Source organism: Mucilaginibacter sp. P2_A4, assembly GCF_056405015.1.
In genome coordinates, this window is sequence record NZ_JBFUCX010000001.1 from 288,357 (window position 1) to 346,027 (window position 57,671).

Here is a 57,671-nt window from a genome sequence, read left to right on the forward strand (position 1 = left end):
ATATGGTTTCAGCTTTTAGCTGAACTAAGCCAAAGGCTTAAACCATGGCTCCCACGAGTTACGCTGGCTAACCTCGCGGGAGATGAAAAATTAACCCCTTTTATTTAAAATATGGATTGGATAAAGTTCCTTTGTTTTTCAAATAATTTCACATAACTTGCTGAAAATTAGATGTAAAATGAAATACCTATCCTTATTTGCACTGGCTATTTTATTTAGCGCGTGCAGCAACTCTGATAAGCCCACTGCAGTAAAATCATACTCCATTGAGCAATTGTATAACAATAAAGCGATAAATGGTGCCGGTTTTAATGCCGACGAAACTAAGGTATTGGTTGATGATAACAGCACAGGGATATTTAATCTCTCCGCCATAAACATTGCTGATACCGCCTCAAAACCACTTACGCATTCGGTAAAGGATTCGTACTTTGCAATTGGGTATGTACCGGGTACAAATGACTTTTTATATAGCGCAGATCAGGGAGGTAACGAAAATTACCATATCTATCTGCAAAAGGCTGATGGATCGGCGGTGAAAGATCTTACACCGTGGGCCAACACCACCAATGGTACCGATGGATGGAGCGCTGATAAAAAGTTCCTGTACATTACCAGTAATAAACGCGACCCCAAATTCAACGATATTTACAAGCTGGATGTAAATACCTGGAATGCTGAGCTGCTTTATCAAAATGATGGCGGGTATTCACCCGGACCGGTTTCCAAGTCGGAGCGGTACATTTCCCTCATCAAATCTATCACTACCGATAAAAATGAGCTTTATATTTACGACAGGACGACAAAGGCAGTCAAAAAACTAAGCAACGATAAAGAGGCTACCTGGTACCCTGCCGCGTTTACCAAAGGCGACTCGAGCCTGTATTATATTACCAACGATGGCAGCGAATTTAGCTACCTGGTAAAATACAACCTGAATACAGGGGCAACTTCAAAAGTTTATTCAACCACGTGGGATGTGGTTGGGATGGAACTTAGCGACCTGGAAAAGTACTATACCGTGTACGTAAATGCAGATGGTAAAACCAAAGTGTTGTTGTTTGATAATAAAACGGGCAAACAACTCGATTTTCCGGAAGTAAAAGATGGGGAAGTTAAATCGGCGGTGTTTTCGCCAAGTGAAAAAAATATGATGCTTACAGTGGGCAGCAGTGTTAGTCCTAATAATCTCTACGTTTATAATTTCGAGAAAAAGGAATTAAAACCAATTACCCGTACACTTAACCCTGCAGTAAGTACAGATGACCTGGTATCGGCCGAAGTGGTTCATTTTAAATCTTTTGATGGCCTGGAGATTCCTGCCATTTACTACAAACCCAAAAATGCAACCAAAGAGCACCCGGTGCCTGCTATATTGTTGATACATGGTGGTCCGGGCGGGCAAAGTAATTTCGGCTTTAGTAACCAGATTCAGTTCCTGGTAAACCATGGTTATGCTGTGCTGGCGGTTAATAACCGGGGCAGTAGCGGCTACGGCAAAACGTTTTATAAACTGGATAACAAAGACCACAGTAATGGCGACCTGAAAGATTGCATCTGGGGTAAAAAATGGCTGCAACAACAGGCTTATATTGATACTGCAAAAATAGGCATTATGGGTGGCAGCTATGGCGGGTGCATGGTATTGGGCGCATTGGCTTTTCACCCTAATGAGTTTAAAGTGGGAGTTGATATGTTTGGTGTTGCCAACTGGATGCGCACGCTCAAAAGCATCCCTCCATATTGGGAAGCCGAGCGTAAGGCTTTATATGATGAGTTAGGCGACCCATACACAGCCGATAGTGTACACCTTAAAAAGATCTCGCCGCTGTTTCATTACCAAACTATCAATAAACCATTAATTGTTTTTCAGGGAATGAATGATGTGCGGGTATTACCTATAGAAAGTAAGGAAATTGTAGATGGCGTTAAAAAGAACGGAGTACCGGTTGAATATATTACCTACCCCAATGAAGGCCACGGTTTCCAGAAAAAAGAAAACCTGATCACTACCGCTAATAAGATACTGGCGTTTTTGGATAAGTATTTGATGGAGAAGAAGTAAGAAAGACATGCATAGCTTAAAGAAAAAAGGCTTCATACAGGGGCCTTTTTTTATGCATATTTATTTGTTTTCAAAACGTTCGGGATCTCTTTTGGTATGAAAAATTGATGTGATAAATATAGTGGATAGTTGCTCATCGTACCAGTAAACAATGATGTATGGAAATATTCTTACCGGTACGAAACGTAGATCCGATTGATACCTTTTTGCATAGAGTTTGGGATTTAGATCAATAGAATGAATGGTGATTTTAACTTCTCTTCTAAAATTTGCCGAAAGACCTCTTTGTTGTTTTTCGTACCATTCACAAGCATCAATCAATTCAAGTTCGGCACGTTTTAGAAGTTTAATTGTAGGCACGGTTCAGTTCTTCTTCTATGTCTGTCCAGTTTCGGGCAGTGGTTTTTCCATCCAAAAAGTCCTGCCTGGTTTGCAGCAGATCCTTTATTTCATCTTCAGAAAATGTGTGGTCATTATCTGAATCAATATGATAACTTAAACCAAACCTGTTTAGTATCTCTTGCAAAACAGGCAGATCTTTTTCGTTTTGAATATTTACTGTCAGCGTGGTCATACACAAATTTACTAAACATAAATTTCAAAATGTTGGGATTTGAAATATTTATTGATTCATTATCAAAATAAAAACGGCCTTTCTCAACAAGAGAAACGCCGCTTAAATATGCTGATCAGCCCCTTCAAGAGGCTGGGTATTAGAAACTATTTCTTACGCTATTGCTGAAAGTTTTGGTTGTCCAATATCCGCTATCCAAAATACGGCGAACGGTCATCAACGGATAATCAGGGTCACGTTTATCAGCCAGTTGGAAAGCAATTTTGAAACCTTTTTTCTCAAACTCCGGCAAAACAGGTTTTTTCCAGATGCCAAATGGATAGGCGAAATAGTCTATTTTTTTACCGGTAATTTCTTCCAGCTTTTTGGTTGGCTTATCTATTTGTGTAACCCAATCATCAACCGGCCTGGTGGTTATTTTACCATTTTTTCCGATGATTTTAAGTTCAGAATTGTGCGAGTATTTGTCAACCCGGTGATGATCCCAGGTATGGCTTCCAATTACGTTGCCTTCGTCAGATAGTTTTTTAACCATATCGGCGGTCATATAATGCGGGCGGCCTAATGATACAGTCATTACAAAATAAACAGCCTTAAAACCGTATTTTTTCAAGGTAGGGTTAGCTATCGTGAACTGATCAAGGTCGGTATCGTCAAAAGTAAGCATGATCGGTTTTTTGGGCAGGGGAGCTCCAGTTGTAAGATAAGCATACAACTGATCGGGCAGTATGGTATGGTAACCGCTATCGGCCAGCATTTTAATATGTTCTTTAAAGGCAGCTATCTGTACAATATAGTCTTTAGCATTTTTTGAATCAGTAGGTTTCCAATCGCGTATCTGGTGGTAACAAACAACCGGTACCTGTTTGCGGGCCATAATGGCGGCTTTATCTGCCGGTTTGCCGGCAATTGTTGTTGCGGCGGCTGTACCTGTAGCAGGTGTTCCTGCTGATTTATCGGTAGGTTTACTCTGGCAAGACATTGTGCCTAATGCACATACAGCTAACCATACAAAAGCTTGTTTAATCATGGTATGATGATGATTTTTTAATTAATAGAACAACGGCGAAAATAATATAATTATATAGGATGTAAACCAGCTTTGTAAATAAAATTAATTTATACTTTAACCCCAAACGTTAATAAGTAAAATTATTATTCGCTTTGATTGATGATCTGCCTTAAACCCGGCTCACAGGTTAACAAATGCCATCCGCCAAAAACTATAAATACTTTTTGATGTGTTTTAAGTAATGAATCAATTGTGCGTAGCAAATTTTGGTCCCTTATTTCTTTGGAAGCCCTGCCAATTTCCTGGAATTTCCCTTTAGGATCAAATGGATTGGTTGGCTCAAGTTGCCGGATATCAAATGGCCGGCCCAAGAGTTTTTGATAGCCGGCTTTATAAAAACTTAAGGTTTGTTGCCCGGGCAGCAGCTTTACAGCTCCTTTTTTCATAATGTAGTTTTTGATAAAGCCGGTATAATTTCTTTTTATCGTATTTGTATCTGTAATTCCCTGTCCTTTTAATCCCCACATAAACCTTTCAGTAACTATATAAGCCAAAAATTCATCGGGCGGATATTTAGCCAGTAGTTGTTTAAACTCAAGGCTATCCGTCATATCACCATTTACCGTTTTTATCTTCAGGCTATCGGCCAATATTTTAAGCAACCCTATTTCGCCGTCTTTAACTAATGCTTCCTTTTTTGATGCATAAGTTTTATTTGAAACATCTCCCCCTTCATTTACACATACATCCGGCTTAAAATCAAAAAAAGCTTTTTCAATTCCCAAATACATTGGGTCTTGTATATTGCTTTGGTTTGCCAGGTGGTTTACACCACAAAAAACAATGTGTTTTTTTGCATTGTCAAATTTGAGTATATACGGGTTAGCTGGCAGATGACCTGCGGCATCCAGTTTAATACTCAGATAACTTTTAGTAGGGTAAACGGGATTGGTCAATTTATCCTTTTTATTCCCGCAACTTACCAGGATCAGGCTTAGCAATACTCCGGATATAATTTGTTTCATGCAGCTTGCAATTATTGTATTTACAAAACTATCCGTTTGCCCTCCTTGATTGATCTTTTTGCCGCATCAAGTATCAGCATTACAATCATATTGTTTTTCAGGGATGAGCGGTCATTCCTGAATTTAAGCGGGGTTTTAAGGGCAGCTGTAAAGTAAGGCACAGGCGCATCTGCCGGGGATGGCAAAGCCGGGGCTTTAAAGCTTTTTACGTCATTATTAATCCTTACTTCAACGCTATCTTTATCAAATGTATGGATATAGCCCTTTGCCCCAAACACCTCCATATCCTTAATACCGAAAGGCCAGTTCCATGATGCTTCTATCATCCCGGTAGCGTTGGGGTATTCCACAATAATAGTTACGTCGTCTTCCACCTTAGGGTATACCGATGGTTTGTAATGCCTGGCAACCGCAGTTACAGCAATAGGCTTTTGTCCCTGCATCATCCAGGTCATCATATCGGCGCCGTAGCAGCCAAAGTCGTTTAATGCACCGGCGCCATTAAGCACGGGATCTGTAAGCCAGGTTAAGAAATCCTCGCTGCAGCCAATTTCGCGCGGGCCCTGGTGACCATCATGAAACACCATTTTGCGAATCATGCCCACACTATCCGCTTTAATAGTATTGTACGCGCTTTGTACCGATGGGTACCAGGTAGTTTCATAATTGGTAAGCAGGTTTATGTAATACCTTAAAGCTAAAAACTCCATGCGTTTGGCCTGCTCAAGCGTGGCGGCCAATGGTTTTTCAACCATTACGGAGATGCCCATTGGGGCGCAGGTTTCTACAATATCAATGTGCTTACCAACAGCATTATAACCCAGTACAATAACCGGTTTGCGGGCAAGGCACATGGTTTTCAGGTCTTCAAAAAATAAAGAATCGGGTACGCCATACATTTTGCCATATTTTGCCCACAGCTTTTTGTCTGGTTCTGCAATGCCCACAATGTTTACGTTACCATTACGGTATTCATTTAATATCAGGTGAATATGGTCGTGGTTTAGCCCGGCGATGCCTACTTTTGGGCCGGTTGCTTTTTTTTTAACCACTATGGTGTCTTTCTTTACACCCGCGGTGTCTTTTTTAAGCTTGCGTGCAGTGTCGGCAGGCAGCGCTTCGGGTTTGGTTGGTACCATTGGCGAAGCGGGTGTGGGCAGCGTTGTTTGCGCTTTGGTTATTGCAGCGCAACCTATAAACGTTAGTATAAATAATAATTTAAGACCTTGTTTTAATTTTGTTCTCATGGTAGTAATTAGGTAGCTGATGTATTATCGGTTTTATTAAAATAACGAAGGATTGCCCCCAAGCTTTATTTTCCCCAAATGTTTATAGGCGCTTTCTGTACACTCCCTGCCACGGGCGGTGCGCATTAAAAAGCCTTCCTGTATTAAAAACGGTTCATATACTTCTTCAATTGTGCCTTCATCTTCGCCAACGGCGGTGGCAATGGTTTTTAAGCCAACCGGCCCACCTTTAAACTTATCAATAATGGTAGTTAAAATCTTGTTGTCCATTTCATCAAGGCCATGCTCATCAACATTGAGGGCGTTAAGCGCATATTTGGCAATGGCGGTATCAATATTACCGTCGCCTTTTATCTGGGCAAAATCACGGGTGCGGCGCAGCAGTGCATTGGCAATACGTGGTGTGCCACGGCTGCGGCGGGCAATTTCATAAGCCCCCTCATCAGTTATCGGGGTTTTAAGGATAGATGATGAACGCAGTACAATAGTGGTAAGCAGTTTGGCATCATAATACTCCAAACGGGCGTTAATGCCAAACCGGGCCCTTAAAGGCGCGGTAAGCAGGCCCGAGCGGGTGGTAGCGCCAACCAATGTAAAGGGATTAAGGGAGATTTGTACCGAACGGGCATTTGGGCCACTCTCCAGCATAATATCTATCTTAAAATCTTCCATGGCCGAGTACAGATATTCCTCAACCAGTGGGCTTAAACGATGGATTTCATCAATAAAAAGGATATCGCCTGTTTCCAGGTTGGTGAGTAAGCCTGCAAGATCGCCTGGCTTATCCAGTACCGGTCCCGATGTGATCTTGATGCCTACACTCATTTCATTCGCTATGATGTAGGAGAGGGTGGTTTTACCCAAACCCGGGGGGCCATGCAGTAACACGTGGTCAAGCGCCTCGCCACGCTGGCGGGCAGCCTGTACAAATATTTTTAAATTGGCTAATATTTTATGCTGACCGGTAAAATCCTCAAACTGCTGCGGACGTAAAACTTTTTCAATATCACGCTCGGCATTACTGAGACGTTCCGGCGCCGGATCAAGATGCTCATTCATTACCAACGAAATTAGCTTTTTTTAGGCGAAAGGTGAAAGGATAAAGGTAAAAGGTTTGTTTCATTGGAGTTGAAAGGTAAAAGGTCCTTTTCATTAGAGGTGAAAGGTAAAGGGCGAAAGGTAAAAGGTTTGTTTCATTGGAGGTAAAGGGCGAAAGGTAAAAGGTTCTTTTAGGCTAAATAGAAAGGTAAAGGGTGAAAAGTTTTTGCCTGGTTGATTCACCTTTCACCTTTCACCTTTCACCTTTCACCTTTCACCTTTCACCTTTCACCTTTCACCTTTCACCTTTCACCTTTCACCTTTCACCTCAACCTTCCGGATATTTTCTGAAAATACTGTTTATCTTCATCTGGATCACCCCAAAAAATGCTTCCTTGAATATTCCTGTCGACATTTTGGAGGTGCCGGCAGTACGATCAGTGAATATAATGGGGATCTCTACCAATTTAAAACCGTGTTTAATGGTGGTGTATTTCATTTCAATCTGGAAGGCATAGCCTACAAATTTTATTTTTTCCAGGCTGATGGTTTCCAGCACCTTGCGCTTATAGCACATAAATCCTGCCGTTGAATCGGCTACATCAATCCCGGTAATAAATCTTACGTATACCGATGCAAAATAGCTCATCAATACCCGGCTCATGGGCCAGTTAACTACATTTACGCCGTTGCTATAGCGGGAACCTATGGCGGCGTCCGCGCCCTCAATACAAGCCTGCCTTAGCTTTAACAAGTCATCCGGATTGTGTGAAAAATCACAATCCATTTCAAAAATATAATCGTATTTATGTTCGATGGACCATTCAAAACCGCGGATGTAAGCGGTTCCTAAGCCCTGTTTCCCCGCACGCTCTATTAAAAAAAGCTGCTCGGGATATACGTTCATTAAGCTTTTTACAATGGCGTTGGTGCCATCCGGCGATCCATCATCAATGATAAGCAAATGAAAATCATGCGGAAGGGAAAATACTTTGCGAATCATTCGCTCTATATTTTCCTTCTCGTTATAAGTGGGTATAATAACAATACTATCTGGCACGTATTAAGTTCTGATGTTTAATAAAGCACAAAACAACAACTTTTATTACACAATTGGGTTATCGGGATGAATTTCTGTAGTATGATCGCCCCTGATATCTAATCCGCCGCCAATCATATCGTCAACCAAATAACTTTTTTCTTTAATATATGGGCTCACAATCATGAATAATATAACGAAGAAAGCCATGATGCCTACAAAAAGCCAGTAGTAACTTGCGCCGGTAAACCACGCAAAAATACCGTTTTTCGACATGTTGTGATTAAGCAGGGTGGTGAAAAACGTACCAATGGCATAAGTTAAATACCATAATGCGGTCATAGTGCTTTTCATCGATGGGGGCGATTGGGTATAAGCATACTCAAGTCCGGTTATGGATACCAATACTTCGCCTGCCGAAAGTAATACATAAGCAAAAATCTGCCACCATACCGATGGATGACCGCCATGATCAACATTGGTTTGCAGTATGGCTATTATTACAAAGCTTAAACCGGTAAGGAAAAGTCCAAACCCTATCTTTCTTATGGAGGTAAGTTTTACACCCATTTTTTCAACCAGTGGATATAAACCATAATTGAATATAGGGATCATCATCAACAGGAAAAGGGCGTTTACAAACTGAATTTGTGATGGCAATATATGCAAGCCAAATACACCTAATGACAGGTCAAGGTTTTGAGCCTGCAATATCCATTCAGATCCGTTCATATCCCACATGGCCCAAAAAATAGGGATAAACGCGAATACACCCATCACACTCCATACCGCTTTAATGGCTTCAATTTTATCAATTCCATATTTATCAACAGCCATAGCCCAGCCGGATTTACCGGTTTTACCTTTGTTTAAAAATGAAGATAGCACATAAAGATTGACCGCTGCAAAATTGTCTTTTTTAATGCCGCTGGCAGGAACTTTAACATAGCTTTTACTGCCCGAGAAAAAGATTAAGGTAGCTGCTGCCATCAAAATTCCCGGTACACCAAAGGCCCATCCGGCGCCAAATTTGGCATAGATAACGGGGATCAATAAAAGACTGATCATAGAACCCGCATTGATACTGAAGTAAAACCAGCCATAAATACTGCTCATTAAATGCTGATTTTTATGATCAAACTGATCGCCAACGTTTGCAGATACGCATGATTTTACGGCACCTGCAGAAAATGCGATGATAAGTAAGCCTATCTCAAAACCAGGAAGCGACTTGTCAAACATAGATAGCACAAAGTGCCCTACAGTGTAAATTAACGATCCTATTAATATAACACGGTATTTGCCAAAAAACCAGTCGGCCAGTATAGCACCCAGTAGGGGGGTAAAATATACCAGGGTTGAAAAAGCATGGTTTATTTCGTTTGCCTTGGCATTGGCAATAGCGGTTGTTTCGTGACTGAAAAATTGGTGAGTTAAAAAAACAGCTATGATGCTCCGCATCCCGTAAAAGCTAAAACGCTCTGCAAACTCATTCCCTATAATGAACGGTACCGCTCTTGGAATTTTCCCTATCGACCTGGATTGTGCTGCTGTTTTTTCCTGCATCATTATGAATATAAAATTTGCCTAAATTAGTATAAATCTTCCAAATCAGAATTTAATACCGAAAGTGTTACAAATTAGGATTGGATTGTTTTGATTATTAAACGTTAACGTTTGTTTAATTCTTTAAAATTAATGTGATTTTGGAATAAGCTTTTTATCGCGTAAAGCTTGTTGTTTGGGATCTACGTACTCTTTATCGGGCGTGCTGCTGGTATTATCGGGTACATTGCGCATATCCAACTGCTCCACATACACCCAGCGGCCATTTTTTAATTTATAGCCATCATAGCTAAGGTCGGGGCCAAAGGTTTCGGGTTTGTCTTTTAGTTTGGCATCCGGCGGGGCCAGGTGATCAAATACAATAAGGTTTTGCCCTGGTACATACCTTAACAGCATGGATGCCTGGCGGGCATATTCAAATACTACTCTTTTACGGGTTTTACCATTGCCATCAAAAACGGGCATTCCAAATATGGGTTCGCCATTGTTGAAGGATAGCACATCAATAACCCTTTTGTTTGATTTTACAGTATTTCCTTTCCAGCCAATTAATACATAATAAGTTTTTGCTGCATAAACCGGGATGATTTTATAATACTGTGCGCCATACCACTTGCGGGAATTAATAATAGAATCCTCGGGGTTTTTTAGCAGGGGTGAATAATCCTCAAGCGGATACATTTTTAAAAATCCACCGGTGTTCATTTGCACCGTGCCATAGAAACGAAAACTGCCATCCTGGTTCATGATAGACCAGCTTAATATCCGGAAACGATTATCGGGCGAATTTATAATGCTGATGGTTTTAACAGAATCAAAAGGGAAGAGGAAGGAGTTGGGTACCTTTAACGCATTTACCATTGTTTTGATAAACTTGTAATTGGCATTTTTACGTTCCAAATCGTTTTCATCGTTAATGAAGGTTTTGCCAAGGGTTTTAAGCGTATCCTCGTAAAGCTTTAGCTGTTTGATCCGCACATTCTCGTCCGAGTGCTGAGCATGGCTGTGTAAAAAAAACAGGAGGGATAGGAGGGATACAAAAAGCTTCTTTATCACGATGCTGATTAGTTGTTATTATAAAAGTAACAATTTATTGTTTGAACGTATAGCTGCAATGGCACTTATATTATTTTCTCTAACCTAACGTAAATTCTCGATAACCATTGCGCTGGCGCCACCGCCGCCGTTACAAATTCCGGCTGCGCCAAATTTGCCCTGGTTTTGCTGCAGCACATGTAACAGCGTTACAATGATACGTGCGCCGGAAGCGCCCAGTGGATGACCTAACGCAACAGCACCGCCATTAACATTTACTTTGGCAGGATCGAGTTTTAAAAGGTCGTTATTGGCGATGGCGACTACGGAGAAAGCCTCGTTGATCTCGAAGAAATCAATTTGCTCTGCCGATAAGCCTGCGCGGTGCAATGCCAGTGGAATAGCTTTTGAAGGTGCCGTGGTAAACCACTCCGGTGCCTGCTGCGCATCGGCGTAGGATACTATTTTGGCCAGCGGGGTGATGCCCAGTTCTTCGGCTTTTTCACGGCTCATTAATACCAAAGCTGCAGCGCCATCATTTAAAGTTGATGCATTGGCCGCGGTTACAGTACCGTCTTTTTTAAATACCGGTTTTAAAGAGGGGATTTTATCAAACTTAACTGCTTTAGGTTCTTCATCATCGGCAAAAAGGGTAATATCGCCTTTTTTATCTTTCAGTTCTACTGGCGTAATTTCGTCTTTGAATTTGCCGCCGGCTTGCGCTTTTTGGGCCCGATTATATGATTCTATGGCGTATGCATCCTGCTCCTCGCGACTGATGTTGCAATCAACCGCGCAAAGCTCTGCTGCGGAGCCCATATGGTAATCATTATATACATCCCAAAGGCCATCCTTTACTAAGCCATCAATAATTTGCCCGTTACCTAAACGGTAGCCGTTGCGTGCTTTATCTAAATAGTAGGGTACATTACTCATGCTTTCCATGCCCCCGGCAACCACAATATCATTTTGACCGACGGCTATGCTTTGGGCTGCCAGCATGATGGCTTTCATGCCCGATGCGCAAACTTTGTTAACGGTAGTGGCGGGTGAATAAGGAAGGCCGGCAAATATAGCTGCCTGGGTAGCCGGCGCCTGCCCCAAATTGGCCGACATTACGTTGCCCATATAAACTTCCTGAACCTGGTCTGGCCGTAAATCAGCCTTTTCAACCGCCGATTTGATAACCTGCGCGCCAAGCTGTGTGGCGCTTATAGCGGCTAAGCTGCCCCCAAAACTGCCTATAGGCGTACGGGTGGCGGCTACTATTACTACTTCTTTCATGTGTCCCTCATTAAATTGGTAGGGCAAATTTAGTTATTTTGAGGAGAGAAAAAAGCTATGCGTGCATAATAAATTAATAGGTATTTTGAAATTGTGTGTTTTACTACGAAGCTCCCTATTTAACCATTAGCAACTTCATTGTGATTAAAAATTGTTTTGACCCCGGCCAAAATAAGCACATTGAGATTGGGTACCTCCAAAACTGGTTTGATAAAGGTTATCGCTATTTGCGATGTATCCCTACCAAAAATTCTTATTAATTCATTTCCAGTCTCATCTATCCAACAATATTCTGAACTGAAAAATGATGTGGTACTAAAATTGGCCTTGAAGCCATTATTGAGTTTTAAATTGAACTTGCCTATAAATAATTTTGTTTCACCATAACCAATCATTTTACCCTCAGGGGTTTTTATGGAAAGATCACCTATGGTGGAGTTTAATATCAATATAGTTTCGTCTTTGGTCTCCAAAAATGTTTTTGGCACAAATGAGTTGTCATTATACATACGCCCATATAAAATTATATTATTGGTTAGGTCATAATGCGAGCCTCTGTTCAACAGCCAAAGCTTTTTGCTATTTAAGTTATCAATGCTGCTATATTCCATCAATCCGTTCCCTTTTTCTTCTTTATAGTTTTTTTACGCGCAAGCAAAGCCTGTTGCATCAGGTACTCGATTTGCCCATTGGTGCTCCTGAATTCTTCGGCAGCCCATGCTTCCAGTTCCTTTAATACATCCGGATTAATGCGTAATACAAATGCTTTTTTCTCAGCCATATCAACTCCCTGCCGCGTTTGCGGCCTGCGCTTGTTTTATCAAAATTAAATTTACGCCCAATAGGGCCAGTAGGGGCATATCTGGTATGGATTTTAACTTATCCAGGTCAATCGATACGTCAAATGGTTTTTTAAAACCCCACATATTGGCTTTTACACCCAATATATCACCATACTGGTCGCTCATCAAACTAAAAGTACGTGTAAAAAGCTTTTTGTAAGCGTACATAGCCTCAAAGCCATTGTTCATACTCAGTTTTACTTTACGCGATAATATCTCGGGCGTTATAGCTCCCAATTCCATTTCATTGGCATCTTTTATCAATAAAGTTCGGCTAAAAATGCGTTTACGTTTGATGAACCATTTATTTTGCGCCGACTCCAGGATCATGGTGGTTTTCCATAAATTGCCATAGCTTAGTTTCCCATAAACAAACTGCCCGTCGGTAAGGTCAAATGAGGGTCTGAAAAAGCCGTTCCGGGTAACCGAAAGCTCGTTGGTACGCAGCTGATCAAAACTTCTAAACTGATCCATATTATTAATGATATAAGGTACCTGTGTTAACTACCGGATTAACGCTTCTGTCGCCACATAATACCACCAGCAGGTTGCTTACCATGGCGGCTTTGCGTTCCTCATCCAGTTCTACTATGTTTTTTTCTGATAGTTTATTCAGTGCCATCTCTACCATACCCACGGCGCCTTCTACTATCAGCCTTCGGGCGGCAATAATGGCAGATGCCTGTTGTACCTGGAGCATCGAGTGTGCAATCTCGGGCGCGTAGGCCAGGTGCGAGATCCTTGCTTCCAAAACCTCTATCCCGGCGCGATGAAGTCGCTCGTTTAGTTCTTTCTCCAATAAGAGGCTTACCTGTTCGGCACCACCACGCAGGGTGATTGTAGCGGTTTCATCCTCCAGGTTATCATAAGGGAAGGAGTTGGCCAGGTGCCTTACAGCAGCTTCGCTCTGTATGTTCACGTATTGTATATAGTTTTCAACCGCGAAAACCGCGCTGGCGGTATCTTTTATCTGCCATACAATTACAGCTGCAATTTCAATTGGGTTGCCAATACTATCGTTTACCTTTAGTTGCTGGCCGTTAAGGTTAAATGCTCTTAAGGAGATCTTTCTTTTTACAGTGAACGGGTTCACCCAAAAAAAGCCGTCCTTTTTAACGCTGCCTACATATTTACCAAAAAGCGTAAACACTTTTGATTCGTTTGGGTTTACAATAACCAAACCGGGGAGTATAAAAACAACGCCCAGTATACCCACAGCGGTACCAATGGGTTCTTCGCCGGTAGCAAAGCAAATTGCAGCAACTGCAAACAATACCAATAACAAAACAAAGGCTAAAAAGCCAGAGGGCGGGTTGATGGTTTTTTCAGAGTCCATGGTGATTTAAATTGATTTTAAATTGATATCATAAAGATATCAATTTTCATTTGATAAAAGCAAATAAAAGAATCGGGAATTGAGAGTCAGGAGTCAGGAATCAAGAGTCAGGAATCAAGAATTAGGAATTAAGAAAGAAAAAGCAGTAGGTGTTAGATTGAGAATCAAAGGCAATAATAAATGCAGTTTAAAACCGCGTTTGTATATTGAAAATCCCCTTTCTTGGTTCTCGACTCTTGATTCTTGACTCTCATTCAAAAAACTTATATTATTTTTGAATGGTTAATTAAATAAATGGCAAAACTATCCACCTCGCGGCAAAAGGCATTAATGCGTAAATACGCCCGAAACGTTAAGTTTTTGATGATGCTGTTCAGCATTAGTCTAATTGTTTTCTTTTTGCCCAAACAGGCAAAATTTAGCTATGAGTACGAAAAGGGGCGCATCTGGAATCAAAAGGACCTGGTATCGCCCTATAACTTTGCTATACTTAAAACCGGGCAGGAAATTGATAATGAAAAGAAAACTGCTTACGAAAGTATAACTCCCATTTACCAGCTTGAGGCAGCCACTGAAGGCCAGCAGATTGAAGGGTTTAAAAACGATCTTGAAATAAAATGGCATAACGCCGGTATTAATGATCGTTTAAAAATAAAATATATTGACGCCGGCACCGCATTGCTAAAAGAGGTGTATGATACGGGTATTTTAAAGCTGAGCGATAAATATTTGGTACACGGCAATAATTACCCGGTTACCATTTTAAATAAAAATGTAGCTACGGATAAAAATACCAATGAGCTGTTCACCAAAGAAAAAGCTTTAACATACTGCGATAAAATACTAACCAAACGCACCGATATTGATAAGGCTTTTATGCTTGATTTGTTGCAGAACAGGATTCAAAGTAATTTAAACTACGATGATAACCTTACCCTGCGCCTGGAAAAGGAGGTTTATGATGGCCTTTCTATAACCCGCGGCATGGTACAAAAAGGGGATGTGATAGTTTATAAAGGATCGGTGATCAATGATGATGTTTATCAAAAGTTAGATTCGTACAAAAAAGCTTTTGAGAACAATGCCCGCGTAAACGGTAACCATACACTGGTGCTGGTGGGGCAGTTTTTACTGGTATCCATAGCCATATCATTGCTGATGATATTTCTATACCTTTTCCGTAAGGATATATATGCCGATAACCGCCTTGTGGGTTTAATATTGCTGGTAATTACGGCTATGCTGGCTACTTTATCGGCAGCTATCAAATTTCAGTTCCCTACAAACCTGTATTATATACCTTATTGTATAGTGCCAATCATCATCCGTATTTTGTTTGATACGCGTTTGGCGCTTAATATTCATTTGCTGGTAGTATTAATAGCAGGCTTTTTTGTGCCAAACAGTTTTGAGTTTGCTTATTATGAGATCACGGCCGGGATGGTATCTATTTACAGTATTAAAAACCTGATACGCCGCGAGCAGTTCCTGATCTCGGCTGCCATTATCATCTTCACTTATTTCGCGGCTTTCCTGGGGATCACCTTTATCAGGGAGGGTACATTCCTGGACATCGACTGGATGGATTTTCTGCCGTTTGTGGTGAGTGTATTGCTTACCCTGCTTGCTTACCCGATGATCTATATATTTGAGAAGATATTCGCGCTTACATCGGATATTACACTCATTGAGCTTACCAATACCAATGCGCCATTATTGCGCGAACTGGCCTTTACTGCTCCCGGCACATTTCAGCACTCGTTACAGGTGGCCAATTTGGCCGAGAATGCAATTTACACCATTGGAGGGAATGCTTTACTGGTAAGGGCAGGGGCACTGTATCATGATATTGGTAAAATGGAAAATCCGCTGTTTTTTATAGAGAACCAAAGCTCGGGTTTTAACCCGCATGATAAGCTGCCTTATGAGGAAAGCGCCCAGGTAATTATAAGGCACGTGAGCAAAGGGATTGAGATGGCCCGCAAAGCCAACCTGCCCGAGGTGATTATTGATTTTATCCGTACCCACCATGGTAATACCCGTGTCGACTATTTTTATCAGTCGTCATTGAAGAATTTTCCCGAAAAATTCATCAATGAGAACATTTTTAGGTACCCCGGACCGATCCCTTTTTCAAAAGAAGCAGGTGTTTTGATGCTTGCCGACTCGGTTGAGGCCGCTTCGCGCTCATTAAAAGAGCCCGATGAAGAATCAATAAGTGTTTTGGTTGATAGGATAGTAAAATACAAGTTGGATCAGAATCAGTTGAAAGACAGTAATATAACTTTGAAAGATATTGAAACTATTAAAACTATTTTTAAGCGAATGCTGATGAGTATCTATCATGTGAGAATAGATTACTAGAAAATGAATTTTTTTTTTGACGGGAAAGTTGATTTGCTATATTTGCAGTCCCGGAAAAAGGGGAACATATTAAAAAAACACGGAGAGGTGCCTGAGAGGCCGAAAGGATCAGTTTGCTAAACTGACGTACTGGAAACGGTACCGAGGGTTCGAATCCCTCCTTCTCCGCTGAGTAGTTATCAAACAAGACCGAAAACGCTTAAAATCGCTGATTTTAGGCGTTTTTGCTTTTTAGGTATCCCAAATCGACTATAATTTCTCACTCTGATCGAGACCTCGGATCAGCAATTATTTACAAAGAGTTGCGTAAAATGACCTGAAAAGGAATAGCCACGTGTTCCTTGCGGTTCTCTAAGATTAGCCGGGCGGTTGTTTCACCCATTAGTCTGAAATTAGTTGATATGGTTGTAATACCTTTGAGAATAATCTTTTTCAAGGTAGTCTCGTTGTAGGAGATAACCCCAATGTCTTTTCCTACCTCCAGCTTATCTGAAATCGTCTTTTCTATCAGCTCGACCAGGTCATCTTCCATCAGGTTGATATAAACGGTGCCTGGCTGTAAATTTTCTCTGGACAGGCACCCAATGATGCCGTAATCAAAAGCGTATTGCTGGCAAAAATTAACGAAGCCGCTCAAAATCCCCTTGGAGTAATAACTGTTTTCAGGAAAAATGATCTTGAGCGTATGGTATTTCGCCAGCCGTTCTACCAATTGCTGCAGGGCAGAATAAATATCCTTTTCAAAATCCTCGTACACCGATCCGAATTGCCCTGAAATACCTGTGATCAGTTTGTCCATCAGGATGAGTTTATCTTTGGGCAACTGCTCAATTATTTCTTTTGCCTCCTCTTCATTTTCAAAAAAATGGGGGACGATAACCAATTTGGAATATTGCTCGATGTTTTTGAGCAGCAGCTTTTTGAAATAATTGAAGTCGTTATTATAGATATAAAAGTCGATGGCGGCGTTTACACCTAAAGTTTCAGCAAGAGAATCGTAAATGATCTTTTTATGGCTGCTCAATTTATTAAACAAAAGCAGGATTTTAACGGGCTGTTCAAAATGAACGTTGGAAATGAAGTATCCTTTCCCATTGACAGAATTCAACACTTTTACTTTTTTTAATTCATTGTAGGCTCTTTCTATCGTATTCTTTGAAACTTCCAGGGCGATACTCAGGTCATATATAGATGGAAGAATATCATCTTTTTCGATCTTTTGATCCTCTATCCCCCGCAGTACGGAATTATAGATCTGCATATATTTAGGCGTTATCGAAAATTCATCAATCTTAACAATTTTCAAATAATTCTTCATCTCCTTAATTAGTTATTCCGTCATAAATACGGAATAAAAGTAAATCTATTTTCTAACAAATCCTAATCTTTGCTAAACTTTACTAACGAGGTAAGAAATTAATAGGAAGGTTCAGGATGGTTTAGCGATTCCATCGGAATACTTTTGCTTTACTTCGGTAGCTATATTCATGAGATCGAATTGTATAGAACAGACAGTACACTACAAATCTATGCTGAAAACAGGGGCACGAAAACAGCCGGCCCGACCCTCAGGCAAGCAAAAGTTTACCTGAGGATATCCGTTGACTTAGCCAATAACTACACGATCCTGCAATATAGCCTGGATGGAAAGGATTTTATAAACCTGGGTATGGAATGCGATCTGTCAAGTTTTAATTCCTGGAAAGGAATGCGGCGGGCCCTGTACTCGTATAATACCCTGCAAACCGGTGGTGAAGCTTTGTTCGACTGGTTTCGCTACCCGGTATGACGGGCCCAACGGCGGATGGATCTGTTCATTCAAGGATTGATCGATGTTGAACTAAAACGCGAGTTCGACGCCGCTTTTCAATCCTTCCTCGTATTTAGCCTTATCGAATTTATAGAGAAAAGGTGAACGATGTGCACCGATCTTTTTTGTCTCATTCAATTTAATGATTATTCCGGTGGCCAGCAACCGTTTAGAGAAGTTCCGGTCATCCAGTGATTTACCGAGAATGGTTTCATAAAGACTGTGGATTTCCGGCAGGGTGAATTTTTCAGCAAGTAGCTCATAACCGATCGGATAATGTGCAATGTGCAGCCTCAGGGCCTGTAATGCTTCCAAGATAATGAGCTTGTGGTCAAACATCATCGGTGGAATATCACTTACCGGCCACCACTGGCATTCCGCTTCATAAGATCCTTTTCTTGGTTCCACCTTTGAAAATTCTGTTAGTGTATAAAACCCTACAGATACAAAATAATCAAAGATCCAGAGATCCGGGGATACATCAATTCCGGTAAGCGCAGTCAAGTGTTTGGCAGAAAAACCGTCATCTATTACCCGGGATGGCGTTCCAAAAGCCCGAAATTGCTGTAGGTAAAGATTTTTGAGGCCCGTCCGCGTAAATGCAACCCGGTCAGCTGCTTCTTCTATGGTTTCCGTTCTTTTAATGTAACCGCCCGTGACCGTCCATTTATCAAGGGCAATAGGTTGTTGCAGCAGTACTTTGAGCTCCTTGTCGTGATAACCAAAAATTACGTTATCTACTGCCACATTGCGGAGGTACTGATCCGCGTGTTTAAGAATATCATCGATTTCTTTTTGTTCCATACTTCTACAAGAATATTGAATCCCTTTCACTAAGGAGATTACAGGTGCACAAATGTATTAAAAAAATCATTACGTAAAAAATACGCATTACTAATTGGAAGTGTCAATTTAAAAACATAGTTTTATTCCGTAATTTATACGTAATAATAAATGAAGACAAAATCTGCTCAAGCAAATCTAAACCGCCCGATAAGAGGATTTTACTTTTTGGCGTTTATCTCACTGATCATATTATTCCAGAGTGCTCACGCCCAGGATTCAAGGGGAATTATTTTTGACAATGGCTGGCGCTTTAAAAAGGATACGTTAAAGGGGGCCGAAAACCCGGCTTTCGACGATTCTGGCTGGCGAACGTTGAATTTACCGCATGACTGGAGTATTGAAGATCTGCCTGATCAAAAGGAAGGCGAAGTTCAGGGACCTTTTACCAAATCATCTATCGGGAAAGCGGCAACAGGATTTACCGAAGGTGGGATCGGCTGGTACCGGAAAACTTTCACGTTGGATAAAACCTACAGGGGAAAGAAAACTTATATCCTTTTTGACGGGGTTTACATGGATGCAGATGTTTGGATCAACGGACATCATTTGGGTAATCATCCATACGGTTATACTTCGTTTTCGTACGACCTAACTAATTTTTTAAGCCCTATTGGTAAACCGAATTTAATTGTAGTACGTGCAAAAAATTTAGGAAAAAACAGTCGCTGGTATTCTGGCTCCGGTATTTACCGGCATGTGTGGCTTTTGCCAGTCAATCCGGTTCACACAAAACTTTGGGGGAATTATATCACAACACCCGAAGTATCAAGTGACAAGGCAACAGTTAATGTCCAAACTTCTGTGGACAATAAATCGTCAAAGCAAAAGACAGTTAATGTGAAAATCAATTTGCTTAATCCTTTAGGCCAGGTTGTAGCTTCCCGAAAACAAACCTTGACTATCCCGGCCAATAGCAGTGCTGACATAACGCAAAAATTGATAATCACCAATCCTAATTTATGGGGACTAAACAATCCGGTATTGTATAAGGCCAGGGTAACACTGATTGCTGATAACAAACCTATCGACCAGACAAATACTTCTTTCGGTATTCGCAGTTTGAAATTTGACGGACAAAAAGGTCTATTGCTCAATGGGCAAGTAGTTAAATTAAAAGGTGGATGTATCCATCACGATCTTGGCCCCTTAGGCGCAGCCAGTATTGACCGGGCTGAAGAACGGAAAATAGAACTAATTAAAAAAGCCGGATATAATGCGGTTCGCCTAAGTCATAATCCACCTTCTCCCGCGTTACTAAGCGCTTGTGACCGTTTGGGTATACTGGTAATGGATGAGGCGTTTGATATGTGGGAGCTGCCGAAAAACCGGCAGGATTACCATCTTTATTTTAAAGAGTGGTCACAAAAGGACCTGGCATCGATGATCCTACGTGATAGGAATCATCCTTCGGTGATGATGTGGAGCATTGGAAATGAAATTTACGAAGCACCTGATTCATCCGGCTACGCAAATGCAAAACGTTTATCCGATGAAGTTAAAACACTTGACCCGACCCGACCGGTAACTGATGCCATCGTTTTCTTGCCGCCTTATACCAAAAAACCGTGGAAAGACTACGAACCCCACGTTGCGAACCTGGATGTTGATGGATACAATTACTTTCTTGATAAATCTATTTATTTCCAGCGGGATAGTGCAACCCTGCATCGCTTCGAAACTGAACGGGCCAGGCATCCAAACAAATTATATATGTCTACAGAATACTTACCGAATGCTGCCCTTGAAAACTGGGACGAAACAGAAAAATATCCCTGGTTCCTGGGCGGCTTTTGCTGGACAGCGATGGATTATATAGGAGAAGCTGGCATCGGGAAATCAATATTGGCGCCCAAGTCGCAAAAACTGCCAAAAGGATTAATGGGCATGGGTTTATTCTACCGTAATAACTGGCCTGTTTTTAACGCATACTGTGGTGATATTGATCTGATTGGCAACAGGAAGGCGGAGTCGTACTATAAAAACGTGGTATGGCGTAATAGTCCTGTTGAAATGCTGGTGCATCGCCCGATTCCTGATGGGCAGAAAGAAATTGTGGCAACCTGGGGAATGCCTGATGAAATCAAATCATGGACATGGCCCGGGCAGGAAGGAAAGAAAATGCAGGTTGACGTTTACACGCGCGGCAAGACGGTAAAGCTTGAATTAAACGGGAAAGTGATTGCCGAACAGCACGTTCCCGACAGCTCGATCACTGCCACATTCCAGGTTGAATATCAGCCGGGAACATTAATTGCGAAATCCTTTGATAATGGAAAGGAAATCGGTTCAAGCACATTATCAACTGCCGGTAAGCCATTTGGGATCCGTCTTATTGCAGATCGCAAAAAGATAATGGCCGGCCAGAATGACCTTTCCTTTATCAGCGTTGAAGTGGTGGACAGTAAAGGTAATGTTGTGCCTTCGGTTGACGGGCTGGAGCTGAATTTTAAACTTACCGGTGATGCAACTATTGCCGCTGTCGGGAATGGTAATCCTTCTGATATGTCCAGTTTTCAGCAGCATCACAAACAAGTTTACCAGGGCAGGGCGCTGGCCATTATAAAGCCTTCGAGCAGCAAAGGAACTGCAACGTTAATGGCTTCAGCAAATGGATTGCAAAGCAGTTCAGTTCAAATACAAATCAAATAAATGTTTACAAGGGTTGTTTTAGCACCAGGAGAAATTAAGCAGGTACCCTTTACCATAACACCTGATAAGTTGAAATTTTATAATCTGGAAATGAAGGAGTTGATAGAGCCTGGAGCATTTGATATTATGGATGGATCTTCCTCGCAGAAATTTGAAACCGTAAAACTGACGGTCTTATAAAATCAATATTATTATGAAAAAATTACTGATAACAATGTTTTTGCTCTGGGGATGCTCACTTGCAGAAGCCCAGGTAAATCCTCGGACAATCACCATAGATGCTAATAAACCGAAAGGCAAATTAAATACTTTTTTCAACGAATGTGTGGGCGCAGGAAGGGCCAACGAAGGTCTGCGGGCTGATTGGCAACGGCAGCTTCGTGTTGCAAAAGAGCAACTGGGCTTTCGTTACATACGGATGCATGGTATACTGCATGACGATATGGGTGTTTACTTTGAAGACCAGGCCGGAAAACCGTCTTATAACTGGCAGTATATCGACGAATTGTATGACTTTTTATTAAGTATTAAAGTAAGGCCATTTGTAGAGTTTGGATTTATGCCGAAGGCACTGGCGAGCAAAAATACTACGCTATCTTTCTGGTTTTGGAAACCGAATATATCCCCGCCTAAAGATTATGACAAATGGGATGATCTGATAAAAGCATTGGTTCGTCACTGGACAGAACGTTATGGGGAGGCCGAAGTAAAGCAGTGGTACTTTGAAGTATGGAATGAACCCAACCTGAAAGGCATTTTTTGGTCCGGTGACCAGGGTGAATACTTGAAATTATATAAAGAAGCCGCAAACGCAGTGAAGTCAGTTTCGCCGAATTACCGGGTAGGAGGCCCCGCTACCGCAGGTAACGCCTGGATACCGGAGCTAATCAATTATTGTACTCAAAATAAAGTTCCGATTGATTTTATCAGTACCCATACATACGGTAATGGTATATTTATCAAGTTAAGTGAAAATGATTCGACTGCCACCAGCCACCGGAAAAATGCTGTTTCCGGTGATGTAATAAATTCAAGAATGACTATTGATCAATCGGCAATGCCTAATCTTGAATTACATTATACCGAATGGAATTCGTCCGCATCGTTTGACGATCCTATTCATGACCATTACCGGCAGGCTGCTTATATACTCGAAAAAATACGAAAAGTAGGGAACGCGGCAAATTCTTTTTCATATTGGACTTTCACCGATATTTTTGAAGAAGAAGGGCCAAGAAAAACTCCTTTTCATGGCGGATTTGGATTGATAAACTATCAGGATATTAAAAAACCAGCCTTTTATGCTTATAAATATCTAAATCAACTTAGTAATCAGGAATTGCAAAATGCTGATTCATGTTCCTGGATCTGTCGTGATAACAAAGGCAGCACACAGGTTTTATTATACGATTATACAGATAAAATTTTGCATAGCGTAGCTGAGAACAAGGCATTTTCTTCTTCTATTATTTCTCCGAAAAGTAAAGGCAAAGTTAAACTCATTTACAAAAACCTATCACCAGGAAAATACACGATGATGGTGTATAAAACAGGTTTTAAGGTAAACGATCCTTATACCAGTTATCTTGAATTAGGTGCGCCTACACAACTGACAAGAAAGGATGCAGAACTTATTAAACAGAAAGATAACGGGTTACCTATCTTAAGTAAAACAGTCGCAGTTACATCCAAAAAGTCACTCGAAGAAAGCTTTGATCTGTTTGAGAATGATGTCATATTGATCACAATAAAAAAGCTGTAAATAAGTCAATTATCGTTTAAAGTTCATAATACATTGGTGCCACAGATGGCAATTGATGAATTGAGGAGCAAATAAAATCAAATTGTTAAAAGATGAAGATATATCAAATCCTTCTGTTTCTTTTTCTGAGCAGCCCGCTTATCAGCGTTGCACAAAATACCCCGGTGTTATCCGCCAATGGCTTTAACGCTAAAGACACTCTTTTTAAAAAGCCCTACATTGACAAAGATGAATGGCGGGATGAACCTGTTCGGCACCGCTATGTTCATGGTGGATTCACGGGCACGGATATGCGTTTCTCATTCTATTTCCCAGTTAAGGAAAAATTTCAGGGGCATTTTTTTCAATACATTACCCCTGTTCCCGATAACGAAAATTTATCACAGGGAGCAACAGGCGAGGAAGATAAGATCGGTTTTTGTATAAAAAATGGTGCTTATTTTATAGAAACAAACGGTGGTGGAAAACAAGGAATGGGAATGCCTGGCAGTGGTATAGATCCAACTATCGGGGCATACCGCGCGAATGCCGCCGCTGCACAGTTTTCGCGGGTTGTGGCATCTCAGCTATATGATAAGCGCCGGATATATGGCTACGCATTTGGCGGCAGCGGTGGCGCTTATCGAACCATTGGTGGGATTGAAAATACCGATGGTGTATGGGATGGGGCAGTGCCTTATGTGTTAGGTTCACCGATGGCTATTCCTAATGTATTTACAGTTAGGGTTTTCGCGATGCAGGTACTGCATGAAAAATTTCCACTGATTGTAGATGCGTTGGAACCGGGCGGCCCCCCCGATATGTATGCAGGGTTAAACGCTGAAGAAAAACAAGCATTAAAAGAGGCAACCCAAATGGGGTTCCCGCCTCATGCCTGGTTTGCTTATAAAACGATGGGATTGCACGCCTTCCCGGTATTATACCCTGGCGTTACGATGGCAGATCCAAAATACTTTAAAGATTTCTGGACACTACCCGGCTACCTGGGAGCTAACCCGCCAGCATATTTAGTGAAAGCCAGAATTCAAAAATCAAGCAAAATAAAGGAGATGATCACATCCGAACAAGGTATTAGTTTGGGTTTGACGCCTGCCGACAAAGCTGGTTCCGGACGAGGTACAGCAGATTTAGCCTGGAAAAATTTAGGCAGAAAAGATGGCACTATACCAGTCGCCATACAACTGGAGGAACCTGTTACCAATGGTAATTTTCTTGGAGGCGACCTGATTATAAAAACTGGGGAAGCAGCTGGAAAGTCCTTATTTATTACTGATATTAAAGGAGATAAAGTGGTTTTTGGAGTAGTAGATGTAAGTGTGCTGGCCGCGCTGAAACCGGGGGACGAGGTTATGGTTGATAACTCAAATTTCCTGGCTGCTGAAACTTATCAGCGCCACCAGGTGCCGGGCAAAGAATACGAGGTTTGGGACCAGTTTCGCGATTCCACAGGTAAACCAATCTATCCGCAGCGCCCTATGCTTTTAGGGCCGCTTTTTACCAAAGCCGCTTCCGGAGTTTTGCCCACCGGCAAGTTCAAGGGGAAGGTGATCTTGTTAGGGTCTCTTTGGGACAGTGAAGCCTTTCCATGGCAACAGGATTGGTATCGGTCAAAAGTAAAGGAGAACTTCGGGGCCAGCACAGATGATCATTTCCGGCTTTGGTATACGGATCATGCTAATCATGGAGACTCTAAGATACCCGGCGATCCGGCACATTTAATAAGCTACCTGGGCGTATTGCAACAAGCTTTACTGGATTTGAGTGATTGGGTTGAAAAGGGCATTCCACCGCCTGCTACCACAAATTATAAAATTAGAGATGGCCAGGTTATAGTACCACCATTAGCGGCAGATCGCAAAGGTATTCAGCCTACGCTAACTGCAAAAGCAAATGGAAGTGACCGCGCAGGCACAAAGGCCGGTAAACCGGTATTATTTACGGCGAAAATGGAAATACCGCCTCACGCCGGAAAGTTTGTATCAGCCCATTGGGATTTTGATGGGAAAGGAACTTTCCCGGTGACTGGTAAGTTAATGTTGAACAAGGCAAAATCTCAGGCAACGGTAACAACCACCCATGTTTTTACTAAGCCTGGAAACTATTTCGTGGTTCTGCGGATAGCTTCGCAAAGAAACGGTGACGCCGAAACGCCATTTACCCTGATCAGAAACCTTGCCCGTGTTCGCGTGGTGGTTAAATAAATTTTAAGATAATTCAACTGATAAAAAAATTAATAGGAGTCATGAAAAATCATCGCAAATTGGTCGCAAGCCTTTTTTTAGTTGCAATTTCTTTAGTTTCATTTGCACAGGAAGGGATTAAAAAAAAACGATCTAAAGTAGAACACTGGTTCCCGAAATACGACTTCAATAGCGGGGTATTCTCTAAGCCCCCTGTAGCATTCGCACCTTTTGCCCGCTGGTGGTGGCCAGGCAATAATGTAGAAAACGGCGAACTGCAAAGAGAGATCAACCTCTTTGCCGATAACCATTTTGGTGGTGTAGAGATCCAGGCCCTGAATTTATTTGTTCCCGGAACGAAAGAAGCTAAAGCGAAGGCCATTACCTGGGATACCCCCGATTATTACGACCATGTTAAAACCGTGATGGACGAAGCGCGAAAACGAGGCCTGACGGTTGACATGACTGATGGCAGTGGCTGGCCCCCGGGTGGCAGCCACCTGGCTGCTACAGATGGGTTTATGAGTCTGCAGTTCGCTTCACTGGATATAAAACCAGGTGATGGCCAAACGGTGGCCCTGCCAACTATAAGCAATTCGTCCACCGTTCCTGCTCATTTGGAAGCGGTGATCGCCGCCAGGTCATTACCCAAAGTGGCAGGTGATAAAACCAAAACAATCCAGCTGGATCCATCGTCCACGATTGTGCTGACCAACCATGTAAAAGGAGATTCCCTGCGTTGGAAGCGGCCGGCAGGTGACTGGAAGATCATCGCTTTCTGGAGTAAACCCGCAACGCAGAAGACGATGACCGCCAGCCCGGTACAGGGGCCTGTCATGAATCACCTGGATTCCTCCAAAGTGCTGAAACATTACCGGCATCTGTTTGGTGAAAAAACAGGTCTCCAGCCTTATTTCGGTAACCCGATGCGCGCTGTCTTTGACGATAGTTATGAGTTTGCGGTCGACCGGCATTATACCTCCGGCTTTATCGCGTATTTTAAAAAACGGCGGGGTTATGATATTACTCCCTGGTTACCTGCTGAAATGCAAAGAGGATATAATTATGTCTCTTATATGAAGCCAAATACTGACCCCGATTTTTCTTTTTCCAAAGAGGACTGGCGGTTGAAGTACGATTATGACCTGACCGTAAGTGAGTTGCTTGGTGAACAGTTTTTAAAGGCCACTAAGAACTGGCTGGAACCGCAGGGCCTGCTTCACCGCACCCAGGCTTACGGACTGAACATGGACATGATCGCGCAGGCCGGGTTGGCCTCCATTCCGGAAACAGAAAGCATGCTCGCGCAGGAGGCCAACTTAAAGATCATGACCTCTGGCGGGCACCTCTACAACCGACCCATTGAGTCGGCCGAATCGATAGTTTTCAGCGGACGTGCTTACACCAATACCCCACAGAAAATCAAGATCGCAGCCGATAAATTATTTGCCGCGGGTGTAAATCAGATCATTTACCATGGCGTGCCATACCGGTATACGCCGGAAGAACTTGGTCCGGAAGGCTGGTACCCGTTTTCTACACCATCCGTCGCCGCAGTTAACTTTTCTTCCAATTTAGGTGAAGGCAATATATTCTGGAAATATCAGAAAGAGGTGAACGACTATATTAACAGGACCCAGTATGCCCTGCGTTCGGGTAAGCCGCATGCAGATGTCCTTATTTACTTCCCCTTTATGGATGTGGACGGCATGCCGGACAACCCGGAAGAGATCCTGACCAAGGGCAAAATGGAGGGTATTGAAGGCCCTTTACCTACCGTTAAAGAAGTAAGAAACGAAGCTAAGGAACGGTGGGCTCAGCAAGTATACCCGGTTATCAATCAGCTGGAAGCAAGCGGTATAACCTGGGATTGGGTTAATGACCTGTCTATACAGGATGCCAGCCTGGACGCCAAGAAACAGATCAATATCCGTGGAAATCATTACCAGGCATTGATCCTGGCCAATGATTCAATTATCCAGCTACCAACCGCACGTAAGATCAATCAGCTCGCAACAGCAGGGATGAACTTTATTGCCACCGGCACATTACCGCATATGCAGCCATCCTATTTAAACTGGAAAGAGAATGATCTGCAAACCAAAAAAGCTATAGTAGCAGCGTTAAAAACAAAAAACAGTAAATATATCAGGGATCAGCATGATCTAACCAACTGGATAAAAGGTTTGCACCCGGATGTTGTTTTCAATAGTCCCTATCATTTTACAAGACAGGTACAGCGGAACATGAGCGATGGCAGCCGTATCCAGTTTATATGGAACAAAAGCGACCAGTGGCAAACGCTATCCTTAACGCTGGGCAAGGCTTACAAAACAAGCTGTTGGCTCAATGCTGCTGACGGGACCGTTATTAAAAACAACAGTTCTGTGGTTGTTTACCGCATGCCTCCTTATGGCTCAGTGATCCTGTATGCCTCCACAACAAGTAGTAACATGAAAAATACCCCAATGACGGTAGCGCTGGTTAATGACCAGGCGAAGGAGCTGATCAATTTAGAAAAATGGGATTTGAAAGCGGATACCATCACGATCAGAAACAGCTCATTATTTGACTGGAAAACCAATGATCAGCTTAAATTTTCATCTGCGGAAGGTGTTTATACTTCTTCCTTCCAATGGGATCATGCAAACAACGCCTCACATTTTTATCTTGACCTGGGCAAAGTTTATTTCACTGCCGAAGTGTATGTGAACGGAAAGCCTGCCGGCAAAAGAATTTTTGCCCCATATCAGCTGGAAATTACACCTTTGCTGGTACAGGGTGTGAACACGATAGAAATTCATGTTACGACAGGCCAGTTAAACGGCTTCATAGGGAAGGCCAGGCAAGGTGATAGCCGGTATAAACAGTTTAAAGGTAAAGAAGACCAGGTAATGTCTGCAGGATTGATAGGCCCGGTTATCATAAGGGAAACAAAATGAGAAAAACAATAATTAACCAAATACCGGTTATGCGCTTAAACCTATTAAAAATGAAATACACATTTGGATTAACATTGGGGTTCATGATGGTGTCATTGATCTCCAGCGCCCGGGTAAATCGGGATACCATCAAACCGGGAGAGATTTGGCCGGATGACCGGGGCATTCCCATTCAGGCACACGGCGGCGGGATATTGAAGCTCGGCAAACTTTATTATTGGATCGGCGAAGACAGGACAAAAGACACCGACAAAGAGCTTCGTTTCGTTGGCTGTTACGCTTCCAAAGACCTGGTGAATTGGAAATTCAGGAAACAGATCAAATTCAGCGTCCCGGAAGGTTTCAATAAAAGCAATTGGATACTGGAGCGTCCCAAGGTTTTTTATAACCAGAAGACAAAAAAGTTTGTGATGTACATCCATCTTGACTCCGCCTACCGGCTGGCCAGGGTTGGTGTGGCTGTTAGTGACAAGGTGGACGGTGACTACAAGCTGCTGAAAAGTTTCCAGCCTTTGGACCACCAAAGCAGAGATATTGGCCAGTTTATTGATGATGATGGTACGGCATACCTCATTTTTGAAGACAGGCCGTATGGATTCCGGATCGCCAAACTCTCTGATGACTACCTGACCGTTGAGAAAGAGATTTGCCTGATCAAGGAACATATGGAGGGCGGCGCACTTGTTCATTATAAGGGGCTTTATTATGTAATCGGTTCTAAACTAACCGGTTGGAAAGCCAATCCCAATAAGTACGCTACTGCGGTATCGCTATCAGGCCCCTGGTCGGAGTTTAAAGATATCGCCCCGCCCGCCGCCAATACTTATGGTGCGCAATCTACGATGATGGTAAAGGTTGTTGGTACCAGGACCACCTCCGTTATATTTATGGGTGATATCTGGAAGCCGGATGCCTTATGGGATTCACGTTATTTATGGATGCCGCTTGAAATTGATGATGGAAAAATCTGGTTGCCAGAACCCCGGCCATGGACAATTGATATCAAAAGCGGGATAGTCAATTTCAAATAACAGGTGAAATCCTAAGCATTTTACCGACTGGTAATTGAAAAGTTTTAATCTATTCTGATGAATCAGAGGTATTTACCAACAAGCAACATGTTTGATAAAAAAGCAAATGAAAAGGCACCATCCATGGTGCCTTTTCATCGCATAGAACCGGCTTAGAATTTATAAGCCAGTGTCAAATAATAGGCTCTTGCCTGTATCCCGATAGCAGAACCGACGGCGTTCGACTTTTTATCCGCTTCATATTGTGCTTTGGTATAGTCCGCGCCGGAAAGCCTGGTGAAAAAATCTCCTGGCCTTGCAAAAGTTGATATGCCATAAGTGTTAAACAAATTATTGATATTCAAACTCACTTGCAATTTCTTGGTAAAGTCATAGCCGGTTCCAAAGTTAAACTGGCTATATCCTGGGATATAAAAGACGTTGCCTACGCTGAATTGCCTTTTACCGAGGTATTGCCAGCTTAAGAATGAATAAAAGTTGCCTGTGCTGTACGTCGGTGTTACATTCACAATAATATTCGGACTATTGTCCGCTTTATTACCGGAGTAACTTACGAGTGTATCGTCAGTAGGGCCATTTTTATTAGGCACCCAGAGCGTATAATGCGTTGCTTTAGCGGTTTGAAAGGTTGCGACAGACTTAACGCTGAGTTCTTTGGTGAAATTAATTTTAGACTCTAATTCCAAACCAAAAGTTCTGATAGACTCGTACTGAACCGGTGGATTGTAATTCGTTGTATTATCGACGTTGGTAAACAATTGAACATTCGGAACATGGCTCAGGTTACTGTAGAAGGGGGTGATAAATAATCCAAAATTCCGGTCACTAACTTTTATTCCCATTTCTGCCTGTACAATTTTCTGTGCCTGCACATTTAAATTAGCTGAGGTAAACGGCGAATTGGCTGCAAAATAGATAGACAAGTCAGGCGCTTTCTTCCCCGAAGAAAACCTTCCATAAATAGATGAGTGACTTGATATTTCATAATTCAATCCGGCAGAATAGGAGAATGTGTTCACCCTTTTATTGAAGTCATAATGGGGGCCGGCACTTCCTCCATAATTGTCATAAACTGTCAATGGATTACCATCTGTTCCGCCATAGGTTGGGTCAGCTGATTTGGGATTCGCAATTGATGTTCCGGCAAAGCCATCAATATGAAGGGTCTCAAACCGAACGCCATAGTCTAAGTTTAGATTGGGCAAGATCTGCCAGTTATTACCAAAGAATAAAGCCACCTGGTTTTGAGTTGCTTTATTCTCAGTAAAACCTCCGTCGCCTTCCTGAAATACGCCCTGAGGGGAAGTTAGCTGATAAACCTGGTTTGTAGGACTTGTTAAATTAACATCGACAATATGCGGACGGTTTTGAATAGTTCCCAGGGCAAAGCCGGCAGTACCGCTATAGGTGTGTACCTGGCTGTTTGCAAAAAAGCCGCCCAGGGTAAAACTCATGTTCTTAAGCGTCTTGGTAAACGAAGCCTGATCCATCAGCTCCTTGCTGCTGTTTAAGTTTACAAAAAGCGGTTGTATGAACAAGGAGTTCGGCTGGACATTCCCTCCCGGAAAATTACTGTTTGATATGGTGTAGTCATAGCCGCTCTGGGATGTGACATTCCCCAATAATGCCCCCGTATTGGCATCTGTAAATTTGAATGTGCCCGGTTTTCCCAAAAGGCCTAAAGCGGCATAAGTAATTAAATTATCCATTGCGAGCGGGCTCACAAGCGTTGTAGAGTTCCAATCAGCTTTTTTAGAAGAATACTTTATGGCGTTATTGAAAGTCCAGCTACTGTCTAAATGTTGAACAAGGTTCGCGCCGATCGTTCTGTCAACAGAATGAATTAAATTTTGAGGTTTGAACGTGTAATTTTTACCATTCAGCTGATAATTTGAGCTGATCGCCTGCGGGCCTTCGGCAGATGTAGATGAAAATCCCGGGGCAGGTTTAAAATCGAGGGTGGTAGGGGTATATTCGTAAAATCCGTTTCGATCATTCAGGTATTTACCATAGATCTTAATGGAACCACTCTTGTATTTTTTTAGGATATTTCCACGTACCTGTCCACCCTTGTTAAAGGCATAACCTACATCTTTTGCACCTATAGCATACCTGTAGAATCCTCCGACGTTGTAAGTCAGGGAGCCATCTTTACTGGCGGGACCGCCCAGGTCCAGATCGCCCCGGTAAAAAGGGTTGTGGCCATTTCCTTCCAATCCATATTTTGCCCTGAATTCTCCGCTGAAAGCCGGGCCGCCGGTTTTTGAAATATAGTTAAAAATACCACCCGGTGCATTGTTACCTAAAATAGATGCAGTTCCACCGCGAACAGCTTCCAGTTTTCCTAATGTGGCGTCGGGCCTTAAAAAATAATCAGGGCCATAATTACCAAAATTCACATTGGTTACTGGCAAACCGTCCTCCTGCAAAGAAACGTAATAATATCCGGCACCGCCATCACTTGTCCCGGTTACTCCCCTTGAATAAACGGAATTCCTGATCTCACCCACAGCGCTCGAGACAAAGATGCCCGGAACATTTCTGAGCAGGTCAGCGGCGCTAAGCGGCACCTGTTTGGAGATTTGAGCAGCATTTAATGTGGAGATGGCAATAGATGAGTTCATCGCAGTTCTTTTATCAAAAACGCCGGTTACGATTACTTCACTGAGGTCGGCACTGTTGGGAACTAAAGAAATGTCCACGGTCTTTCTGCCCGAAACCGGCACTTCCTGTACCGCGTAGCCAACAAACCGGAAAACCAATATCCCCTGTGCCGGAACGGGGATGGTATATTTGCCCTCACCATCTGTTGCTACGCCACCGGTGGAGTTTTTGAGGGATACAGTTACCCCAGGCAAGGGTGCTCCTTTTTCGTCTTTAACCACACCGGAAACTTTAACCCCCTGTGCGATAGCTTGCGTTGATAAAAAAATAAATAAAAGGAACATCCAGAAAAGGCGTCCAAATTGTAATTGCTGGTAAAAACTTTGCATAATAAAGAATTAAGAGGTGAATGCCCCTGGTTAAATAATAGTATAATTGGCTCTTGTACTATGGATCGACAAGTGAATCAAAACTATCTCAAACATTTTGTAAAACCCTCCCTGACCTACCTCCACCTTCCCTAACCTTCATGATTAAGTGTTCTTTTCACAATAAACAAAATCGCGTGATCAAGGTATTAGCCCGGATCGCCCGCCTTCAGGGGGCGCCTGTGGTAATGAGTAAAAACTGCCGGCACCTTATAGGTTAAATAAAACTATTCTGCCCAGAGTGGTTCTACATGCCCGGGGAGCGGGAGCTCTTAATTATTGATTCACTTTATCTTTAGGCATCTGCCAGCGTATATAAAATTTATCACCTTTAAGCTAAAAATAGTCAATGCGTAAAAATTACGTATTAATATTTGGAATTATAAATATTGTTACATACTTTTATTCCGTCAAATATACGGAATTAAATTAGGCGACATATCAATTCCAAATTATCCCCGTTTGCTGGCAAAAAAAATCAATTGTTAACCATTAAAAAATCATTATGAAAAAGCTAAGCTTAATTTTTACCGTAGTTGTATGTATGTTCTTATCCTTTAATGCCAAAGCGCAATCAAACGCAGATTATTTTGCCGGAAAATGGAAGGTAACCGTATTTGGCACACCTAATGGGGATGCCAAGATGACTTTTCTGTTTGAAAAAAAGGATGGAAAACTGACTGGTGCTCTTCGCGACTCAACTGATAAAGAAATTTCCAAAATAACCCAGATCGACGAAAAAGAAAAAACGATCACAGCTTATTTTAACACACAAGGTTATGATGTGACCCTGGAACTTACGCCTATTGACACCGATAGTGCCAAAGGGAGTTTAATGGGGATGTTTGATGCTAAAGCCATTCGCATTAAAGAAGAAAAAAAAGAAAGCAAATAAGCTAGCCACCAACATATCAGTTCAAGTATCCCCAATTCAGCGTCATGAAATTCGTCTCTTATCTATTTAGTTTTCCGATTGTTTTTTTGTTGTCTATAAATTCCTCACATGCCCAGGAAAAATTACCCCAGTTAGGTAAACATCCGATAAAAGACATCATCAAAATGATGACGCTGGAAGAGAAAGCGAGACTTGTGGTAGGAAGCGGTTTACGTTTTGAAGGACATGGCCCTGTTATTGGGGAAGCTGACGGAAGGGTTCCAGGTGCGGGCGGAAACACCATGAACATAAACAGGTTTGGCATCCCCGGATCAGTGTTTGCTGATGGGCCGGCCGGTGTGCGGATCGACCCTTACCGGGGGAAGGATAGTACTAAGTCCTATTTTGCCACTGCATGGCCAGTGGGTACGTTACTGGCATCTTCCTGGGATACTGCTCTGGTTAAAAAGGTTGGTGCCGCTTTTGGTAACGAGGTGAAAGAATACGGCGTGGATGTTATATTGGCACCTGGGATGAATATTCAGCGGGACCCTCTTAATGGACGAAACTTTGAATATTATTCAGAAGATCCATTTGTTACAGGTTATATCGCTGCAGCGATGGTAACGGGTATACAATCTAACGGCGTAGGTACCTCGATAAAGCATTTTGCAGCAAACAACCAGGAAACGAAAAGGAATTCGGTAAATGCCATCGTTAGCGAAAGAGCCTTAAGAGAAATCTACCTGCGAGGTTTTGAGATAGCGGTAAAAAAATCGCAGCCATGGACTGTGATGAGCTCCTATAATAAGCTTAATGGTACATACACTTCCGAACGCAACGACCTGCTCACTAAAATCCTTAGGGATGAATGGGGATTTAGGGGATTTGTGATGACTGACTGGTTTGGCGGCAGGGACCGCCAGGCCCAAATGAATGCCGGTAATGATTTAATTATGCCGGGAAGCACCAGCCAGATGGAAGAGATCCTTACGGCAGTAAAAAACGGAAAGCTTGATGTTAAAGTTCTGGATCAAAATGTGGAGCGCATACTGAATATTATTGCCAGGATGCCTTCATTTCAAAACTACAAATATTCCGACCATCCGGATCTGAAAACACATGCTGTGTTATCGAGAGACGCCGCCGCTGAAAGTATGGTTCTTTTAAAGAACAGTAATTCGGCACTGCCATTAAAGAAGAATCTGAAAGTGGCCTTGTTTGGCAATGCATCCTACGAAACCATTATTGGCGGTACGGGAAGCGGCCAGGTAAGCGTAGCTTATACCGTTTCGATTGCGCAGGGCCTGAAAAATTCTGGCTACAGCGTACATGATGAATTAACGCAAGGTTATTTAGCACATATCCGGGAGGATAAGCTGGCCCACCCGCAAAAACAAAAATTAACCCTGGGAACACCCCGTATGATCCCTGAATGGGAACCGGCTATAAAAACAATCGGCAACTGCGCCAACGAGGCTGATGTCGCCATCTTCACCATTGGTAGAAATGCAGGGGAGGGGGCAGACCGGAAGGTAACTGATAATTTCAACCTGACTGATAACGAGAAGCTTACTATTAAGCAAATCGGCGAGGCCTTTCATCAAAAGGGCAAAAAACTGATCGTTGTTATGAATATCGGAGGAGTTATTGAAACCTCATCCTGGCAAAGTAATGCAGATGGTATATTGCTTGCGTGGCAGCCCGGACTGGAAGCAGGAAATGCTGTAGCTGATGTGCTAAAGGGACTTGTAAATCCTTCCGGGAAATTGGCCATTACTTTTCCTGTAAAGTACGAAGATGTGCCATCCGCAAAGAATTTTCCCGGAACACCTGAAAACAATCCAACAGAGGTTATTTATGAGGAAGGGATTTATGTCGGCTACCGCTATTATAACTCTTTTGGCATAAAGCCGGCTTACCCTTTTGGTTTCGGCTTAAGCTATTCCAAATTCAATTACAGTAACTTGAAACTAAGTCAGCTTAAGTTCAACAATAAGCTTTCAGCAAGTGTCACCATTACCAATAGCGGGACTACAGCCGGAAAAGAGGTTGTTCAGCTATACCTGAGTGCTCCTCAAAACAAGCTGGAAAAGCCACTGGAAGAATTGAAAGGCTTTGCCAAAATCCGGCTGCTAAAACCAGGTGAATCACAAACGCTGACCTTTACGCTGTATCCAAAAGATCTGGCATCATTTAATACCCCCTCATCTGCCTGGGTTGCAGATGCCGGCAAATATCTTGTTAAGATCGGTGCTTCCAGTGAAGACATTAAACTAAGCAAAGGTTTTACCCTCTCCAAAACTATAACGGTCGAAAAAGTGCATAAAGCTTTGGTACCCCAGGTAACTATTAAGGAATTAACGAAAGGTTCACGGTAGGTTTTTCAAACAAGAGTTTCACTGTAACCGAAAATATTTAAGGCAGGCCCAATTAGGCCTGCACAGGGCACCCTTTGTGTTTTTTCCGCCTTTCCTGTTTGAAATCAGGAGGGAAATCGTTTTGAACATTAATTAAAAATTATCACACATGAAAGTTAAAGATAAAACGATAATTGTTACCGGTGGGGGAAGCGGCCTGGGCAGGGCCCTGGTTTTTTTCCTCCTCAACAGGGGGGCTAAGGTGATTGCATTGGACATCAACGAAGCGGCATTAAAGGAAACAGCTGACCACAGTGAGCACCGCGATGGTATGATCTTTACCTACCCGCTTGATATCACAGACAAGGAGGCGGTTGAACAAACCGCGAAAATGATCCTCTCTAAACATGGTCATGTAGACGGATTGATTAACAATGCAGGGATCATACAACCATTTGTTAAGTTTAACGACCTCGGCTACGATGTCATCGAGCGGGTGTTGAATGTCAACCTTTTCGGGACCATTTACCTCACCAAGTCATTTTTACCTCACCTGCTGAAACGCCCGGAGGCGCATATCGTAAACATTGCCAGCATGGGCGGCTTTTTACCCGTGCCGGGTCAGACGATCTATTGCGCGGCGAAAGCAGGCGTTAAATTAATGACCGAGGGGCTTATTTCCGAACTTACCGAAACAAACGTAAAGGTTTCCCTGGTGTTCCCGGGAGCCATGAATACCAATATCATGGCAAATTCCGGCTTAGCCCAACCGTCTTCTGACGCCATTAAAAAAGCACCTAAAATACTCTCTCCGACTATGGCTGCATGCCAGATCTTGAATGCTATTGAGGCGGATAAAACGCGTGTGTTTATTGGTTCAGATTCAAAATTCATGGATCGGTTATACCGGCTTTCACCACGTTTCGCCGCGCAAATGATCTATAAAAAAATGCGGGCAAAACTATCCTGACCGATTATCAGAACCTCAGGACAGCACCCAGTTAATAATTAATACAGGAATGAAAAAATATTTTTTTTTGATCACCTTCTTTCTCCCTTTTAGCTTACAGGCCCAGGAAATATGGAACCTGAAGAACTGCATTGGGTATGGTTTAAAAAATAACCGGAACACCGTGGTTTATGCCAACGAAAAGAAGGCGGCGGATGCCAAAGCCAGGGAAGCACTGGCAGATTATCTCCCCAAGCTCAGTGTGACCGGCAGTTTCGACGATAATTTGAAAGTGCAGCAATCGATCATTCCGGCAGGAGCTTTCAGCCCTACGCCGATCAAGATCGCCTTCACACAGAAATACAATACCAACGGGACCGCGCAGCTTGACCAGACCATATATGACCAGTCCGTTTTAAACGGACTTAAAGCCAACAAATATAATGGCCAGCAGGCTGATCTTAATATTAAACAAAGCCAGGAGACCATCATCTACAACATCAGCAACGCTTATTTTCAGATCTATGTTTACCGCGAGCAACTGAGCCTGTTAAAAGGCAACCTCGCAACGTACCAAAAGCAGATCGATATCTCCAGCCTGCGGGTGAAAAAGGGCGTGGCATTGCAAAAGGACCTGGATAAAGTTACCGTAGATTTTAATAACGCTGTTTCCCAGATCCGTATTGCTGAAAGCAACCTGACTCTTTCGGAAAACCAGCTCAAATACGAAATGGGTTACCCCATCAATGAACTATTGCCCGTTGATAGCACATCGCAACTTGATGTTAAGAATACCGCCTTGCTCAGTATCAGCAGCAATCCCTTTGTGGTTAACCAGCGAACAGACTACCAGCTTTCTGAGGTAAATTCGAAATTACTGGAGATAGACCAGCGCCGGATCAAAGCAGGGGCACTTCCAAAACTAACGGGATATGTACGTTATGGCGCAGTTGGCTTTGGCCAAACAGTGGGGCCGGCGTTTAGTGAATTCAATCCCTTTTCCGCTGTCGGTTTAAAACTAACCATCCCGTTGTTTGACTTCTTTAAGCGTAACGCCCAGTACAGCCAGGCGAGGTATAAAACACTAAACGCTGCAGAAAACCTTAAACTGGATGCCGGCAAATACCAGATAGAATATGAAAACGCCAAAACCAAACTGATCAAAGCCCAGAGCAACCTGGATAATGACCAGCGAAATATAGTACTGGCTCAATCGGTATTCCGTACTACCAACCTGCAGTATCAGAAAGGTACGACCGATCTGGTCGACTGGATTACTGCGGAGAACTCCATCAAAGATGCGCAGAACAGCTATCTCAATTCACTGTACAGCTTTTACCAGGCCAAAATAGACCTGGAAAAGGCCAACGGAACACTTCAAACATTTTACTCCTCCTTATAAGTTATCCAATGAAAGGCAAATACATTGTAAATACCGCCATTGTGCTGATCCTGGCACTGATCGTATTCAAACTGACGATAAACAAGCAAAAGATCAATGCTAAAACGGCCATTCACCGGGATAATAATCTCGCTGTTCCCGTAAAAGTTTCAGCGGCTAAGGAACAGCCCTTCGACGTCAGCATTCAAAAAATCGGCACCATCTCGCCTTTTAAGGAGGCTAAGGTACTTTCCCTTACGGCAGGCACGATCACGCAGCTTCGGTTTAATTTAGGAGACCAGGTATCGGAAGGACAGGTACTGGCTACGATAGATAACCGTTTAGCGCAACTGGACCTGGAAAAAGCAGAAACCAACGTCAATAAGCTTCGTAATGACGTGGATACCTATACCGAATTATTGCAGGGAAAGGCGGCCACACAGGAAAAGGTAAACGAGCTGCAGCAAAACTATGCCGATGCAGTTAACCAGGTCAGCCGGCTTCGGAAAAATTTAGCCGATGCCGCCATCAGGTCACCAACAGCAGGGATCATCTCCGTTAAATCGGTGGAGCAGGGTATTTTTGTGAACGCAGGCGCAGAAATAGCCACGGTGGTCAATCTTTCCAGGGCCAAAGTGCAGGTTTACCTGACCGAGAATGAAGTTTACCAGGTTACCCTGGGGCAATCAGTAAAGATCACCGCCGATGTTTATCCTGGCAAAGTTTTCCCGGCCGAAATCAGTTTCATCAGTCCGCAAGCCGATCAGACCCATAATTACCTGGTAGAAATGTTGATCAGCAATAACAGCCATACCGTTCTCCGGTCGGGCACATTCGTTTACGCCGATCTTTCAAAAAAGACCGATCAAAAGATCCTGGTGATCCCGCGCGAGGCATTGACAGAAAGTACCAGAAACGCCAAAGTTTATGTGGTCAATAACAATGTAGTATATCAGAAAGCTATCCAAACGGGGGCTGAGTCAGGAGAGAATATCCAGGTTATCAATGGTCTGAAGGCAGGCGATCTGGTGGTAACTTCAGGACAGATTAATTTAAAAAACGGCAGTAAAATAACGATCTCCAAATAACGATACCATGTCAATAACAGAAATTGCCGTTAAAAGGCCCTTGCTTATTACTGTAATATTTACGGTCCTTATCTTATTTGGTGCCGAGTGTTATTTCAAGCTGAACTACAATCTCCTGCCCAAGATCGATGTACCGAACGTAACCATCAATACGATCTATCCGGGAGCTTCTCCCGCAGAAGTAGAAACGTCTGTAACCAAAAAATTAGAGGACGCCTTCGCGTCGGTAGAGGGGCTGGACAAGATTAATTCCACTTCACAGGAAGGCGTTTCGCAGATCATTGTACAGTTTAAAAGCGGGACGGATATCGACAAAGCGGAAAGGGACCTCCAGCGGAAAGCAGACCAGGCGCAAAACCTGCTGCCTAAAACCATAGATAAGCCGGTTGTAAACAAAGTAAACCTGGAGGAAACCCCGGTGATTAAAGCTGGCGTCACGTCACAGATGTCGCCTAAGGAATTATATGATTTTGTGGATAAGCAACTGCGCCCCGTATTGCAGAATGTGCCGGGCGTTGGCGTAGTCAGCATTATCGGTGGCGAAGAAAGGGAAATACAGGTCAATATCGACCAAGGGAAAATAAAGGCCTATGGATTGCGCATATCGGAGGTTTCAGCTGCTATCAATAATGCCAATCAATCCTTTCCGGCAGGCGCTATTGAAACGCAGGACCGCCAGCTTTCCATACAGTATGATGCGAATGTGACCTCCTTAACGCAGCTCAGTAACCTGATCATATCACAACGACCCGGTGGCGGCGCGGTCTATCTCCGGGACATCGCAGAGATCGTTGACGCTACTGCGAAGATTACGGCAATCAATCATATCAACGGCATACCCTCTATCGGTATCCAGATCGTCAAACAATCGGATGCCAACGCGGTCAACGTGAGTAAAGGGGTAAGAGCCAGTTTTGCAGCTATTGAGCAACAATACCAAGCCCGGAACCTTAAGTTCAATGTATCATCCGACCAGTCCACTTACACCTTACGTTCCGCTGATGCGGTTATGGAAGATCTCGGCCTGGCGGTTCTGATCGTTGGCATTGTGATGCTTGCTTTCCTGCACAGTTTCCGGAGTTCCATGTTCGTATTGGTAGCGTTGCCATCTTCGATCATCCCTACTTTTATCGCGATGTACCTGCTGGGTTTTTCCCTGAACCTGATGTCGCTGATGGCGATGTCCCTGGTTGTAGGGATTTTGGTGGATGACTCCATCGTGGTATTGGAAAATATCTACCGGCACCTGGAAATGGGTTCAGACAGGATCAAAGCCGCTCTTGAAGGCCGAAACGAAATCGGCTTCACGGCGCTGGCCATCACGCTGGTTGATGTGGTTGTATTTTTACCACTGGCACTTTCGAACGGGATCATCAGTTCATTGCTGCGTGAGTTCGCCCTCGTGGTTGTATTCTCCACGCTGATGAGTCTGTTTGTGTCCTTTACCATCACTCCTTTACTGGCCAGCCGGTTCGGGCGGGTGGAACATTTAAATTCAAAAACCCTCTGGGGAAAATTAAATCTTGGTTTTGAGCGGATCATCGATCTGCTCAAGGCGCAGTACGGCAGGTTGCTGTCGTCCGCACTGAAAAGAAAGCGTTGGCTGTTATCGGGTGTCATCCTGCTGATCATCGGATCCTTCATGCTGGTTGCCAAGGGTTTTGTAGGCGCAGCCTTTATACCGGCGGGAGATAAAGGGGAATTGCTGGTCCACCTGGAGCTTGCCCCGGCGGCATCAATCTATCAAACCAACCTGTCTACCCAGCAGGCAGAAAAACTGGTGATGGCCAGACCGGAGGTCAGCAACGTGTTCTCCAGCATAGGCTTTGTCACCGGCAGCATATCCGGTACTTCAAATAACAGCAACCTTGCCGAAATGACGGTTACCCTGGTAGATGCCGAAAAAAGAAGTATGACCGCAGAAGAGTTCGGTATAATGATTCAGGCACAATTGGCAGGCGCACTTCCAGGTGTTAAAGTAACGGCTTCGCCTACTTCCATCTCCGGATCGGCTAACCAGGTACCTATACAGATATCCATCAAGGGCATCGACCTTAAAAAAGTAAGAAGTGTAGCAGAACAATATAAGAACCTTGTTGCCGCAATACCCGGTACCCAGTCGGTACAGCTATCGGTAAAAGACCAGAAGGAACAGGTTAACATCAAGTTAAACAGGGAAAAAATGACTTTGCTTGGCTTGAATGCAAGCCAGGTAGGGGAGGCACTGCAAAATGCCTTCCAGGGTAATGACAAGGGCAAGTTCAAGCAATCCGGGAATGAATATGATATCCTGATCGCGCTTGACCAGTACAGCAGATCCGATGTGGAAAATATCCGCAAACTTTCATTCACCAATAGTGATAACCAGACTTTTTTACTGAGCCAGTTTGCGGACGTAGAAACAGATTTAGGAGAGAGCACCCTGCAGCGCAGTGACCGGTTAAATTCCATTACGGTAAATGCCGAAGTAACCGGCCGGCCCACCGGAACGGTTGCCAGCGAGATCAAGGCGAAAGCAACGCAGGTACAATTGCCGCCGGATGTGACCGTAGAATATTTAGGCGATGTCAAAAACCAACAGGATGCTTTTGTTAGTTTAGCTTTGGCATTGCTCACAGCAATAGTATTGGTTTACTTAATCCTCGTGGCGCTTTATGAAAGCACGGTCTATCCTTTCGTAGTTTTATTTTCAATACCGGTCGCACTGATCGGCGCGCTGCTGGCGCTGGCGCTGACGATGGATACCTTGAATATATTTTCCATCATCGGTATCATCATGTTGCTTGGCCTGGTATCTAAAAATGCCATTTTGATTGTTGATTTTGCCAACCAGCTAAAATCTGAAGGGTATAGCGTAACCAACGCACTGGTCGAAGCGGGAAAAGAAAGGCTGCGGCCAATCATGATGACCACTTTTTCTATGATCTTTGGTATGCTCCCTATCGCCCTGGCCAGGGGAGCGGGTTCTGAAATTAAAAATGGCATGGCCTGGGTAATTATCGGCGGCCTCACCAGTTCCATGATCCTCACCCTTTTTGTGGTGCCCGCCATGTACCTGATTGTTGAAAATTTAAAGAACAGGTTTAAGCGCAAACCCAAGGCCAATCAATCGGCCCCTGAAATGGCCATTGTAGATCATATATAACCTATGAGATTTTTTAACCCTATTATGCTGGGCGTTTTATCCGGTTCACAAGTCTATGAACAAACGATCTCCCGGGCCGATCATAAGCAGCACCGCCCTCAAAGAATCTGACAAGGGCTTGTTTCAACTTAAATCCTCCAAAAAGAAATTGAACAATAGTAAATTTGAACGCCCAACCATGAAAAAGGCAATTTTAATTGCCATTAATGTATTTACCGCCGTGCTGTTTATTGTTTTACCTGTGTGTGTTAAAGCGCAGGAAACACAAGTTAAAGTTACTGGTACAAGGTCAGGAAAGGGTAAGATTATTCTGAATGTATTCAAAGACCAGGCTGATTATGATAATGAAAAGCCTTTCAAGGAATTCGTGTTTGATAAGCATGGTCTGGTGAATGGGACCTTAACGGTTAAATGTGGGCTTGAACCGGGAGTATATGGCATAACCCTGGTAGATGACGAAAATGCTAACGGCAAATTAGACAAGAATTTTATAAGAATGCCAAAAGAGGGGTTTGGGTTCTCCAACTTCTTTATGGAAAAACTGAGAAAACCTGCATTCGATGACTTCAAAGTCGATCTGAGATCTCCAAACAAAACAATTGAAATAAAAATAAAGTACATGTGATCCGAAAGATTGCATGTATAAGTCAGCTTTCAACTATTCAAAATTTATGCTTTCAAAATCATGAGGGCATTGACCATGATTGGTCAAACTAACAGTTTCTAAATTCAAAAACGATAAACACCATAACGATGAAATATCTTTTGATTTCAACCAGTATATTATTATTTGTGACAACCTGGTGTTCGGCACAAAACATTTCCGAACTGTCAAGAACCTCAACAAGAGATTCTGTTAAAGCCGGGATGCTTGAACAAGCAGCCCTGAGAAACCCTGTTTTGAGGCAGATTAATATTTCGACTGATATCATCTCCCGGGGGAATATAACCAGTGATCTAAATGGCTCACCTATTTTTAAGGGAAAAGCAAAGACCGTCCGGACCAGTATGATATTTAATGTGCCCATCAAGTCCTGGGGAAAAAATTCCGTGTCAGCCTCTGTAAGCTATTTTCAGCAACATTTGAATTTGACTGATGTGCAAAGCTTCAGTCCTGGCTTAAGCAGCTCGGATATAGTCTTCGATAAACCGACAGTCGGTTTAACTGCCAGCTTTCAACGAAGGGATTCACTGTTCCATCGACCGGTATATTATGTTCTCAACGTATCAGGCCTTACCAACAATACCAGCTCTTTCAAGAAAGTGAGTTATCTGGGAATGGCGGTTTTTCCGCTGAAGCAAACGGCAAATACAAGTTACTCCGTTGGTGTCATCGTAAATATCGACCCTTCACTTAAAATTCCTTTATTTCCCCTGTTCAGCTACTGGCATAAATTTCAAAGCGGTCTTGAATTTAATTTTAACCTGCCCTCGCAGTTCGGTGTGAGAAAAGAATTGACAGGTAATCTTTGGGGAACTTTCGGGACCACCTTATCAGGCTCAGTCGCATTTTTTAACCTTGATCAGCCCAATTTACCGCGAGATGTGAATTATACGACAATAGATTTAAAGACCGGTCCGGGGTTGGAGTACCGGCTGGGTAAAAAATTGATCTTTGGTATCAATGGGGGAATATTACAGCCGATTTCCGCACGGGCATTTGACCGTCATAAATCTTCCGGCGACTATTTTCTCAACAACAAATTAAGTAACGTTCCTTATGTGAATTTCAGTTTTTCAGTATTGCCATTTCTGAAATGATTTCGGGACATTAACTGGATAAGCGCTTTGCGTCAAGTTCAACAAATTATTATGGAAATGCTGACAGAAAGGGATCGTCCTCATCAGGGACTACAAGTCTAAAAGTGTCAAAATTTAAACAAAAAAGGTCTTTTTCGTTGTGAAAAAGATCTTTTTATTTCTGTGGCATTGAACCAGCGACACAAGGATTTTCAGTCGTATGGGTGATAAGAATTTCACATTTACTTTTAAAATCGAAATTTGATCATCAGATTTTGCTGAAATTAATCGAATTTGAAAGAGTCTTACACGAGATCCATCTTGGAGAAACTATCATTAAAGAGAAATAAAGCTGATTTTGCCACCGTGTACAAATCCCTCCTTCTCCGCCAAATACAACGAAACCCGGCATTAGCTGGGTTTTCTTGTTTTATAACATGGGACAGAAGATATCGCCATGTTATAAAAATCTCCTTATCCATTTCAAAGGGTGCCGGCAACAGCGCGGACAAGGCTGAAAACTATATAATAATATTAGCGGTTCCAGACAATGAATTTTTTGTGATCAGTAGGTGAAGAGATTTTCTTTTTCTATTTTAGATCAACCCTTATGTGGTGTATTTTATGGAGAAAATAAAAAATACGATTCCTTACTATACTGAAATAAACGATTTTCTGGCCTCTATTCCATGGCCCGGCCGAACAACTGATCCAGACTTTTACTGTTTGAGGTTAAAGCCACTCGATCAGGGCCAGCAGATATACCGGCCACCTTTTAAACGTTCATTTTATTTTTTCGCCCTGCTATTCAATTCCGGTAAGATCAAAGTTAACTATGGCGATCAAACCATTAATGATCCTGATTCCTATCTCGTCTTTCATTCGCCCAATCTCGTGTATAGCTTTGCTCATAACAATGCGTTGGAGGGTTATGTTATTTATTTTAAACCGGAATGCTTTTCATTCTTTAAACCAGACTTTCACCAGCAATTTCCCCTTTTTGATATATTACATACCAACCTGTTTAAGTTTGATCACGCCACATTTAAACGATTAGCGCCGCATTTTGAAACTGTATTTACCACTTATGAAAGGTCGGCCAAAACACAACATATTGAAGCAAGGGTAAAGTTGCTCGGTTTGCTCTACTACCTGGAGGACTTTGCGTTGGAAAAGAAAAAGGATATTCGCCTGGCTACAACCCGACAAATCCTGTTGCGTAAATTTATTCAGTTAATTGATAACCACTATATCAATAAGCGCACCGTGCAGGAATATGCTGATATGCTTTCGGTTACCGCTAATTATCTCTCCCAATCTGTTAAACATGCTTCGGGAAAAAATGCACTTACTTTTATTGCGGAACGTTTGGCCACCGAAGCCCGATCGCTCATTCAATACACCGATTTTGAGGTAGCCGAGATCGCCTATCAGCTCAACTTTTCAGACCCTGCTAATTTTGGGAAATTCTTCAAAAAGCAGGTAGGCTTGTCGCCTACGGAGTTCCGGAAACAACGCAAGTAATTAAATTGACCTGTTTGTCCAAGTTTTAGACCAAATCTAATGCGTTAGTTTAAGTTTTTTTGTGCCAGTAAATTAAATATATCCTAAACAATCAGTTTAAAACATGGCAACTAAAGTATTTATCAATCTCCCTGTGATGGACCTGGCTAAGTCTATGGGGTTCTTCCAAAATTTGGGTTTTTCTTTCAATCCTCAATTTACCGATGAGAAGGCCGGATGCATGATTGTGAGCGACAGTATTTTTGTAATGCTGCTTACCGGCACCTATTTCAAATCTTTTATAGATACTGAAGTTTGTGATGCGCATCACTCTACCGAAGTACTTATTGCGCTTGATGCCGCATCAGCAGATGAAGTGAAACAATTTGTGAGCAAAGCTGAATCACTGGGTGGAAAGATATATGCCCTGGCACAAGACCACGGCTGGATGTACCAACACAGCTTTGCCGATCTGGATGGTCACAAATGGGAAATGGCTTATCTCGATATGAGTCAGTTCCCGCAATCGTAAACAGTTAAAAAATCAAACGATATGAACAACAATTCAGATGTGGATGCTTACATAGCTAACTCGGAAGATTTTGCAAAACCCATTCTTGAGCACTGGCGCCGACTTATTCATGAAAATTGCCCGGATGCCAAAGAGACGATAAAATGGAGCCTGCCTCATTTTGATTATAAGGGCGATAATATGTGCGTAGTGGCATCTTATAAAAATCATTGCTCTTTCACATTCCTGAAGGGCGAACTGATGACCGATCTGCGCCTGAAGGCAAACAAGGACTTAAAGCCGATCCAAAGATTTTTAGGGAAAATCAGCAACATAGGCGATCTTCCACCGGAAGATGAATTTATAGGTATGCTTAAAGAAGCCGTGCAGTTAAACGAAAATGGAATCAAAATAAAAAGGGAGAAGCCGGAATCTGATAAACCCAAGGTACTGGAAACTCCCGATTATTTACTGTCAGCATTTGTTGCTAACCCCAAAACAAAGGAAGTTTTCGAAAGCAAATCCAACTCTTTCCGCAAGGAATATATTGTTTGGATTGCCGATGCCAAAACTGATGAAACACGACAAAAAAGAATAAATGAAGCTTTAGAATGGATAGCTGAAGGAAAAGGCAGGTTTTGGAAGCACAAAAAATAGAGATTCTAAAATACAATCTTGGCTTAAAATTAGGGGAATAAAAACAAGAGCCAGACTAGTCATTTCTTTGATTATTGTCAGAATTGCATAAAGGTGTTCTAACCGGCTACTTTTATCTTTGCATACAATAGCCTGCTAAAGCATCGATTCTTAGCAGGCTATTTGTTTTTTAACTATTTTCTATTCATAAATAACCCATATAAATTCATTATAAATATTTGAAAATGGTATGGGTTATGAACTTTTGCAAGTTCGAGTCCCTTCTTTATGTAAAGTAATACACGGTTTGGTTAGTTATTGTAATCAATACCAATTACCACTAACTTCTCTTGATTATACCGCGAAAAAAAATGTAAATTTATTTGCGCAACTTAAAAGTTGCATATATATTTGCAACCTGAGGGTTGCTTAATTAATAATCAAGAATGAAACAAGATATATTCCAGGCCATATCAGATCCAACACGCAGGGCTATTTTAACGTTAATCGCTATCCAGGCATTAACACCAAATGCTATGGCGGAAAAATTTGATATGAGCCGCCAGGCAGTATCAAAACATATTAAAGTACTGCACGAATGTGAATTAATTAAACCTGAGCATAGCGGCAGGGAGATTTATTATCACTTTAATGCGAAAAAAATGCAGGAGTTTGATCATTGGTTGGCCCAATTCAGGCAAAACTGGGAAACCCAATTTAATCAACTTGACAAATTATTAACAACAATTAAAGAACAGAAGTAATGAACAACGATTTGCTATTTGATTTTAACGTTGACAAAACCGCGAAAACGGTTTATATAACCAGGGAGTTTAATGCCGGGCAATCTTTAGTATGGGATGCCTTTACCAAAGCCGAACTATTGGACCAATGGGGGGCACCTGCACCTATGCGCGCCAAAACCAAGTATATGAATTTTGAAGTAGGCGGGCGGCGATTTTACGCAATGATAAGCCCCGACGGGCAGGAGCGTTGGTCGGTGCAGGAATTTACTTCCATTACCCCGAAAACCAATTTTAAGATGTACAACGCGTTTGCGGATAAAGACGAAAATCGTGAACTACCTGGTTCTGAATGGGATTATAATTTCAGCGAACAAAATGGCATAACCAAAGTGAACATTACCATTTTTAATGAATCATTTGAGCGATTGGAGAAATTATTGGAGGGCTTCAAAATAGGCTTCACCATGACCTTAAAAAATCTGGAAGATCTGTTGGCCACTTTATCGCAGAAATTATAAACAGAAAATTAAAACCTAAAAAATAAAATTATGAGAACAATCAATCCATGGATCAACTTCAACGGAAATGCCGAAGAAGCATTCACTTTTTACAGATCAGTTTTTGGCGGAGAATTCACAAAGATTATTCGTTTCAAAGACATGGCAGGCATGGATTTTCAGGTGCCGGAAAATGAGGCAAACAAACTCATGCACATTGCTTTGCCTATTGGTAAACAGAATGTATTAATAGCCAATGACGTTCCCGAATTTATGGGACGGGTAAACGAAAGCGAAAACAGGTCTAAAATAGCAGTGGCTGCCGAAAGCCGTGAAGAAGCAGACAAAATATTTAACGGACTATCGGCAGGCGGAGATGTTGAAGGGCCCATTGGTGACAGTCCCTGGGGTACATATGCCGGAATGTTTAGAGACAAATATGGAATTGAATGGATTGTGGAATTTGACCCAAATTATAACGGGCAAGTTTAACCGAAGAAAAAAGCGGCTCCTTGCATGGTGCCGAGTTCCTCCTCATCCGCAACGGTTTTATTATAACACCAAAAGCCTGCAAATTTTGATTCGCAGGCTTCTTTGTTTCCATAGGTGCGATAATAACACCGATCATTAGTTAGCAAAAACATTCTGTTTTGATTCTATTTTATAGTACCCTCTAATCTTATATTCACAGGTTCGAGCCTTATCTGGAAATTATCATCGGTATAGCTATTTCAGGACGGGTCACCCAACTGATAAAACCGCACAGTGGTTGTAACGTTTTCGAACGATATCGTTCATTGTAATTATGTAAAAGGCTGATTGATATTTATTTATATTGTTGGCATGGGTTTTAAACAGAATCATAACATTAAGCCCGTACCTTGTAAATTTAACCACTCATTTAAAAAAGCATAGCTATGTTAAGAACATATTTTAAACTTGCTTACAGGAATATCACAAAGGATAAAGCCTATTCTATTATCAATATATCAGGTTTAGCGATCGGCCTGGCGTCAAGTATCCTAATTTTGCTTTGGGTTCAAAATGAATTAAGTTACGACAGGTTCCATAAAAACGCCGACCAGATTTATCGTATAACCAGCGAATTTGGTGATTCAAAAAGTGGAGCAAACTCGGCAGGTATGCCCGCCGGACTGAAAGCGGAAATGCCGGTCATTAAAAATACTGTTCGTTTGGGCCAAAGCCAAAGCGCTACTACCCTGTTTGAAACAAATAACAAAAAATTTCAAGAGGGACGTGTGTTTTATGCAGACCCAAGTTTTATGGATGTGTTTTCCTTTCCCCTGGTGAAGGGTGACCGTGCCACGGCGTTAGCAAGTGTGGATGGCGTTTTAATAACACAGGAAATAGCAACAAAATACTTCGGAAATGAAGATCCTATAGGCAAGATAATACGAAAAGATAATCAAGAAAACGTGATAGTAACAGGGGTTTTGGCCAATATTCCTGCTAACTCAGATCTGCAATTTGACATCATTCTTCCAATGGCCTCTTTAGCCAGAACGAATGACGATTTGAAAAATAATATATGGGGCAACTTCAATTTTTTGGACTATGTTCAATTAGATAAAAGTTTTGACCCTTCTGCTCCCAATTTGTTAAGGCTGGAAAAGCAAATTGATCAAATATTTCAGAAGCATAGCCCCGGAACTAAAGCCTTGTTCCAACTGCAGCCGTTAACCAAAATCCATTTGGCACCCGAAAGGTTGGGGGATTTTCCAGGGCATGGGAATGCGCAATATGTAAAAATCTTTTTTATTATCGCTATTCTGATTCTTGTAGTAGCCTGTATCAATTTTATGAATCTGGCTACCGCACGTTCAGCCCGCAGGGCCAAGGAAATCGGCTTACGCAAAGTGGCAGGTGCCGTACGCGGGCAGTTGATCCTCCAGTTTTTAAGCGAGTCTGTATTCATTTCTTTCCTGTCCTTATTGCTTGCAATAGCGATCGTCAGTTTATTCTTACCAGTATTCAATGAACTGGCCAACAAAAAACTCAGCTTTGATGTGTCAGATGCGAAGCTTTGGTTAAGCCTTTTTGGTATTGCCATGTTAACCGGGCTCATCTCCGGCAGCTACCCGGCCTTGTTTCTTTCCGGCTTTAACCCGGTTAAAGTGCTCAAGGGGAACGTAAAGTCAATGGGCGGCAATTTACTGTTCCGCAACACGTTGGTCGTAACTCAATTTATGGTATCTATTGTGTTGCTTGTCGGCACAGTGGTGATCTACAATCAGCTTAAATTTATTAAAGACAGGAATCCAGGCTTCGAGAAGGCCAATCTCTTGTATATACCGATGACAGGCGATCTCTGGAACAAGCAGCAAGCCTTAAAAAATGAGCTAAAACGAAACCCGCTTACCAGCGATTTTGCCCTTATTACCGACTTGCCCACCAACCTGGGGGGCTGGACACTTAACGTAAAATGGGATGGCAAAGATCCCCGTTCGCAAATATCTATCCCGGTGATGGCTGTCAATGAGGATTTTACCCATGTATTCCGGATGAAGTTATTAGCGGGACGAAGTTTTTCAAGAGCCTTTAAAGCGGATTCAAATAATTACATGGTTAACGAAAAAATGCTGAGCATTATGGGTTTAAACTCCAGTACGGCAGTGGGTAAAACCATAACGGTTTGGGGTAACAAGGGTACTATCATCGGCGTGGTGAAAGACTTTAATTTTAAACCGGTTCAGCAGGCTATAGAGCCATTGGTTATGCCCTTTAATAAGATAGGTGGTTTTGTGGTGGTAAGGACATTGCCTGGTAAAACAAACGCAACTATAAAGACTTTAGCCGCTATAAGCCAGGAGCTCAACCCTGCTTATCCCTTCAAATTTGATTTTCTTGATCAGGATCTGGCTAACCTTTATAAAGGAGAACAACAGATGGGCAACATTTTTAATCTTTTTGCTATTCTGGGCATTTTTATATCCTGCCTGGGTTTATATGGTTTATCCGCTTTTGTGGCAGAGCAACGTACCAAAGAGATTGGCGTACGTAAAGTATTAGGAGCATCCGTATTTAATCTCGTCTATTTATTGTCTTTCGGGATCACCCGGTTAATCCTGATCGCTATAGTTATAGCCATACCTCTTTCATGGTATGCTGTGAGCAGTTGGTTGGCCGGTTTTGCCTATCATATTAATGTTAGCTGGCTGGTATTCTTCTCGGCATCCCTGGCCGCTTTGGGCATCGCCTGGCTTACGGTTAGTTATGAATCTATAAAAGCAGCGGTTGTTAACCCTATAAAGAGTTTGAGATCGGAATGATTGTAATATATAGAGGGTGGGGAGGCTTTATAAGGTTGGCCTACAAATAGTAAAGTTTATACTTAAAAATGCTTCGGCTTACTGTTTTCTGAAACAGGAGTTGCAAGAAGATCCCTGTATTTCTCGAATTTGTTAAAATTAACTTGCGTAACTCAGAAGTTACCTATATATTTGAGTAACTTCAAAGTTACTCATTATGGCAAAAATCATCAAACACCAATTTTTCTTCCCTCATCCGCAAGAGGCGGTTTGGGAATACCTGACAAAATCTGAACTGATGGCTCAATGGCTCATGAAAAATGACTTTCAGCCAATTGTAGGGTACGACTTTCAATTCAGGACGGGTCCAATACCCAGCCTCGATTTTGACGGCATATTTTACTGCAAAGTATTGGAGATTGTGCCCTTTAAAAAACTTTCTTATTCCTGGAAAAGCGGACCGGGAGGAGGAGAGATCACGCTGGATTCTGTAGTGATATGGAAACTGGAACCCAGGGATAACGGCACCGAGGTTTATTTAGAGCACAGCGGTTTCGCCAAAAAAGAAAACCTGGATTTTTACAACGGCTTGCTGCATGGCTGGGTGGAAAAACTCCAGAACATCGATAAACTTTTAAATACTACATTACGTGGCCATACCAACGCTTGATACATTCCAGGTGATCGGAGATCCCAGCAGGAGAAAGATGTTGATGTTGTTATCAGAGGATAGTATGACCATCAATAGCCTGGTAGATCATTTCGATATGAGCCGTCCTGCGGTTTCCAAACATGTAAAAATATTGGAAACCGCCGGCTTTATTTCCATCCGGGATATGGGGCGGGAACGGTATTGTACGCTGAAAAAGGATGGTTTCGAAGAACTCCAAGCCTGGCTGAACTACTTTGATGAGTTCTGGGCATCGAAACTGAAAAAGTTGGAAATCCTGTTAAATAACAAATTACCTAACTAATCATAAACCAAATTATGAAAACAGTTTTATTTTGTCTGGCTACTTTGGCAAGCTTTAATTTTTATAGCGTCATGGCGCAGGAGCTTAAATATAAAATACCTGCTGCAAGTATGGGCCAGCGTGTTGAACAGGATTTTGGGCTGGGTACTATTTCTGTAAAATACTATCGGCCAAATACCAGGGGCAGGAAGATCTTTGGTGGTGTTGAGCCCTATGGCTTAGTATGGCGCACCGGGGCTAATAATGCCACGATCATCACTTTAACCGATACGATATCGGTGGAAGGACATACGCTTCTGCCGGGCGCTTATGCGCTCTTTAGCATACCAGGCCCGGATGAATGGACTATGATATTTAATAAAAACACAAACCAGTGGGGCGCTTACTCCTACGACGAAAAACAAGACTTGCTTCGGTTTAAAGTAAAGCCGGTAAAACTGCCCGCTAAGGTTGAAACGCTGACCATTCAGTTTGCAGATGTTCATCAGGATGATGGCGTGCTTCAAATATTATGGGAAAACACGGGTATCAACCTCCGGTTAAAAACCAACGTAGATCAGCGCATCATGGCCAATATACAGGAAGCCATGAAGGGCGATAATAAACCCTATTATATGTCGGCCATTTGGTATTATAATCATGGGCAGGATCTTAACCAGGCGCTGGCCTGGATGCAGGAAGTCGACAAAACACAGCCCCCGTCTTTCAATGCCAAATACTGGCTGGCCAGATTACAACTAAAAACGGGCGATAAAAAATCTGCCATCGTTTCTGCTAACGAAGGACTCAAGCTGGCTTTAGCCCAAAACAGCCAGGAATATGTACACCTGAATAAAGAAGTACTGCACGAAGCGGGGGTAAACTAATTTAACAGCCCCGAAGAAGTGTTTCATGCCATCAATAATTTCCGCTCGTGGTCCGGCGGGGCGGGCTTACTGTTCTGCAAAACGAGCGGATGCCCGAATTGGAGGTTCACATGGTCAAAATTTAATTTAGTAGTATATTGCCGGAGCATGTGGCTAAAAAAGAGCACCAATATTTGCGAAGTCGATTGGTTGTGTATGTAGTTTTTTAGACCCGGCCCACCGTTCTTTATAAGATATTTACGCTTACTAAATATAGAATTGAAACCTATGAAAAAAACATTATTAAGTTGTTTATTGGCACTGAGCATCTGGACCGTTCAGGCGCAGCTGGGTGTTAAGTATGACGCCTCCGTACAAACTACGGGAAATCTGCAATACTTTAAGCCCAAAGGTGATCTGTTTGTAGGAGATTGCATGCCATTTTCTCATAATGGAACTTACTATTATTACTGGCTGCTGGATTCGGCACACCATAAAAGCCTTAACGGGCTCGGAGGCCATCAATGGGCACTGAGCACAACCACGGATCTGAAAACCTGGAAACAATATCCAGTAGTGCTGGGTATTGATGAAGCATGGGAAAAGTCAATCTGTACGGGATCTGTTGTTTACTATAAAAAGCAATTCTATGCTTTTTATGCCACCCGTTTAATCGATAAGAATGGCAAAGTTAACGAACAACTCAGTTATGCGCTGAGTAAGGACGGCATTCATTTTGACAAACAAAAGCCCAATCCTTTCTATACATCAGCCCCGGGCTATAGCAAGCGTGATTTTCGTGATCCTAAAGTGTTTGTAGATGAAAAGACAGGTGAATTTCACCTGTTTGTTTCCAGTTTGCAGGAAAGTCCTGTAATGGAACATTCTGGCGGCGCGTTAGTACACCTTACATCAAAAGACCTGAAGAACTGGACGGTACTCGACCCGGTGTTAACCGGCCAGGAATCTGTGCCTGAATGCCCGGATTATTTTTACTGGAATGGATGGTATTATTTGGTTTACAGTCACAATAGTGACACTTATTATGTCAAATCCAAAAAAGCTTACGGACCGTGGGAGGAGCCTAAAAATCAGGCATTTCTTGAATCGTGGGTAAATGTTGTAAAAACCGCATCTTTTGGCTCTGCCAGGAGGATTGCCGCAGGATGGGTACCTTCAAGAAGGGACGACAAGGATAGCAACGGTGAGGTATTTGGCGGTAACACCATTTTCAGGGAAGTTATTCAACAACCCGACGGAACATTAAATACTAAGTTTCCGGAGGAAATGATCCCAGCAACAGGTCCGGAATTGGATCTGAAGATCAACCCTGATTTGCTGGCAACATCGAAAGATAACCATAACCTGGAGATTGATGCTCCAAACGGATATGGAGCCGCGCACCTGGAGAATATTCCACAGAAATGCAGAATAACGATGGAAATTGAGCCAGTTGGCGCTAATGAAGAGTTCGGTTTTGTTTTTAGGTCAGACGCAAAAGCCGACAACGGGTACCGTGCATCATTCTCTGCAAATAATCAATCGGTGTCACTTGGTAACACTGATATCCGTGCAGTGGATGGGCTTGATAAAACCATTAAAATAGATATTATTTTGAACGATGATATTATAGACATGAGCGTAGATAACAAACGCTGTATTGTAAACCGGCTGATTGATCAAAAGGGGAGCTATTTGTGGTTGTTTGCCAAACATGGCAAAGTTCGCTACAAGTCCATCAAAATCAGCCCGTTGCTTTAATGCTATTATTAACAAAAGTTATTAAGAATAGATTAATTTGTGTATAGTCAGTTATTGGTTTAAAAATTTCAGGTAAACTGACACAGAATGTTCTGATAAAAACAGGGCAAGTTCTATTTTTGAGCTTGCCCTGTTTAATTTAGCAAAGCTCAAATCCGGTTGTATTTATCATATTCATGGTCTGTAATAAATACGTAGCTAACTTTTAAGCACTTAGAGCAGGACAGTTTTTTGAACGGAATAAAAAAAAGCAAGTTTTCTTCAATCCAGTTTTTAGGAATTGGAAAATGATACAAAGCGCTGCACTTTGTGCAGTATAAATTTGGCTTACTATTCATTGATATATGCGGGTATTTATCAGCAAAAGTTTAAAAAACAGTATCTTTTCTGAATCAGAAAACTCCCTTTATCACTATGGCTTTTTCTCCTGATCGGCTTTTTAAATGAAACGTTTTGCTTTCGGGGTATATACGAAAGCAGTTAAATAAAAGTTTCCTTTAGTGATAATTTTTGCCATAATTTAATCAGTATGTATCAGAAATTGGCTTTTTTTATTATTAAGCAAATGTGAAAGGTTATTACGTTGTTTTAGCCCAGGCTCTTGAGGCATTCAATACAGAAAGGCCCGGCAAAAACAACACGAAAATAAGGAGCCAGCAGGCCCGTTCATGAGTAATATGCCAATGTGGTCTTACTGATTGAAATTCAATACTATATAAAATCTGGTCTGTCCCGGTCAATCTCTTCATAAAATTAAGGTTCACGGCAATTCAGATTTTAACCCACCCAATAGCTGCTCCTGCCAACCTAATGAGTTCGTCCATCTGCATTATTTCTGACCAAAAAGGAGAGGGTAGTAATTGCCCGGAAGTGTCAAAATGATACTGTGCAATCGAAATACCATTTATTACGATAATTTTCCAATTTTTAGAATGATTTTTCGCTTTAGTGCTGAATTTTTAAGGATGCAAAAATGTCAGTTTTGTTGAATTTAATATTACAGTATTTGAATTTTATAACTTAATTGTTAATAAAATGAAACTTTTGTTAGATAAATAACAAAAGTTAATTAAGTTGTGCAATCGATTGTATTTTATTATAATTTTGGTTTTAAACCAATTAGCGATTGTTATTTCAAAATGACGCTCGTTCTCAGGTCAGAAATCTGAAAAACTATTTCAAATGCAGTTCATACCATACAGATAGTATGTATAACAAGTGGTTATGAAAATACCGGGATAGTTTGGATTCAATAATTAGATCTAAAAACAAATCAAAACCAATTAAATCGATAATGAGAAAACAACGACTACTAATGAATTGGAAAATGTTTATGCTGCTCATCTGTCTGAGCTCATTTTCTATGTCGCTTTTTGCACAGGGCAGAAAGCTGACCGGTACAGTAACCGACGACAAAGGACAATCACTTATAGGGGCAACAGTAAAATTAAAATCGGGCCGCCTTACAACATCAACTGATTTTAACGGAAAATTTTCCTTGAACATCACCAGCGGCGAAACGGCAATTATAGTAACTTATATAGGTTATATTGATCAGGAGGTGCCTATCAATAGCACAAGTGCCGATTTAACTATCAAACTATCAACCAACGCGCGCAGCTTAAATGATGTTGTGGTAGTGGGTTACGGTACGCAACGGAAAAAAGATGTAACGGGTTCCGTAGCCTCAATAAGCGGTGCAACCTTGCAGGAAGTGCCTTCAACCAACGTGAGCGACCAGCTGAAAGGCCGGATAGCCGGTTTGGATATTACCAGTACAGGCACTACCCCGGGAGCGGTAGGGCAGATCCGTTTACGTGGCGAACGCTCATTTGCAACTTCAAACAGCAATGCCAATAACCAAAACGGACCGCTGTTTGTAATTGATGGAATCCCTTTTATAGGTGGAAGCCTGAATGATATTAACCAGGATGATATTGCCAGTGTAGATGTATTAAAGGATGCTTCTGCGGCGGCTATTTATGGTTCAAGGGCATCGGGAGGTGTAATCATAATCACCACCAAAAGAGGTAAGGCTGGTAAGGCAGTAGTAAGCTATGATGGCTACTACGGCATTAGCAAGATCACGGATGAATACCCGATCATGAACGGCGCGCAATTTGCAGCGTTTAAACGTGAGTCTATTGCCGGTAATTCAAGTGCATCTTCTCCTAACTCCACCGCTTACCCTTTTACTACAGCTGAGTTGGCAGGTATTGACAAGGGCACCAGTACCGATTGGCAAAAACTCCTGTTCAGGAATGGTTTTTCTACTGATCATCAGCTTAACGTTTCAGGTGGCAATGAAACCACACAGTTTTCTATCAGTTCCGGTTATCATAAAGAGAATGGCATCCAATACGGGCAAAATTTCGACCGCGGTTCTTTACGTGCATCAATTGATCACAATATCAGCAGCAGGATAAAAGTTGGCTTAACCACATTCCAAACCTTAACGCATATCAACGGCGCTAACTTGTTCCCATTATACAATGCGGTAGCCATAAGCCCGCTTACCTCACCATATAATGCTGATGGCTCTGTTAATTTATTGCCAATGACAGGCTCCGTGGATCAGCCAAACAGGGTGAACCCGTTAACCATCAGAAATCAGTATATTCAGAATACAAACAGAAAACTCTATTCATTCAACACATTATACGGCGAAATAAATATTATCGATGGCTTGAAATACAGGTTCAACGCCGCCTTA

The 57,671-nt window shown here is 42.3% G+C and carries 46 protein-coding genes and 1 tRNA gene (1 of these 47 only partly in view); 30 read left to right on the forward strand and 17 right to left on the reverse strand.

Going from position 1 to position 57,671, the window contains the following annotated elements:
- Positions 1-178: 178 nt before the first annotated feature.
- Positions 179-2,065: a S9 family peptidase gene (locus AC1DYB_RS01010; RefSeq protein WP_477431657.1), complete on the forward strand. Its 1,887-nt coding sequence runs from the start codon at positions 179-181 to the stop codon at positions 2,063-2,065.
- A gap of 60 nt (positions 2,066-2,125) precedes the next feature.
- On the opposite strand, the gene AC1DYB_RS01015 is transcribed toward AC1DYB_RS01010, so the two are convergent.
- The 14 genes from AC1DYB_RS01015 to AC1DYB_RS01080 all read right to left on the reverse strand — a co-directional run bounded on the left by AC1DYB_RS01015 (position 2,126) and on the right by AC1DYB_RS01080 (position 14,063).
- Positions 2,126-2,425 carry a type II toxin-antitoxin system RelE/ParE family toxin gene (locus tag AC1DYB_RS01015; protein ID WP_295717183.1) on the reverse strand — a complete coding sequence of 100 codons (300 nt, stop codon included), beginning with the start codon at positions 2,423-2,425 and terminating at the stop codon, positions 2,126-2,128.
- On the reverse strand, positions 2,412-2,639 hold the full coding sequence (locus AC1DYB_RS01020; protein WP_477431659.1) for a hypothetical protein: 228 nt from the start codon (positions 2,637-2,639) through the stop codon (positions 2,412-2,414). Before AC1DYB_RS01020 ends, AC1DYB_RS01015 begins: the two co-directional genes overlap by 14 nt.
- Positions 2,640-2,778: 139 nt before the next feature.
- The gene (locus AC1DYB_RS01025; protein ID WP_295717188.1) at positions 2,779-3,669 is read right to left on the reverse strand and encodes a polysaccharide deacetylase family protein; all 891 of its coding nucleotides are present in this window, start codon (positions 3,667-3,669) and stop codon (positions 2,779-2,781) included.
- 125 nt (positions 3,670-3,794) lie between these two features.
- Positions 3,795-4,676: a hypothetical protein gene (locus AC1DYB_RS01030; protein WP_477431661.1), complete on the reverse strand. Its 882-nt coding sequence runs from the start codon at positions 4,674-4,676 to the stop codon at positions 3,795-3,797.
- 20 nt (positions 4,677-4,696) lie between these two features.
- Complete coding sequence (locus AC1DYB_RS01035) at positions 4,697-5,923, reverse strand: Gfo/Idh/MocA family protein (protein WP_477431663.1); 1,227 nt, start codon at positions 5,921-5,923, stop codon at positions 4,697-4,699.
- A gap of 36 nt (positions 5,924-5,959) precedes the next feature.
- Positions 5,960-6,982 (reverse strand): Holliday junction branch migration DNA helicase RuvB, encoded by a 1,023-nt coding sequence (ruvB, locus tag AC1DYB_RS01040; protein WP_295717193.1) that lies wholly within the window; start codon positions 6,980-6,982, stop codon positions 5,960-5,962.
- A 307-nt stretch (positions 6,983-7,289) separates the two neighbouring features.
- Positions 7,290-8,021 carry a polyprenol monophosphomannose synthase gene (locus AC1DYB_RS01045; RefSeq protein WP_477431665.1) on the reverse strand — a complete coding sequence of 244 codons (732 nt, stop codon included), beginning with the start codon at positions 8,019-8,021 and terminating at the stop codon, positions 7,290-7,292.
- Positions 8,022-8,066: 45 nt separating this feature from the next.
- Positions 8,067-9,569: a POT-type proton-dependent oligopeptide transporter gene (locus AC1DYB_RS01050; RefSeq protein ID WP_477431667.1), complete on the reverse strand. Its 1,503-nt coding sequence runs from the start codon at positions 9,567-9,569 to the stop codon at positions 8,067-8,069.
- A 126-nt stretch (positions 9,570-9,695) separates the two neighbouring features.
- Positions 9,696-10,622 (reverse strand): hypothetical protein, encoded by a 927-nt coding sequence (locus tag AC1DYB_RS01055; protein WP_477431669.1) that lies wholly within the window; start codon positions 10,620-10,622, stop codon positions 9,696-9,698.
- A gap of 84 nt (positions 10,623-10,706) precedes the next feature.
- Positions 10,707-11,885 (reverse strand): acetyl-CoA C-acyltransferase, encoded by a 1,179-nt coding sequence (locus tag AC1DYB_RS01060; RefSeq protein ID WP_477431671.1) that lies wholly within the window; start codon positions 11,883-11,885, stop codon positions 10,707-10,709.
- Positions 11,886-12,004: 119 nt separating this feature from the next.
- Positions 12,005-12,496, reverse strand: coding sequence for a hypothetical protein (locus AC1DYB_RS01065; RefSeq protein WP_477431673.1), 492 nt, complete (start codon positions 12,494-12,496; stop codon positions 12,005-12,007).
- Positions 12,496-12,666: a type II toxin-antitoxin system antitoxin gene (locus AC1DYB_RS01070; RefSeq protein WP_477431675.1), complete on the reverse strand. Its 171-nt coding sequence runs from the start codon at positions 12,664-12,666 to the stop codon at positions 12,496-12,498. The genes AC1DYB_RS01065 and AC1DYB_RS01070 overlap by 1 nt, the downstream gene beginning before the upstream one ends.
- A 1-nt stretch (position 12,667) precedes the next feature.
- Positions 12,668-13,201, reverse strand: a complete 534-nt coding sequence (locus tag AC1DYB_RS01075) for a hypothetical protein (RefSeq protein WP_477431677.1) — start codon at positions 13,199-13,201, stop codon at positions 12,668-12,670.
- Positions 13,202-13,205: 4 nt separating this feature from the next.
- Positions 13,206-14,063, reverse strand: a complete 858-nt coding sequence (locus AC1DYB_RS01080) for an SPFH domain-containing protein (RefSeq protein ID WP_477431679.1) — start codon at positions 14,061-14,063, stop codon at positions 13,206-13,208.
- A gap of 294 nt (positions 14,064-14,357) precedes the next feature.
- Here AC1DYB_RS01080 and AC1DYB_RS01085 point away from each other — a divergent pair, with 294 nt between their 5' ends.
- A complete protein-coding gene (locus AC1DYB_RS01085; protein WP_477431681.1) occupies positions 14,358-16,427 on the forward strand; it encodes an HD family phosphohydrolase in 2,070 nt (689 codons plus the stop codon).
- Between the two features lie 81 nt (positions 16,428-16,508).
- A tRNA-Ser gene (locus tag AC1DYB_RS01090) sits at positions 16,509-16,595 on the forward strand.
- Positions 16,596-16,719: 124 nt separating this feature from the next.
- Here the strand turns inward: AC1DYB_RS01090 and AC1DYB_RS01095 are convergent.
- Positions 16,720-17,745 (reverse strand): GntR family transcriptional regulator, encoded by a 1,026-nt coding sequence (locus tag AC1DYB_RS01095; protein WP_477431683.1) that lies wholly within the window; start codon positions 17,743-17,745, stop codon positions 16,720-16,722.
- Between the two features lie 144 nt (positions 17,746-17,889).
- Here AC1DYB_RS01095 and AC1DYB_RS01100 point away from each other — a divergent pair, with 144 nt between their 5' ends.
- Entirely contained in the window at positions 17,890-18,216 is a 327-nt protein-coding gene (locus AC1DYB_RS01100) for a beta-xylosidase family glycoside hydrolase (RefSeq protein ID WP_477431685.1), read from the forward strand.
- A gap of 51 nt (positions 18,217-18,267) precedes the next feature.
- On the opposite strand, the gene AC1DYB_RS01105 is transcribed toward AC1DYB_RS01100, so the two are convergent.
- Positions 18,268-19,041 (reverse strand): NUDIX hydrolase, encoded by a 774-nt coding sequence (locus tag AC1DYB_RS01105; protein ID WP_477431687.1) that lies wholly within the window; start codon positions 19,039-19,041, stop codon positions 18,268-18,270.
- Positions 19,042-19,191: 150 nt separating this feature from the next.
- Between AC1DYB_RS01105 and AC1DYB_RS01110 the strand changes: the two genes are divergently transcribed.
- From AC1DYB_RS01110 to AC1DYB_RS01135, 6 genes are all read left to right on the forward strand, one after another.
- Positions 19,192-21,732, forward strand: coding sequence for a glycoside hydrolase family 2 TIM barrel-domain containing protein (locus tag AC1DYB_RS01110; protein WP_477431689.1), 2,541 nt, complete (start codon positions 19,192-19,194; stop codon positions 21,730-21,732).
- Positions 21,733-21,912 carry a fibronectin type III-like domain-contianing protein gene (locus AC1DYB_RS01115; protein ID WP_477431691.1) on the forward strand — a complete coding sequence of 60 codons (180 nt, stop codon included), beginning with the start codon at positions 21,733-21,735 and terminating at the stop codon, positions 21,910-21,912.
- Between the two features lie 13 nt (positions 21,913-21,925).
- Positions 21,926-23,494, forward strand: coding sequence for a GH39 family glycosyl hydrolase (locus AC1DYB_RS01120; protein ID WP_477431693.1), 1,569 nt, complete (start codon positions 21,926-21,928; stop codon positions 23,492-23,494).
- Positions 23,495-23,586: 92 nt separating this feature from the next.
- Positions 23,587-25,695: a PKD domain-containing protein gene (locus AC1DYB_RS01125; RefSeq protein ID WP_477431695.1), complete on the forward strand. Its 2,109-nt coding sequence runs from the start codon at positions 23,587-23,589 to the stop codon at positions 25,693-25,695.
- A 41-nt stretch (positions 25,696-25,736) separates the two neighbouring features.
- The gene (locus AC1DYB_RS01130; protein WP_477431697.1) at positions 25,737-28,616 is read left to right on the forward strand and encodes a glycosyl hydrolase; all 2,880 of its coding nucleotides are present in this window, start codon (positions 25,737-25,739) and stop codon (positions 28,614-28,616) included.
- Positions 28,613-29,647, forward strand: a complete 1,035-nt coding sequence (locus AC1DYB_RS01135) for a family 43 glycosylhydrolase (protein WP_477431699.1) — start codon at positions 28,613-28,615, stop codon at positions 29,645-29,647. Before AC1DYB_RS01130 ends, AC1DYB_RS01135 begins: the two co-directional genes overlap by 4 nt.
- Positions 29,648-29,799: 152 nt before the next feature.
- On the opposite strand, the gene AC1DYB_RS01140 is transcribed toward AC1DYB_RS01135, so the two are convergent.
- Positions 29,800-32,640, reverse strand: a complete 2,841-nt coding sequence (locus tag AC1DYB_RS01140) for a TonB-dependent receptor (RefSeq protein ID WP_477431701.1) — start codon at positions 32,638-32,640, stop codon at positions 29,800-29,802.
- 544 nt (positions 32,641-33,184) lie between these two features.
- Between AC1DYB_RS01140 and AC1DYB_RS01145 the strand changes: the two genes are divergently transcribed.
- From AC1DYB_RS01145 to AC1DYB_RS01240, 20 genes are all read left to right on the forward strand, one after another.
- A complete protein-coding gene (locus AC1DYB_RS01145; RefSeq protein WP_477431703.1) occupies positions 33,185-33,574 on the forward strand; it encodes a hypothetical protein in 390 nt (129 codons plus the stop codon).
- Between the two features lie 44 nt (positions 33,575-33,618).
- Positions 33,619-35,934: a glycoside hydrolase family 3 C-terminal domain-containing protein gene (locus AC1DYB_RS01150; protein ID WP_477431705.1), complete on the forward strand. Its 2,316-nt coding sequence runs from the start codon at positions 33,619-33,621 to the stop codon at positions 35,932-35,934.
- 148 nt (positions 35,935-36,082) lie between these two features.
- Positions 36,083-36,883 carry an SDR family NAD(P)-dependent oxidoreductase gene (locus tag AC1DYB_RS01155; protein WP_477431707.1) on the forward strand — a complete coding sequence of 267 codons (801 nt, stop codon included), beginning with the start codon at positions 36,083-36,085 and terminating at the stop codon, positions 36,881-36,883.
- 49 nt (positions 36,884-36,932) lie between these two features.
- A complete protein-coding gene (locus tag AC1DYB_RS01160) occupies positions 36,933-38,264 on the forward strand; it encodes a TolC family protein (protein WP_477431709.1) in 1,332 nt (443 codons plus the stop codon).
- Between the two features lie 8 nt (positions 38,265-38,272).
- Entirely contained in the window at positions 38,273-39,331 is a 1,059-nt protein-coding gene (locus AC1DYB_RS01165; protein WP_477431711.1) for an efflux RND transporter periplasmic adaptor subunit, read from the forward strand.
- A gap of 7 nt (positions 39,332-39,338) precedes the next feature.
- Positions 39,339-42,476 (forward strand): efflux RND transporter permease subunit, encoded by a 3,138-nt coding sequence (locus AC1DYB_RS01170; protein WP_477431713.1) that lies wholly within the window; start codon positions 39,339-39,341, stop codon positions 42,474-42,476.
- Between the two features lie 178 nt (positions 42,477-42,654).
- Positions 42,655-43,101, forward strand: a complete 447-nt coding sequence (locus AC1DYB_RS01175; RefSeq protein WP_477431715.1) for a DUF2141 domain-containing protein — start codon at positions 42,655-42,657, stop codon at positions 43,099-43,101.
- A 128-nt stretch (positions 43,102-43,229) separates the two neighbouring features.
- The gene (locus AC1DYB_RS01180; protein ID WP_477431717.1) at positions 43,230-44,237 is read left to right on the forward strand and encodes a hypothetical protein; all 1,008 of its coding nucleotides are present in this window, start codon (positions 43,230-43,232) and stop codon (positions 44,235-44,237) included.
- Positions 44,238-44,840: 603 nt separating this feature from the next.
- Entirely contained in the window at positions 44,841-45,740 is a 900-nt protein-coding gene (locus AC1DYB_RS01185) for a helix-turn-helix domain-containing protein (protein WP_477431719.1), read from the forward strand.
- A gap of 103 nt (positions 45,741-45,843) precedes the next feature.
- Positions 45,844-46,251 (forward strand): VOC family protein, encoded by a 408-nt coding sequence (locus tag AC1DYB_RS01190; protein WP_477431721.1) that lies wholly within the window; start codon positions 45,844-45,846, stop codon positions 46,249-46,251.
- 21 nt (positions 46,252-46,272) lie between these two features.
- Positions 46,273-46,887: a YdeI/OmpD-associated family protein gene (locus AC1DYB_RS01195; protein WP_477431723.1), complete on the forward strand. Its 615-nt coding sequence runs from the start codon at positions 46,273-46,275 to the stop codon at positions 46,885-46,887.
- 425 nt (positions 46,888-47,312) lie between these two features.
- The gene (locus AC1DYB_RS01200) at positions 47,313-47,630 is read left to right on the forward strand and encodes an ArsR/SmtB family transcription factor (RefSeq protein WP_477431725.1); all 318 of its coding nucleotides are present in this window, start codon (positions 47,313-47,315) and stop codon (positions 47,628-47,630) included.
- Positions 47,630-48,130, forward strand: a complete 501-nt coding sequence (locus AC1DYB_RS01205) for an SRPBCC family protein (protein ID WP_477431727.1) — start codon at positions 47,630-47,632, stop codon at positions 48,128-48,130. The genes AC1DYB_RS01200 and AC1DYB_RS01205 overlap by 1 nt, the downstream gene beginning before the upstream one ends.
- A gap of 30 nt (positions 48,131-48,160) precedes the next feature.
- Positions 48,161-48,601 carry a VOC family protein gene (locus AC1DYB_RS01210; protein WP_477396148.1) on the forward strand — a complete coding sequence of 147 codons (441 nt, stop codon included), beginning with the start codon at positions 48,161-48,163 and terminating at the stop codon, positions 48,599-48,601.
- Positions 48,602-49,026: 425 nt separating this feature from the next.
- Positions 49,027-51,399, forward strand: coding sequence for an ABC transporter permease (locus AC1DYB_RS01215; protein ID WP_477431729.1), 2,373 nt, complete (start codon positions 49,027-49,029; stop codon positions 51,397-51,399).
- Between the two features lie 196 nt (positions 51,400-51,595).
- A complete protein-coding gene (locus AC1DYB_RS01220; RefSeq protein WP_295720790.1) occupies positions 51,596-52,048 on the forward strand; it encodes an SRPBCC family protein in 453 nt (150 codons plus the stop codon).
- Positions 52,029-52,352 carry an ArsR/SmtB family transcription factor gene (locus AC1DYB_RS01225; RefSeq protein ID WP_295720791.1) on the forward strand — a complete coding sequence of 108 codons (324 nt, stop codon included), beginning with the start codon at positions 52,029-52,031 and terminating at the stop codon, positions 52,350-52,352. Before AC1DYB_RS01220 ends, AC1DYB_RS01225 begins: the two co-directional genes overlap by 20 nt.
- Before the next feature lie 14 nt (positions 52,353-52,366).
- Positions 52,367-53,218, forward strand: a complete 852-nt coding sequence (locus AC1DYB_RS01230) for a DUF2911 domain-containing protein (protein ID WP_477431732.1) — start codon at positions 52,367-52,369, stop codon at positions 53,216-53,218.
- A gap of 267 nt (positions 53,219-53,485) precedes the next feature.
- The gene (locus tag AC1DYB_RS01235) at positions 53,486-54,958 is read left to right on the forward strand and encodes a family 43 glycosylhydrolase (protein ID WP_477431734.1); all 1,473 of its coding nucleotides are present in this window, start codon (positions 53,486-53,488) and stop codon (positions 54,956-54,958) included.
- A 1,294-nt stretch (positions 54,959-56,252) separates the two neighbouring features.
- Positions 56,253-57,671, forward strand: partial view of a SusC/RagA family TonB-linked outer membrane protein gene (locus tag AC1DYB_RS01240; RefSeq protein WP_477431736.1) — the start only. 1,716 nt of this gene lie beyond the right edge of the window; 1,419 of the gene's 3,135 nt are visible here — the first part of the coding sequence; its start codon is at positions 56,253-56,255; the stop codon falls past the right edge of the window.

What these genes read in the sequence shown, in the direction of transcription:
- AC1DYB_RS01010 (WP_477431657.1), top strand. Translation starts at nt 179, where the DNA reads ATGAAATACCTATCCTTATTTGCACTGGCTATTTTATTTAGCGCGTGC.
- AC1DYB_RS01020 (WP_477431659.1), bottom strand. Translation starts at nt 2,639, where the DNA reads ATGACCACGCTGACAGTAAATATTCAAAACGAAAAAGATCTGCCTGTT.
- AC1DYB_RS01025 (WP_295717188.1), bottom strand. Translation starts at nt 3,669, where the DNA reads ATGATTAAACAAGCTTTTGTATGGTTAGCTGTATGTGCATTAGGCACA.
- AC1DYB_RS01030 (WP_477431661.1), bottom strand. Translation starts at nt 4,676, where the DNA reads ATGAAACAAATTATATCCGGAGTATTGCTAAGCCTGATCCTGGTAAGT.
- AC1DYB_RS01035 (WP_477431663.1), bottom strand. Translation starts at nt 5,923, where the DNA reads ATGAGAACAAAATTAAAACAAGGTCTTAAATTATTATTTATACTAACG.
- ruvB (WP_295717193.1), bottom strand. Translation starts at nt 6,982, where the DNA reads ATGAATGAGCATCTTGATCCGGCGCCGGAACGTCTCAGTAATGCCGAG.
- AC1DYB_RS01050 (WP_477431667.1), bottom strand. Translation starts at nt 9,569, where the DNA reads ATGATGCAGGAAAAAACAGCAGCACAATCCAGGTCGATAGGGAAAATT.
- AC1DYB_RS01060 (WP_477431671.1), bottom strand. Translation starts at nt 11,885, where the DNA reads ATGAAAGAAGTAGTAATAGTAGCCGCCACCCGTACGCCTATAGGCAGT.
- AC1DYB_RS01065 (WP_477431673.1), bottom strand. Translation starts at nt 12,496, where the DNA reads ATGGAATATAGCAGCATTGATAACTTAAATAGCAAAAAGCTTTGGCTG.
- AC1DYB_RS01070 (WP_477431675.1), bottom strand. Translation starts at nt 12,666, where the DNA reads ATGGCTGAGAAAAAAGCATTTGTATTACGCATTAATCCGGATGTATTA.
- AC1DYB_RS01075 (WP_477431677.1), bottom strand. Translation starts at nt 13,201, where the DNA reads ATGGATCAGTTTAGAAGTTTTGATCAGCTGCGTACCAACGAGCTTTCG.
- AC1DYB_RS01080 (WP_477431679.1), bottom strand. Translation starts at nt 14,063, where the DNA reads ATGGACTCTGAAAAAACCATCAACCCGCCCTCTGGCTTTTTAGCCTTT.
- AC1DYB_RS01085 (WP_477431681.1), top strand. Translation starts at nt 14,358, where the DNA reads ATGGCAAAACTATCCACCTCGCGGCAAAAGGCATTAATGCGTAAATAC.
- AC1DYB_RS01095 (WP_477431683.1), bottom strand. Translation starts at nt 17,745, where the DNA reads ATGAAGAATTATTTGAAAATTGTTAAGATTGATGAATTTTCGATAACG.
- AC1DYB_RS01105 (WP_477431687.1), bottom strand. Translation starts at nt 19,041, where the DNA reads ATGGAACAAAAAGAAATCGATGATATTCTTAAACACGCGGATCAGTAC.
- AC1DYB_RS01110 (WP_477431689.1), top strand. Translation starts at nt 19,192, where the DNA reads ATGAAGACAAAATCTGCTCAAGCAAATCTAAACCGCCCGATAAGAGGA.
- AC1DYB_RS01115 (WP_477431691.1), top strand. Translation starts at nt 21,733, where the DNA reads ATGTTTACAAGGGTTGTTTTAGCACCAGGAGAAATTAAGCAGGTACCC.
- AC1DYB_RS01120 (WP_477431693.1), top strand. Translation starts at nt 21,926, where the DNA reads ATGAAAAAATTACTGATAACAATGTTTTTGCTCTGGGGATGCTCACTT.
- AC1DYB_RS01125 (WP_477431695.1), top strand. Translation starts at nt 23,587, where the DNA reads ATGAAGATATATCAAATCCTTCTGTTTCTTTTTCTGAGCAGCCCGCTT.
- AC1DYB_RS01130 (WP_477431697.1), top strand. Translation starts at nt 25,737, where the DNA reads ATGAAAAATCATCGCAAATTGGTCGCAAGCCTTTTTTTAGTTGCAATT.
- AC1DYB_RS01135 (WP_477431699.1), top strand. Translation starts at nt 28,613, where the DNA reads ATGAGAAAAACAATAATTAACCAAATACCGGTTATGCGCTTAAACCTA.
- AC1DYB_RS01140 (WP_477431701.1), bottom strand. Translation starts at nt 32,640, where the DNA reads ATGCAAAGTTTTTACCAGCAATTACAATTTGGACGCCTTTTCTGGATG.
- AC1DYB_RS01145 (WP_477431703.1), top strand. Translation starts at nt 33,185, where the DNA reads ATGAAAAAGCTAAGCTTAATTTTTACCGTAGTTGTATGTATGTTCTTA.
- AC1DYB_RS01150 (WP_477431705.1), top strand. Translation starts at nt 33,619, where the DNA reads ATGAAATTCGTCTCTTATCTATTTAGTTTTCCGATTGTTTTTTTGTTG.
- AC1DYB_RS01155 (WP_477431707.1), top strand. Translation starts at nt 36,083, where the DNA reads ATGAAAGTTAAAGATAAAACGATAATTGTTACCGGTGGGGGAAGCGGC.
- AC1DYB_RS01160 (WP_477431709.1), top strand. Translation starts at nt 36,933, where the DNA reads ATGAAAAAATATTTTTTTTTGATCACCTTCTTTCTCCCTTTTAGCTTA.
- AC1DYB_RS01165 (WP_477431711.1), top strand. Translation starts at nt 38,273, where the DNA reads ATGAAAGGCAAATACATTGTAAATACCGCCATTGTGCTGATCCTGGCA.
- AC1DYB_RS01170 (WP_477431713.1), top strand. Translation starts at nt 39,339, where the DNA reads ATGTCAATAACAGAAATTGCCGTTAAAAGGCCCTTGCTTATTACTGTA.
- AC1DYB_RS01175 (WP_477431715.1), top strand. Translation starts at nt 42,655, where the DNA reads ATGAAAAAGGCAATTTTAATTGCCATTAATGTATTTACCGCCGTGCTG.
- AC1DYB_RS01180 (WP_477431717.1), top strand. Translation starts at nt 43,230, where the DNA reads ATGAAATATCTTTTGATTTCAACCAGTATATTATTATTTGTGACAACC.
- AC1DYB_RS01185 (WP_477431719.1), top strand. Translation starts at nt 44,841, where the DNA reads ATGGAGAAAATAAAAAATACGATTCCTTACTATACTGAAATAAACGAT.
- AC1DYB_RS01190 (WP_477431721.1), top strand. Translation starts at nt 45,844, where the DNA reads ATGGCAACTAAAGTATTTATCAATCTCCCTGTGATGGACCTGGCTAAG.
- AC1DYB_RS01195 (WP_477431723.1), top strand. Translation starts at nt 46,273, where the DNA reads ATGAACAACAATTCAGATGTGGATGCTTACATAGCTAACTCGGAAGAT.
- AC1DYB_RS01200 (WP_477431725.1), top strand. Translation starts at nt 47,313, where the DNA reads ATGAAACAAGATATATTCCAGGCCATATCAGATCCAACACGCAGGGCT.
- AC1DYB_RS01205 (WP_477431727.1), top strand. Translation starts at nt 47,630, where the DNA reads ATGAACAACGATTTGCTATTTGATTTTAACGTTGACAAAACCGCGAAA.
- AC1DYB_RS01210 (WP_477396148.1), top strand. Translation starts at nt 48,161, where the DNA reads ATGAGAACAATCAATCCATGGATCAACTTCAACGGAAATGCCGAAGAA.
- AC1DYB_RS01215 (WP_477431729.1), top strand. Translation starts at nt 49,027, where the DNA reads ATGTTAAGAACATATTTTAAACTTGCTTACAGGAATATCACAAAGGAT.
- AC1DYB_RS01220 (WP_295720790.1), top strand. Translation starts at nt 51,596, where the DNA reads ATGGCAAAAATCATCAAACACCAATTTTTCTTCCCTCATCCGCAAGAG.
- AC1DYB_RS01230 (WP_477431732.1), top strand. Translation starts at nt 52,367, where the DNA reads ATGAAAACAGTTTTATTTTGTCTGGCTACTTTGGCAAGCTTTAATTTT.
- AC1DYB_RS01235 (WP_477431734.1), top strand. Translation starts at nt 53,486, where the DNA reads ATGAAAAAAACATTATTAAGTTGTTTATTGGCACTGAGCATCTGGACC.